The 56,907-nt window shown below is 61.0% G+C and carries 55 protein-coding genes (1 of these 55 only partly in view); 29 read left to right on the top strand and 26 right to left on the bottom strand.

Going from position 1 to position 56,907, the window contains the following annotated elements; translation table 11 throughout:
• From WNY80_RS11645 to WNY80_RS11630, 4 genes are all read right to left on the bottom strand, one after another.
• Positions 1 to 448, bottom strand: the 5' portion of a protein-coding gene (locus WNY80_RS11645) for an alpha/beta hydrolase (protein WP_342887554.1). The gene continues 500 nt to the left of window position 1, outside the view; 448 of the gene's 948 nt are visible here — the first part of the coding sequence; the start codon lies at positions 446 to 448; its stop codon lies off the left edge, out of view.
• A 156-nt stretch (positions 449 to 604) separates the two neighbouring features.
• Positions 605 to 4,069: a chromosome segregation protein SMC gene (smc, locus tag WNY80_RS11640; protein WP_342887553.1), complete on the bottom strand. Its 3,465-nt coding sequence runs from the start codon at positions 4,067 to 4,069 to the stop codon at positions 605 to 607.
• A gap of 87 nt (positions 4,070 to 4,156) precedes the next feature.
• Positions 4,157 to 4,912 carry a thioredoxin domain-containing protein gene (locus tag WNY80_RS11635; RefSeq protein WP_342887983.1) on the bottom strand — a complete coding sequence of 252 codons (756 nt, stop codon included), beginning with the start codon at positions 4,910 to 4,912 and terminating at the stop codon, positions 4,157 to 4,159.
• A gap of 196 nt (positions 4,913 to 5,108) precedes the next feature.
• Complete coding sequence (locus tag WNY80_RS11630) at positions 5,109 to 5,618, bottom strand: DciA family protein (RefSeq protein ID WP_342887552.1); 510 nt, start codon at positions 5,616 to 5,618, stop codon at positions 5,109 to 5,111.
• A gap of 244 nt (positions 5,619 to 5,862) precedes the next feature.
• Here WNY80_RS11630 and WNY80_RS11625 point away from each other — a divergent pair, with 244 nt between their 5' ends.
• The 3 genes from WNY80_RS11625 (at position 5,863) to WNY80_RS11615 (ending at position 8,013) form a co-directional block, all read left to right on the top strand.
• Positions 5,863 to 6,045, top strand: a complete 183-nt coding sequence (locus tag WNY80_RS11625) for a PLDc N-terminal domain-containing protein (RefSeq protein ID WP_342887551.1) — start codon at positions 5,863 to 5,865, stop codon at positions 6,043 to 6,045.
• Between the two features lie 253 nt (positions 6,046 to 6,298).
• Entirely contained in the window at positions 6,299 to 7,396 is a 1,098-nt protein-coding gene (mutY, locus tag WNY80_RS11620) for an A/G-specific adenine glycosylase (protein WP_342887550.1), read from the top strand.
• Entirely contained in the window at positions 7,393 to 8,013 is a 621-nt protein-coding gene (locus WNY80_RS11615; protein WP_342887549.1) for an HAD family phosphatase, read from the top strand. The genes mutY and WNY80_RS11615 overlap by 4 nt, the downstream gene beginning before the upstream one ends.
• Before the next feature lie 143 nt (positions 8,014 to 8,156).
• Here the strand turns inward: WNY80_RS11615 and WNY80_RS11610 are convergent, their stop codons facing one another.
• Together WNY80_RS11610 and WNY80_RS11605 are read right to left on the bottom strand one after the other, a co-directional pair.
• The gene (locus WNY80_RS11610) at positions 8,157 to 9,290 is read right to left on the bottom strand and encodes a site-specific DNA-methyltransferase (RefSeq protein WP_342887548.1); all 1,134 of its coding nucleotides are present in this window, start codon (positions 9,288 to 9,290) and stop codon (positions 8,157 to 8,159) included.
• Between the two features lie 7 nt (positions 9,291 to 9,297).
• On the bottom strand, positions 9,298 to 9,519 hold the full coding sequence (locus WNY80_RS11605) for a hypothetical protein (protein ID WP_342887547.1): 222 nt from the start codon (positions 9,517 to 9,519) through the stop codon (positions 9,298 to 9,300).
• A gap of 85 nt (positions 9,520 to 9,604) precedes the next feature.
• On the opposite strand from WNY80_RS11605, the gene WNY80_RS11600 reads away from it, so the two are divergent.
• Positions 9,605 to 10,294: an HAD family hydrolase gene (locus WNY80_RS11600; RefSeq protein WP_342887546.1), complete on the top strand. Its 690-nt coding sequence runs from the start codon at positions 9,605 to 9,607 to the stop codon at positions 10,292 to 10,294.
• Between the two features lie 46 nt (positions 10,295 to 10,340).
• Here WNY80_RS11600 and WNY80_RS11595 read toward each other — a convergent pair whose 3' ends face one another.
• Positions 10,341 to 10,904, bottom strand: coding sequence for a hypothetical protein (locus WNY80_RS11595; RefSeq protein WP_342887545.1), 564 nt, complete (start codon positions 10,902 to 10,904; stop codon positions 10,341 to 10,343).
• Between the two features lie 156 nt (positions 10,905 to 11,060).
• Between WNY80_RS11595 and thrC the strand changes: the two genes are divergently transcribed.
• Genes thrC through WNY80_RS11575 form a run of 4 tightly spaced genes read left to right on the top strand, consistent with a single transcriptional unit; the run spans position 11,061 to position 17,353 of the window.
• Positions 11,061 to 12,464, top strand: a complete 1,404-nt coding sequence (gene thrC / locus WNY80_RS11590) for a threonine synthase (protein ID WP_342887544.1) — start codon at positions 11,061 to 11,063, stop codon at positions 12,462 to 12,464.
• Positions 12,465 to 12,482: 18 nt separating this feature from the next.
• On the top strand, positions 12,483 to 13,781 hold the full coding sequence (locus tag WNY80_RS11585) for a pitrilysin family protein (RefSeq protein ID WP_342887543.1): 1,299 nt from the start codon (positions 12,483 to 12,485) through the stop codon (positions 13,779 to 13,781).
• A 21-nt stretch (positions 13,782 to 13,802) separates the two neighbouring features.
• Complete coding sequence (locus WNY80_RS11580; protein ID WP_342887542.1) at positions 13,803 to 14,426, top strand: GNAT family protein; 624 nt, start codon at positions 13,803 to 13,805, stop codon at positions 14,424 to 14,426.
• Complete coding sequence (locus WNY80_RS11575) at positions 14,423 to 17,353, top strand: EAL domain-containing protein (protein WP_342887541.1); 2,931 nt, start codon at positions 14,423 to 14,425, stop codon at positions 17,351 to 17,353. The genes WNY80_RS11580 and WNY80_RS11575 overlap by 4 nt, the downstream gene beginning before the upstream one ends.
• An 89-nt stretch (positions 17,354 to 17,442) precedes the next feature.
• On the opposite strand, the gene WNY80_RS11570 is transcribed toward WNY80_RS11575, so the two are convergent.
• Entirely contained in the window at positions 17,443 to 18,072 is a 630-nt protein-coding gene (locus WNY80_RS11570; protein WP_342887540.1) for a YqgE/AlgH family protein, read from the bottom strand.
• Positions 18,073 to 18,225: 153 nt separating this feature from the next.
• Between WNY80_RS11570 and WNY80_RS11565 the strand changes: the two genes are divergently transcribed.
• Positions 18,226 to 19,116, top strand: a complete 891-nt coding sequence (locus tag WNY80_RS11565) for a protein-disulfide reductase DsbD domain-containing protein (RefSeq protein WP_342887539.1) — start codon at positions 18,226 to 18,228, stop codon at positions 19,114 to 19,116.
• Between the two features lie 92 nt (positions 19,117 to 19,208).
• Positions 19,209 to 19,694 (top strand): peroxiredoxin, encoded by a 486-nt coding sequence (locus tag WNY80_RS11560; RefSeq protein ID WP_342887538.1) that lies wholly within the window; start codon positions 19,209 to 19,211, stop codon positions 19,692 to 19,694.
• 48 nt (positions 19,695 to 19,742) lie between these two features.
• Here the strand turns inward: WNY80_RS11560 and rnhA are convergent, their stop codons facing one another.
• The 12 genes from rnhA to coxB all read right to left on the bottom strand — a co-directional run bounded on the left by rnhA (position 19,743) and on the right by coxB (position 29,181).
• Complete coding sequence (gene rnhA, locus WNY80_RS11555; RefSeq protein ID WP_342887537.1) at positions 19,743 to 20,180, bottom strand: ribonuclease HI; 438 nt, start codon at positions 20,178 to 20,180, stop codon at positions 19,743 to 19,745.
• A complete protein-coding gene (locus tag WNY80_RS11550) occupies positions 20,177 to 21,157 on the bottom strand; it encodes a homoserine kinase (protein WP_342887536.1) in 981 nt (326 codons plus the stop codon). The genes rnhA and WNY80_RS11550 overlap by 4 nt, the downstream gene beginning before the upstream one ends.
• 2 nt (positions 21,158 to 21,159) lie before the next feature.
• Positions 21,160 to 22,158, bottom strand: coding sequence for a 4-hydroxy-3-methylbut-2-enyl diphosphate reductase (ispH, locus tag WNY80_RS11545; RefSeq protein ID WP_342887535.1), 999 nt, complete (start codon positions 22,156 to 22,158; stop codon positions 21,160 to 21,162).
• A gap of 31 nt (positions 22,159 to 22,189) precedes the next feature.
• Entirely contained in the window at positions 22,190 to 22,555 is a 366-nt protein-coding gene (locus WNY80_RS11540) for a DUF1304 domain-containing protein (protein WP_342887534.1), read from the bottom strand.
• A gap of 69 nt (positions 22,556 to 22,624) precedes the next feature.
• Positions 22,625 to 23,371, bottom strand: coding sequence for an SURF1 family protein (locus WNY80_RS11535; RefSeq protein WP_342887533.1), 747 nt, complete (start codon positions 23,369 to 23,371; stop codon positions 22,625 to 22,627).
• A complete protein-coding gene (locus WNY80_RS11530; RefSeq protein ID WP_342887532.1) occupies positions 23,364 to 23,747 on the bottom strand; it encodes a DUF983 domain-containing protein in 384 nt (127 codons plus the stop codon). Before WNY80_RS11530 ends, WNY80_RS11535 begins: the two co-directional genes overlap by 8 nt.
• Before the next feature lie 100 nt (positions 23,748 to 23,847).
• A complete protein-coding gene (locus tag WNY80_RS11525) occupies positions 23,848 to 24,723 on the bottom strand; it encodes a cytochrome c oxidase subunit 3 (RefSeq protein WP_342887531.1) in 876 nt (291 codons plus the stop codon).
• Between the two features lie 63 nt (positions 24,724 to 24,786).
• The gene (locus WNY80_RS11520; RefSeq protein WP_342887530.1) at positions 24,787 to 25,389 is read right to left on the bottom strand and encodes a cytochrome c oxidase assembly protein; all 603 of its coding nucleotides are present in this window, start codon (positions 25,387 to 25,389) and stop codon (positions 24,787 to 24,789) included.
• A 10-nt stretch (positions 25,390 to 25,399) separates the two neighbouring features.
• Entirely contained in the window at positions 25,400 to 25,549 is a 150-nt protein-coding gene (locus tag WNY80_RS11515) for a hypothetical protein (protein WP_342887529.1), read from the bottom strand.
• 2 nt (positions 25,550 to 25,551) lie between these two features.
• Positions 25,552 to 26,499: a heme o synthase gene (locus WNY80_RS11510; RefSeq protein ID WP_342887528.1), complete on the bottom strand. Its 948-nt coding sequence runs from the start codon at positions 26,497 to 26,499 to the stop codon at positions 25,552 to 25,554.
• Between the two features lie 132 nt (positions 26,500 to 26,631).
• Positions 26,632 to 28,287 carry a cytochrome c oxidase subunit I gene (gene ctaD / locus WNY80_RS11505; protein WP_342887527.1) on the bottom strand — a complete coding sequence of 552 codons (1,656 nt, stop codon included), beginning with the start codon at positions 28,285 to 28,287 and terminating at the stop codon, positions 26,632 to 26,634.
• A gap of 18 nt (positions 28,288 to 28,305) precedes the next feature.
• Positions 28,306 to 29,181 (bottom strand): cytochrome c oxidase subunit II, encoded by an 876-nt coding sequence (coxB, locus tag WNY80_RS11500; RefSeq protein WP_342887526.1) that lies wholly within the window; start codon positions 29,179 to 29,181, stop codon positions 28,306 to 28,308.
• A gap of 434 nt (positions 29,182 to 29,615) precedes the next feature.
• On the opposite strand from coxB, the gene WNY80_RS11495 reads away from it, so the two are divergent.
• The 5 genes from WNY80_RS11495 (at position 29,616) to WNY80_RS11475 (ending at position 36,372) form a co-directional block, all read left to right on the top strand.
• Positions 29,616 to 30,092, top strand: coding sequence for an invasion associated locus B family protein (locus WNY80_RS11495; protein ID WP_342887525.1), 477 nt, complete (start codon positions 29,616 to 29,618; stop codon positions 30,090 to 30,092).
• Between the two features lie 91 nt (positions 30,093 to 30,183).
• The gene (locus tag WNY80_RS11490) at positions 30,184 to 32,379 is read left to right on the top strand and encodes a hypothetical protein (protein WP_342887524.1); all 2,196 of its coding nucleotides are present in this window, start codon (positions 30,184 to 30,186) and stop codon (positions 32,377 to 32,379) included.
• 146 nt (positions 32,380 to 32,525) lie between these two features.
• Entirely contained in the window at positions 32,526 to 33,941 is a 1,416-nt protein-coding gene (gene tldD / locus WNY80_RS11485; protein ID WP_342887523.1) for a metalloprotease TldD, read from the top strand.
• A 117-nt stretch (positions 33,942 to 34,058) separates the two neighbouring features.
• A complete protein-coding gene (locus tag WNY80_RS11480; protein ID WP_342887522.1) occupies positions 34,059 to 35,015 on the top strand; it encodes an AEC family transporter in 957 nt (318 codons plus the stop codon).
• 289 nt (positions 35,016 to 35,304) lie between these two features.
• A complete protein-coding gene (locus tag WNY80_RS11475; RefSeq protein WP_342887521.1) occupies positions 35,305 to 36,372 on the top strand; it encodes a polysaccharide deacetylase family protein in 1,068 nt (355 codons plus the stop codon).
• On the opposite strand, the gene pdxH is transcribed toward WNY80_RS11475, so the two are convergent.
• On the bottom strand, positions 36,363 to 36,980 hold the full coding sequence (pdxH, locus tag WNY80_RS11470; protein ID WP_342887520.1) for a pyridoxamine 5'-phosphate oxidase: 618 nt from the start codon (positions 36,978 to 36,980) through the stop codon (positions 36,363 to 36,365). The genes WNY80_RS11475 and pdxH overlap by 10 nt on opposite strands.
• Before the next feature lie 38 nt (positions 36,981 to 37,018).
• Here pdxH and WNY80_RS11465 point away from each other — a divergent pair, with 38 nt between their 5' ends.
• The 4 genes from WNY80_RS11465 to WNY80_RS11450 all read left to right on the top strand — a co-directional run bounded on the left by WNY80_RS11465 (position 37,019) and on the right by WNY80_RS11450 (position 40,257).
• Positions 37,019 to 37,477, top strand: coding sequence for an RT0821/Lpp0805 family surface protein (locus WNY80_RS11465; RefSeq protein WP_342887519.1), 459 nt, complete (start codon positions 37,019 to 37,021; stop codon positions 37,475 to 37,477).
• Positions 37,478 to 37,582: 105 nt separating this feature from the next.
• Entirely contained in the window at positions 37,583 to 38,614 is a 1,032-nt protein-coding gene (locus tag WNY80_RS11460) for a DnaJ C-terminal domain-containing protein (RefSeq protein WP_342887518.1), read from the top strand.
• Between the two features lie 114 nt (positions 38,615 to 38,728).
• Positions 38,729 to 39,541: an enoyl-ACP reductase FabI gene (gene fabI / locus WNY80_RS11455; RefSeq protein ID WP_342887517.1), complete on the top strand. Its 813-nt coding sequence runs from the start codon at positions 38,729 to 38,731 to the stop codon at positions 39,539 to 39,541.
• A 125-nt stretch (positions 39,542 to 39,666) separates the two neighbouring features.
• Positions 39,667 to 40,257: a histidine phosphatase family protein gene (locus WNY80_RS11450; protein ID WP_342887516.1), complete on the top strand. Its 591-nt coding sequence runs from the start codon at positions 39,667 to 39,669 to the stop codon at positions 40,255 to 40,257.
• A 23-nt stretch (positions 40,258 to 40,280) separates the two neighbouring features.
• Here the strand turns inward: WNY80_RS11450 and WNY80_RS11445 are convergent, their stop codons facing one another.
• Positions 40,281 to 40,541 (bottom strand): DUF1344 domain-containing protein, encoded by a 261-nt coding sequence (locus WNY80_RS11445; RefSeq protein ID WP_342887515.1) that lies wholly within the window; start codon positions 40,539 to 40,541, stop codon positions 40,281 to 40,283.
• Between the two features lie 222 nt (positions 40,542 to 40,763).
• On the opposite strand from WNY80_RS11445, the gene aroC reads away from it, so the two are divergent.
• From aroC to WNY80_RS11430, 3 genes are read left to right on the top strand one after another with little or no spacing between them, the layout of a single operon-like run.
• Positions 40,764 to 41,858, top strand: coding sequence for a chorismate synthase (gene aroC, locus WNY80_RS11440; RefSeq protein WP_342887514.1), 1,095 nt, complete (start codon positions 40,764 to 40,766; stop codon positions 41,856 to 41,858).
• A gap of 10 nt (positions 41,859 to 41,868) precedes the next feature.
• Complete coding sequence (gene ribB, locus WNY80_RS11435; RefSeq protein ID WP_342887513.1) at positions 41,869 to 42,969, top strand: 3,4-dihydroxy-2-butanone-4-phosphate synthase; 1,101 nt, start codon at positions 41,869 to 41,871, stop codon at positions 42,967 to 42,969.
• Positions 42,969 to 43,940 (top strand): hypothetical protein, encoded by a 972-nt coding sequence (locus WNY80_RS11430; protein WP_342887512.1) that lies wholly within the window; start codon positions 42,969 to 42,971, stop codon positions 43,938 to 43,940. Before ribB ends, WNY80_RS11430 begins: the two co-directional genes overlap by 1 nt.
• Before the next feature lie 114 nt (positions 43,941 to 44,054).
• Here WNY80_RS11430 and WNY80_RS11425 read toward each other — a convergent pair whose 3' ends face one another.
• The 3 genes from WNY80_RS11425 to WNY80_RS11415 form a co-directional block, all read right to left on the bottom strand.
• Positions 44,055 to 44,825 (bottom strand): gamma-glutamyl-gamma-aminobutyrate hydrolase family protein, encoded by a 771-nt coding sequence (locus WNY80_RS11425; RefSeq protein ID WP_342887982.1) that lies wholly within the window; start codon positions 44,823 to 44,825, stop codon positions 44,055 to 44,057.
• A gap of 152 nt (positions 44,826 to 44,977) precedes the next feature.
• A complete protein-coding gene (locus tag WNY80_RS11420) occupies positions 44,978 to 46,174 on the bottom strand; it encodes a winged helix-turn-helix domain-containing protein (protein ID WP_342887511.1) in 1,197 nt (398 codons plus the stop codon).
• A gap of 152 nt (positions 46,175 to 46,326) precedes the next feature.
• Positions 46,327 to 47,367, bottom strand: coding sequence for a transporter substrate-binding domain-containing protein (locus WNY80_RS11415; protein ID WP_342887510.1), 1,041 nt, complete (start codon positions 47,365 to 47,367; stop codon positions 46,327 to 46,329).
• A gap of 483 nt (positions 47,368 to 47,850) precedes the next feature.
• Between WNY80_RS11415 and WNY80_RS11410 the strand changes: the two genes are divergently transcribed.
• The 7 genes from WNY80_RS11410 (at position 47,851) to WNY80_RS11380 (ending at position 54,527) form a co-directional block, all read left to right on the top strand.
• Positions 47,851 to 48,777 carry a histone deacetylase family protein gene (locus tag WNY80_RS11410; protein ID WP_342887509.1) on the top strand — a complete coding sequence of 309 codons (927 nt, stop codon included), beginning with the start codon at positions 47,851 to 47,853 and terminating at the stop codon, positions 48,775 to 48,777.
• Positions 48,778 to 48,780: 3 nt separating this feature from the next.
• Positions 48,781 to 49,026, top strand: coding sequence for an exodeoxyribonuclease VII small subunit (locus WNY80_RS11405; protein ID WP_342887508.1), 246 nt, complete (start codon positions 48,781 to 48,783; stop codon positions 49,024 to 49,026).
• Positions 49,027 to 49,049: 23 nt separating this feature from the next.
• On the top strand, positions 49,050 to 49,973 hold the full coding sequence (locus tag WNY80_RS11400; protein ID WP_342887507.1) for a pirin family protein: 924 nt from the start codon (positions 49,050 to 49,052) through the stop codon (positions 49,971 to 49,973).
• 127 nt (positions 49,974 to 50,100) lie between these two features.
• Positions 50,101 to 52,032 carry a 1-deoxy-D-xylulose-5-phosphate synthase gene (dxs, locus tag WNY80_RS11395; protein WP_342887506.1) on the top strand — a complete coding sequence of 644 codons (1,932 nt, stop codon included), beginning with the start codon at positions 50,101 to 50,103 and terminating at the stop codon, positions 52,030 to 52,032.
• A gap of 94 nt (positions 52,033 to 52,126) precedes the next feature.
• Entirely contained in the window at positions 52,127 to 52,429 is a 303-nt protein-coding gene (locus WNY80_RS11390) for a hypothetical protein (RefSeq protein WP_342887505.1), read from the top strand.
• Between the two features lie 74 nt (positions 52,430 to 52,503).
• Positions 52,504 to 53,271: a TlyA family RNA methyltransferase gene (locus WNY80_RS11385; RefSeq protein WP_342887504.1), complete on the top strand. Its 768-nt coding sequence runs from the start codon at positions 52,504 to 52,506 to the stop codon at positions 53,269 to 53,271.
• Positions 53,268 to 54,527: a class I SAM-dependent RNA methyltransferase gene (locus WNY80_RS11380; protein WP_342887503.1), complete on the top strand. Its 1,260-nt coding sequence runs from the start codon at positions 53,268 to 53,270 to the stop codon at positions 54,525 to 54,527. The genes WNY80_RS11385 and WNY80_RS11380 overlap by 4 nt, the downstream gene beginning before the upstream one ends.
• 1,104 nt (positions 54,528 to 55,631) lie before the next feature.
• Here WNY80_RS11380 and WNY80_RS11375 read toward each other — a convergent pair.
• The gene (locus tag WNY80_RS11375) at positions 55,632 to 56,447 is read right to left on the bottom strand and encodes a hypothetical protein (protein ID WP_342887502.1); all 816 of its coding nucleotides are present in this window, start codon (positions 56,445 to 56,447) and stop codon (positions 55,632 to 55,634) included.
• Between the last annotated feature and the right edge of the window lie 460 nt (positions 56,448 to 56,907).

Genomic DNA, 56,907 nt, shown 5'->3' with positions numbered 1-56,907 from the left:
TCCTCTGCTTGCGATCAAGCGCCATTGCCAGCGACAGCGCGCCGCCGAGGGAATGGCCGACGAGAACCGGTTTTTCCACACCAAGCTTGTCGAGGAATTCGCCGATCATGCGCGCCTGGGCGGGCAAGGCCGCGAGATCATCGTTGTCACGGGTGGAATACCCGGTTCCTGGCCTGTCGATGGTGATCACCCTGTAGTCGGGTGACAACTGCTCGACCAGCGCATAGGTGAAATTGTGCATGCTGCCGGCAAGACCGTGGATCAGCACCAGCGTCTGGCCGTCGCGCGGTCCGTGGTCGGTGTAGTGAACAGCGCCTCCGCTCACCGGCAGGATTTCACCTGCCTGCGGGACTGTTTTCTCCGCAATCGCAGCAAGCTTTTGCGACCAGAGCCAGCACAGGCCCAGCAGTAGAAATAGGCCAATCAACACCGCGATTATGACAGACATCAGACAAGCCCCCCGCTGTCCGGCGTTAGAGGGCAATGATGCCTCATGGCCGGTGGGCCCAAGTATCGACAACGGGAATAAGGCGGTCAATCCGTTCGCAGGCCGGGTTGTGACATGAGCACAGCAGGCACAACTGCACGCCGGTTCAACTCCGGGTCAGCCGGCGTCTCTCAACTGCTCGGCCGTCTGCAGGTCGACCGAGACCAGCTGGCTCACCCCCTGCTCGGCCATGGTGACGCCGAACAGACGGTTCATGCGGGCCATGGTGATCGGGTTGTGGGTGATGATGACGAAGCGGGTCTCGGTAGAGGCTGCCATTTCGTCCATCAGGTTGCAGTAGCGCTCGACATTGTGGTCGTCGAGCGGCGCATCGACCTCGTCGAGCACGCAGATCGGCGCCGGGTTGGTCAAAAACACCGCGAAGATCAGCGCCATTGCAGTCAGCGCCTGTTCGCCGCCCGAAAGCAGCGTCATGGTCTGCGGCTTCTTGCCGGGCGGACGGGCGAGAATTTCGAGGCCGGCTTCGAGCGGATCGTCGGATTCAATGAGCTGCAGTTCCGCCGTGCCGCCGCCGAAGAGATGGGTGAACAGACGCTGGAACTGGGCGTTGACGATATCGAAGGCAACCAGCAGACGGTCGCGGCCTTCCTTGTTGAGGCTCTGGATGCCGGCGCGCAGCTTCTTGATGGCGTCTATGATGTCTTCGCGCTCGGTTATGATCAGGTTGAGCCGGTCGGAGAGTTCGGTCTGCTCTTCCTCGGCACGCAGATTGACCGCGCCCAGCCGTTCGCGCTCGATCTTGAGACGTTCGAGATTGCGCTCGACCTGGGCCGGATCGGGCAAGGTGGCGTCAGCGGCCAGGCCGGTGTGGCGCATGGCTTCGTGCGGCTCGCAATTGAGCGCTTCGCGGATGCGGGCCTCGCCTTCCTCGCGGCGCTCCCTTGCGGCCATCAGCCGTTCTTCGGCACGGCCGCGCACCTCACGGCCCTGCGACAGCGCGCCGATCGCCTCGGTGGCAATCTTGTCGGCCTCGCGGGACTTGGTCTCGGCAAGCGCCAGTGCATCGGCTGCTTCCTGGCGGCGCTTTTCGGCTTCGGAAAGCTGATGCATCAGCTGCCGCCGGCGAGCGGCGATTTCGTCCGGCGCCTCGGCGATTCCAGCAACTTCCGCGGCGGCCTCCGCCGAACGGGCGGCAAGTGCTGCAAGGTGGTTCTCGGCGTTGGCGGCACGCTCAAGCCAGTTGGCCCGTTCGGCGGCGATCGCCTCGAGCCTGCGCGCCCGTGCGGCATTCTCCCGCTCCAACCCTTCGTGGGCGGCGCGAGCCTCGGCCAGGCCACCGCGATCAGTGGCGACCTGGGCGTTGATCTGGGTGAGCGCGGCATCGAGCCCGGCAAGATCAGGACAGGCCTTGAGCGATTGCTGCGCCTGTTCGAGCGCCTCCACGGTCTCGGCCAGTTGCGCCCCGACCTGGGCGCGGGATTCGGTCAGCACCGCCCTGCGGTTGGACAGTTCGCCTGAAGCCCGCTCCGCACTTGCCAGTTCATCGCGGGCAAGGCTGACATTCTTGCTGGTGTCGCGGATCAGGTCCCGCGCGGCACGGCTTTCGTTGACACGGGCGACGACCGCAGCCTCGCATTGCGCGAGCGCCTCTTCGACCTGGCGCAGCACCCTAGTGGCTTCGACGGCTTCCTCGTTGAGTTCCGCCAGACGGTTCTTCTGCTCGAGCCTGAGTGCGGCGGGTGTCGGCGCATCGGCGGAAGCCACATAGCCGTCCCAGCGGAAGACTGCCCCGTCTCGGGTGACCAGACGTTGACCGGGCTTGAGCGATCCATGCAGCGCCTTGCCGTGCTCGGCATCGGCCACGAGCCCGATATGGGCAAGACGGCGGGCGAGTTCTTCAGGCGCACGCACATGGGTCGACAGCGGCGTGACACCATCAGGCAGGGCCGCATCGTCACCGGTCGCCTGCATCTTCGCCCAATGGGCCGGGGCTGCCGGATCGAGCGGCAAATCGAGATCATCGCCAAGTGCTGCGCCAAGGGCGGTCTCGTAGCCGCGATCCACCTTGATCTGCTCGACCACCGGCGGAAACAGATCCGAGCCCTGGCCGGCATTGAGCATGCGGGCGATGGTCTTGGCCTCGGTTTCGATGGCATTGAGCCGGGCCTTGGCTTCTGTCACCGGCTGGCGCGCGGCGGTTTCGGCTTCGCGTGCGGCCTCGAGCGCTGTCTCGATTTCAGCCAGTGCCTTTTCAGCATCGGCAAGCGCCTTTTCGGCGATCTCGCTGTCACGGCGTTTGGCGGCCGGATCGGGAAGTCCGGCAATCCGTTCGGCAATGCCTGCAAGATCGGCATCCTGGCTGGCGATCTGCCGGTCCAGCCGGGCCTTGCGCTCGCTGGCCTCGCGGATGACGCGCTCAAGCTGCGTGCGTTCGGCGGCGGCTTCGGCCCGTTCAGCGGTAACCACGCCGAGCGAGGTTTCACTTTCGGCGAGCTTTGCCTGCGCCGCCTCGAAGGCTGCTTTCAAGACAGCGGATCTTTCGCCGCTGCCTTCGAGCGCTGTGTTGAGCTCGGCCTCTTCCTCGGAAAGCCGCTGCATGACGCCGGCATTGTCGGCAATCAGGCGTTCCTCGCGCTCGATGTCGGCCTTGAGCTGCACCATGCGGCGGTCGAGTTCCTCGCGGCGGCGGGCAATGCGCTCGGCTTCCTCGTCGATCTGGGTGCGGGCGATCTGCAGGCGCTGCAAGGCTGCTGCCGCGGCGGCCTCGGCATCGCGCAGCTCGGGCAATTTGTGCGCGGCGACGGCCTGGTTCTTGGCCGCTTCCATCTGCGCCTGGGCCAGTTCGGCGACGCGCGACGTGGCCTGGGCGAGCGCACTTTCGGCTTCGCCTTCCTGGCCCTTGGCGAGCGACCAGCGCAAATGCAGCAGCGTGGCCTCGGCCTGGCGGACTTCAGCCGAAAGGATCTTGAAGCGGTTGGCCTGACGGGCCTGACGCTTGAGGCTTTCGACCTGGGATTCCAGCTCCGAGGTCACGTCATCGAGACGCTCGAGATTGGTTTCGGCGGCACGCAGCCTCAGTTCAGCCTCGTGACGGCGCGAATGCAGGCCGGAAATACCGGCCGCTTCTTCGAGCAGTTGCCGGCGCGCCTGCGGCTTGGCCTGGATCAGCTCGCCAATACGCCCCTGCCCGACCATCGAGGGCGAACGGGCGCCGGTCGAGGCGTCGGCGAAGAGCAGCTGCACATCCTTGGCGCGGGCTTCCTTGCCGTTGATGCGGTAGACGGAACCGGACTCCCGCTCGATGCGGCGGGTGACCTGGATTTCATCTGAATCGTTGAAGGCGGCAGGGGCGGTGCGGTCGGAATTGTCGAGGTAGAGGCCGACTTCGGCGGTGTTGCGCGCCGGGCGGTTGCCCGAGCCCGAGAAAATGACGTCATCCATGCCCGATGCGCGCATGTTCTTGTAGGAGTTCTCGCCCATCACCCAGCGCATGGCCTCGACGAGATTGGACTTGCCGCAGCCATTGGGCCCGACCACTCCGGTCAGGCCACGCTCAATGACGAATTCGGTCGGTTCGACGAAGGACTTGAAGCCCAGAACACGCAGCTTGGTGAATTTCATGACCGGGGCTCCCGGTCACAGCTATTCATCGGCACAGCAAAGCATCCCTTGCGAAGCACTCGCAAGGGATTGATGGGTCTTACCCGCCTAGAGGAGCGGGTCGATGATCGCCGACATGATGTCAATCGACATATTCCCCGGGTACCGCTTGCCGTTGACGAAGAAGGTTGGCGTGGATTGCACTCCGAACTCGTTTCCGGCCTTGGTTCTTACAGCATTCACATCGTCCAGAAGTTTCTGGTTCGTCAAGCAAGCTTCAAAGGACTCCTGTGTAAAACCCGCCAAACGGGCAATTTGCAGCAGTGCTTCGCGGCCATCAGGCGCAGTTGCCCAGGTCCGTTGCTGCTTGAACAGCACATCGACCATCGGGAAAAACTGGTTTTCAGGGGCGCAACGGGCCAGCATGATGGCGGCTGCGGCGCGCGGATCGAACGGAAACTCGCGCAGGACAAACCGGACCTTGCCGGTATCTATGTATTTTTCCTGAAGCGGCTTGAAGTTGTCTTCATGGAAAGAAGCGCAATGCGGACAGGTCATCGACATGTATTCGACGATGGTGACGGGGGCGTTTTCATCACCCAACGTCATTTCCTTGAGAGGACCCGGCTCCATCAGCTTTGCCACGTCGACTTCGCCATCGGGCTTCGGCGCCTCAACCGCGGCAGCCGTGGAAGCGGTCGTTTCCATTGAAACACCGGCATCGGCTGTCTCGGTTGAAACCGCAGCGGCAGACGTATCGGAGGCTTGCGGTGTCTGATCCGACGAATCCGAACAGGCCGTGAGGGTCAGTGCCAGCAGCGAAACACTCGCGGCAGCGGTCAATCGGGAGGTCAAACGGAACATACAAGTCACCCATTCTGTGGAAATTGTGGCTACCAACGCCCGCAAGACCGCCATTCGATCCCACACGCGCCCGGCGCCATGCTCATGCGAGCCGGACGCCGGTCTTGCCCCAAGTCCTATAACGTCAAATGTGGCCAAACAAGTGCAACATGATCACTCAGACGTGATCTGTGCGGGGCGCAGCGGAACCGGATCGCTAGCGCCGCTTTGGGCTGCGGCCGATCACACCGGTGCCCAGCCGCTCCAGCGCCTCGCGCAGGCGCGGATCCTCGACGTCGGCCAGCATCGAGGCAAGACGGCTCTTTTCCCGGGCATCCAGCGGCCGCGCCTTCGGCTTGCGCGGCGGAATGTGGATCGCCTTCTGGACAATGCGGATCTGGGAGATCGCCTGGAAACCGAAGAAGCTGTTGACCCTGGATATCAGTTCCGCTTCCTGATGCATGAGGAAGAGCGCGCGCGCGCCCTCGCAGGCGATGGTCAACAGGCCCGGTGCGAAGCCGCCACCGGTTTCATCCGGCCCGTCCTGACGCGGCCAGCGGATGCGTTCGGGCCTGGAACAGCCGGCAAACTGCTCTCCGACGATATCATCCCAGGACCCCAGCAGCAGCGTGTTGATGCCGGCACGCTTGGCCAGGATCGGATCGATCAGGCCATTGGCGATTTCGGCGATCTGGACGCTGCCCTTGCGGGTGAACGGTTTTGCCACAACCCTGCCTCTGCTTGCATGCCAGCCGGCACTTCGCCGGGCCGGCCCCTGTCTCTTACTTGGGATAGCGCCAAAATGTGTTCATGGAAAGCACCGTGCATCTCCAGCCCCGTTGGCAATAACACACTCCGCCATGCCCATGTTTGCGTGCGCGGGGTTTGCCTTGGATGGAACCTTTGTCGAGCCAAACAGTTTGATTGGGACAACACCTGACTACGGCGCAAGCAAATTTGGAGAAGCAGACATGGGTTTTGAATACAGCGGCATTCTGGGAATTATCATCCTGATCCTCGATATCTGGGCGATCCTGCAGATCGTCAAGGGCGGCGGTTCTACCGGCAGCAAGCTGGTGTGGATCCTGATCATCCTGCTGTTGCCTGTGATCGGCCTGCTGATCTGGCTGCTGGCCGGACGCAACAGGCTCTAGCCTCCCCGACACACGATGCGAGGCCGGCGTCCCTGACGGGACGCCGGCCTATTGTTTCCGGTTCTGGCCCTGCGGCTGAGGCCGCCCGGAGCCGAATTCCGTTTCCCGCGAAACCAAAGGCGGACCTTGGTGCGGGAAAACCGTGACAATGGATTGCGCGCGGGTGACCGGCACGACATGATCCGGACGTGCGTTCATCAACGAGCGCGCCAATTCCTGTCGTTCCCGCCCCTTGCATCGCCCCATGAGTTCCATGTCATCCGCAAAGCCCTCCAAGACCGCGCCCGGTATCGCGCGCCAGCTGCTCGCCTGGTATGACCGGCATGCCCGCGCCTTGCCCTGGCGGATCAGCCCGCAGGACCGCGCGCAAGGCGTGGTGGCCGATCCCTACAGGGTCTGGCTCTCGGAAATCATGCTGCAGCAAACCACCGTGCAGGCGGTCAAATCCTATTTCGACGCCTTCGTGAAACGCTGGCCCAGCGTCGCGGACCTGGCCGCGGCCGAAACCGAAGACGTGATGAAGGCCTGGGCGGGACTGGGATACTATTCCCGCGCCCGCAACCTGAAGCTCTGTGCCGATGTGGTCGCCCAAGACCATGGCGGGCAGTTTCCCGACACCGAGAAAGGCTTGCTGGCACTGCCCGGCATCGGTCCCTATACGGCCGCGGCGATTGCGGCGATTGCATTCGACCGGCCGGCAGCGGTGGTCGATGGCAATATCGAGCGCGTGTTCACGCGGCTTTTCGAAATCGGAACGCCCCTGCCCTCGGCAAAGAGTGAAATCCGTGCGTTTGTGGCCGAGGCTACCCCCATCGACCGGCCCGGCGATTTTGCCCAGGCACTGATGGATCTTGGTGCGACCATCTGCACCCCGAAACGGCCTGCCTGCGCCTTGTGTCCGCTCACCGACGATTGCCAGGCGCGCCAGTCCGGTCGGCAGGAACAGTTCCCGGTCAAGCTGCCGAAGAAGGCAAAGCCGGTTCGCCTTGGCGCTGCATTCGTGGCCGAACGCAGCGATGGCGCGGTGCTTCTGGTCAAACGCCCGGACAAGGGTCTGCTCGGCGGCATGACCGGAATACCAACCACCAACTGGACGGTTCGTGCCGATGGCGGCACCGGGGCAAAGTCCGCGCCTTTCGAGGCCGACTGGCGCAGCAAGGGTGTCATTTCACATGTTTTTACACATTTTGAATTGCGGCTTGAGGTTTTTCATGCGGTTGTCACCCATACCCCCGACCATGAGGGCTGGTGGAGTGACAGCGATTCGCTGACCGGCGAAGCGCTGCCGACAGTGATGAAAAAGGCGCTGAGTGCCGCCTTCCCCGCATTGTTCAGAAAAGGCAAGACATGAGCGAGACCCGACGGCCAGTCAGCCACATCGTTTTCGACATCGGCAAGGTGCTGATCCACTACGATCCGAATATCCCGTTCAGCCGGCTGATCCCGGACGAGGCGGAACGCAATGCGTTCTTCGAAACTGTCTGTACCCATGAATGGAACCTCGAGCAGGACCGCGGGCGCAGCTGGGCCGACGCCGAGGCGTTGCTGATCGACCAGTTCCCCGAGAAAGCCGAGCTGATCCGCGCGTTTCGCAGCCACTGGCATGAGATGGTCAGCCACGCCTATGACGACAGCGTCGACATCATGCTCGACCTGATCCAGCAGGGCCGCGACGTGACCATGCTGACCAATTTCGCCGCCGATACGTTCAGGGAAGCACAGGAACGGTTTCCGTTCCTGAAGGTTCCGCGCGGGGTGACCGTGTCGGGCGAGATCGGGATGATCAAGCCGGACCGGGAAATCTACGACACCCATACCGCAAGCTTCGACCTCGATCCCGCAGCCTGCCTTTTCATCGACGACAGCGAGAAGAACGTCGAAGGCGCCATTGCGGCGGGCTGGCAGGCGGTGCACTTCACCGGTGCAGAAAAGTTGCGCGAGGATCTGAAAGCCTTCGGGGTTATCTGAGCCCGCACAGGTCGATCAGCAAAGCATCCGGATTTCGGCGCCCCAGGAACGCGGGCGCCCGGGATGTGCGACACATCCCGGGCGCTGCATGCCCCGGCGGTGACTGAAGGTACTTGACACCCGCCGGATCTGGTTGCCGGAACTTATCCGGCGCGCGCCATTTCCTTGCGGATTGCGGCGCGGAAATCGTCGATCAGCTTGAGGCCATCCGGTGTCTCGACATGCCAGAAGGTCCAGCCATTGCAGGCATCGAAGCCCTGGACCAGGGCACCGACCTTGTGAATCGAGCCTGCCTGTCCGTTGGCGACCAGGGTGCCGTCGGCGCGAACGATCGCCTGATGCTTGCGCTTGGCGTCATGCAGCACATCGCCGGGCTTGACGTGGCCGGCTTCGATCAGCACGTTGAAGGCAACCCGCGGCTCGGCGCGTTTTCCCGTCAACACGGTGAGTTCGTTCTTGCCCAGCGGTTCGACGGCGTCGATGCGGGCACGTGCGGCGTCGATGTATTCCTGCTCGCGCTCGATGCCGACGAAATGACGGCCGAGACGGCGGGCGACAGCGCCGGTGGTGCCGGAGCCGAAGAACGGATCGAGCACCACATCACCGGGCTTGGATGACGCCATCAGGACACGGGCCAGCAAAGCCTCGGGCTTCTGGGTCGGATGTACCTTCTTGCCGTCCTCGCCCTTGAGCCGTTCGGCCCCGGTGCAGATCGGGAACAGCCAGTCCGAGCGCATCTGCACATCGTCGTTGGATGCCTTCATGGCTTCGTAATTGAAGGTGTAGCTCTTGGCATTCTGGTCCCGCGAGGCCCAGATCATGGTTTCGTGCGCGTTCTGGAAACGGCGGCCACGGAAATTGGGCATCGGGTTGGTCTTGCGCCAGACGACATCGTTGAGCAGCCAGAAACCGATGTCCTGGAGCTGCGTGCCGACGCGGAAAATATTGTGATAGGAGCCGATCACCCAGATGGTGCCGTTCGGCTTGAGCACACGACGGCAGGCCATCAGCCAGGCGCGGGTAAAAGCGTCGTAGGCGGCAAAGCTGTCGAACTGGTCCCAGTGATCGTTGACCGCGTCGACCATCGACTGATCCGGACGGGCAAGATCTCCGCCAAGCTGCAGATTGTACGGCGGATCGGCGAAAATGACATCGACGGAGTTTGACGGGAGCGCTTCGAGTGCTGCCACGCAATCCCCCTTGATGATGGTGTCGAGCCAGGACTGGCGCGTGTCATTGACGGCAGAAATTCCGGAAAGCGAAACAGAACGGGCCATTTGATACTCACATTACAAAACGCAACAACTGAGCCTTATGGTTACCGAACAGGGTAAACATTGAATGAATGCCGGCGAGGCCCTTGATTTTCAAAGCGATCAGGTGAGCCGGAATGGCATTTTTGTTCCCTGGCGCGGCGAGTGCTGCCCCTGTGCCCGCGCCATCGAACCGCTTCACTGACACCGGGCTGCGCGGATCGGCTCCCTCGGGATCGCTGAAGACTGCCATCCTTCACTTGCCTGTCATGTGAGCATGCTGTAGGTCCGGTGGCGCTTTCTCCCCTCCCCGCCCATCCCAAGACAGGACCTTTCCCATGGCCGGTTTCGACCTCATCATATTCGATTGCGACGGCGTTCTGGTCGACAGCGAAATTATTGCGGCGCAGGTCGAATCCAAGCTTCTGAGCGACGCCGGATATCCGATCAGCGCGGAAGAACTGGCCGAGCGCTTTGCCGGGCTGACGTGGAAGGACATCCTGTTCGAGGTCGAGCGGGAAGCCAGCATTCCGTTCTCGGCCACCCTGCTCGATGCTTCGGAAAGCCTGCTCGACAAGAAGCTTGGCAGAGAGGTGCAGGCCATTGACGGCGCGGCACAGGCGATCATGCGCATCCCCGGTCCGCGCTGCATCTGCTCGAACTCATCCTCCCACCGGCTGAAAGCCATGCTGGCGCGCACCGGGCTGGACCGGCTGTTTGGCGACCATGTCTATTCGGCAAAGGATGTCGGCGAAGGCCGCACCAAGCCGGCGCCGGACGTGTTTCTTTACGGAGCGAAGCAATTCGACGCAAAGCCCGCCAATGTGCTGGTGATCGAGGATTCCGTGCATGGCATCCAGGCCGCAGCGGCCGCAGGCATGCGCATTATCGGCTTTACCGGCGGGTCGCACAGCTACCCGGGCCATGCCGACAAGCTGACGGAAGCCGGTGCGGAAACAGTGATCAGCCGAATGGCCGACCTTCCGGCCACGATCGAAGCGCTTGCCGGCTGGTCGGAACTGCTCTGAGACAGCCAGACCGAGTTCTGATTTCCGCTTTTGGCGATATTGAAGATCAGGGCGTGTTGTACGGCCCGGGATCAAAGCCGGCATAGAGCTTGGCGGAGCGGGATGCGCTGACCGGGAACGTGACGCTGGCATTGGTGTAGATGAACTGTTCGGCCGGACCGCCTTCGGTGATCATCACCGGATGCTTCTGCAACTCGGAATAAAGAACCGTCTCGCCATCGAGCGCCACGACGCGGAGCGGCAGGTTGACCTGCCCGCTTTTGGCTTGCGGGCCGCCGACAACGCGACCGGTCACAACAACCGTCACAATCATCTGGTCGCCGCTGATCCGGCATTGCCGTGTCGTATCGCTGATTGACGCCTGATGGATCAGCTTAGCCGGATCGCCGTCGCCGCCCTTGGCGTAGGTGGTGTAATATGCGGTGCCTTCACGCAGCAACACCGCCGGGCAGGCTCCCTGGACCACGGCCGAGCCTGTCTCGGCATCAATCGCGGCCTGCTGATTGCCCCTGCCGGGACTTAACACCGACCGGGGATCGGCAGAGGTGCAGCCGGCAATCAGCGCTGCGCTGATCAGAACCGGAGCGAAACGCAACAAACTTTGTGACACGATAAACCTACCTTCATTCACCCAATGCGAAAGACAATCCCTCTAACAGGTGTGTGGCCTTTGCATGACGACCGCCCATGGTCTATATCAGCCGCGCGGCGGAAAATCGACCGGCGTTATCTCATCTTGCGCGATCCGCGTCCACCACCGGAGAACATGTCTGTGGACTATATTTCGACACGGGGCGAAGCGCCCGCACTCAGGTTCAGCGATGCGCTTCTGGCAGGCCTTGCGCGTGATGGCGGTCTGTATGTGCCGCGCGAATGGCCGGGCTTTTCGCGCAAGGACATCCGGGCCATGCGCGGACAGAGCTACCAGGAAATCGCCTTCCGCGTGATCGAGCCGTTCACTGCCGGCGAAATCGAACCCGACGCGCTTCGTTCGATGATCGATGAAGCCTATGCGAGCTTCCGCCATCCAGCAGTCGCACCGCTGGTGCAGAGCGGGCCGAATTCATTCGTGCTGGAACTTTTCCACGGCCCGACCCTGGCCTTCAAGGATGTGGCGATGCAGCTGATCGCACGGCTGATGGACCATGTGCTGGCCAAGCGCGGCGAACGGGCAACCATCGTCGGCGCCACGTCCGGAGATACAGGCGGCGCCGCAATCGAGGCCTTTGCCGGACGCGACCGGACAGACATCTTCATCCTGTTTCCGGAAGGCCGGGTGTCGCCGGTGCAGCAACGGCAGATGACAACGTCCAAGGCCGCCAATGTGCACGCCATGGCCCTGAAGGGCAATTTCGACGATTGCCAGGACATGGTCAAAGCCATGTTCAACCACGCCTCTTTCCGCGGTCAGGTGCGGCTGTCCGGGGTGAATTCGATCAACTGGGCCCGGATCATGGCCCAGATCGTCTATTACTTCACCGCCGCCGTCTCACTCGGTGCTCCCGACCGGAAAGTATCGTTCACGGTTCCGACCGGCAATTTCGGCGATATTTTCGCAGGCTATTGCGCAAAACGCATGGGCTTGCCGATTGCCAAGCTGGTGATCGCCACCAATGAAAACGACATTATGGCCCGGACGCTCAGAACCGGCCGTTACGAGATGCGCGGCGTCAACCCGACCACGTCGCCGTCGATGGATATCCAGATTTCGTCAAATTTCGAGCGTCTGCTGTTTGATGCCAATGACCGTGATCCGGAAGCCGTGCAGCGGGCGATGTCCGGGCTCAAGCAGTCCGGCGCCTTCGACATTGCCGAGCCCGCGCTCAAGGCCATCCGCAAGGAATTCCGCGCCGGGAGGGCCAGCGAACGCCAGGTCAAGACGATGATCCACGATGTTCAGGCACAAACCGGATATGTGCTTGATCCGCACACGGCTGTCGGCGTGCATGTTGCGGCGCGGATGGAGAAACCATCAGCACCAATGATCACGCTTGCAACCGCGCATCCGGCCAAGTTTCCGGATGCCGTAAAAAATGCCTGTGGTATTGACCCCGCGCTCCCGTCGTGGCTCTCTGACCTTATGCAACGGGAGGAACGGTTCAGTGTAGTGCCCAATGATCAGGACGAGGTGGAGAGCCATATCCTGTCGCTTACGCGGGCCACACTTTGAGCCGGGGAAAGTGACAATATGAAAGTCAAAACAACACGCCTGAGCAACGGCGTCACGGTTGTCACCGAGACAATGCCCCATCTCGAGAGCGTGGCTCTCGGCGTCTGGGTGAAGTCCGGCTCCCGCGACGAAACCGCACAGGAACACGGCATCGCGCACTTGCTTGAGCACATGGCGTTCAAGGGAACCCACAAACGCACGGCGCGGCAGATTGCCGAAGAGATCGAGAATGTCGGTGGCGAAGTCAATGCCGCGACATCGACGGAGACCACCTCCTACTATGCCCGGGTACTCAAGGACCATGTGGCGCTGGCAGTCGACATCCTGCACGACATCCTGACCAATTCGGTCTTCGACGAAGGCGAGTTGACACGCGAAAAGCATGTCATCCTTCAGGAAATCGGCGCGGCCAACGACACGCCGGATGATGTGGTCTACGACAAGTTCACCGAGGCCGCCTTCCGCGACCAGACCATCGGGCGTCCGATCCTTGGCACGCCTGCAACCGTCAAGGCATTTACCCCGGACCAGATCCGCGCCTATCTCGCGCGCCATTACACCGGTGACCGGATCGTCGTGGTTGCCGCCGGCGCCGTGGATCACGAAGCATTCGTCAAGCTCATCGATGACAGCTTCGGTCAATCGATCAAGCCGACCGGCACGTTGCTGCGCACGATTCCGACCGCGAGCTATACCGGCGGCGATTACCGCGAGAACCGCGACCTGATGGACGCGCAGGTGTTGATCGGGTTTGAAGGCCGCGCCTATCAGGTCAGGGACTTTTATTGCTCGCAGCTGCTGTCCAACATCCTTGGCGGCGGCATGTCCTCACGGCTGTTCCAGGAAGTGCGCGAAAAACGCGGCCTGTGCTATTCGGTCTACGCTTTCCATTGGGGCTTTTCGGATTCGGGCCTGTTTGGCGTTCATGCCGCAACAGGCGCTGACGATCTGGCGGAGCTTATCCCGGTGGTTCTGTCCGAACTGGCAAAAACCGCGGATGGGGTCGAGGAACAGGAGATCAACCGGTCACGGGCGCAGGTGCGTTCCGGGCTGTTGATGGCGCAGGAAAGCCCGGCAGCACGGGCAAGCCAGATCGCGCGGCAGATGCTGTTGTTCGGCAGACCGGTGAGCAACGAGGAACTGATGGAGCGGCTTGCCAATCTCACGCCGCAAAGACTGTCCGACCTCGCCGGCAAACTGTTCTTCGACACACCGATCACGGTGTCGGCAATCGGCCCAGTCGACAGCCTGCTGTCGGTATCCGAGATGGCTCAAACACTTGGTCAGCATGGCGGTCGAACAGCCGCAGCCGAATAAGTTCTAAGGATTGTCTCTGCCATGGCGCCTCCGGTGTTTCGATTCCGCAGCCGGACCCAGGAAGAGCTGCGGATCGAGGGAAACAGGACCTTTCTGCGCAATCCGGTCGTCGGCGATTTTGTCGAATGGAGCCGCTTGCGCGCCGCAAGCCGGGCCTTTCTCGAGCCATGGGAACCACGTTGGGCCGACGACGACCTGACCCGCGCAGCGTTCCGCTACCGGATCCGCCGATATGACACCGACCGCGAAGCGGGCGTGGCGCTTCCCCTGTTTGTTTGCCAGAAGTCCAATGGCCGCCTCGTCGGCGGGGTGACGCTCGGTTCGATCAGGCGCGGCGTGGCGCAAAGCTGCTCGCTCGGCTACTGGATGGGCGAACAGCATGCGGGCAAGGGACTGATGAGCGATGCGTTAAAAGCGCTCATTCCCCATGTGTTTGACAGGATGCAGTTGCACCGGATAGAGGCGGCCTGTATTCCGGACAATACAAGGAGCCAGCGCCTCCTTGAAAAGGTCGGGTTTCGACGCGAGGGATACTTGAACGGCTACCTGAAAATCAACGGCGCCTGGCGCGATCACCTGCTTTACGCGCTGATTGCCGAGGATTGGCAGTCCACACGCGCGAAAGGGCCCGGTTCCGGCGAATGAAACATACGTCCCGCTTCAATCCCATCAGGCGCCTTGGCGCATTGGCAGCCAGATGCGTTCGCCCGGCATTGAGTTTGCTGGTGGTGTGCATGGTGCTGGGCTTTGCGCCGGCGGCGCAGGCGATCGAGCCGGTGAAGATCAGCCGCGATGACACCGCGCTCGACCTGACAGCAACAACCGAGATCTACAAGCGCCGCGGCGAAGCCTTCCAGGTTTCCACTGCAGCGGGTGCAGACGGCATTGTCCGGCGGATTGAAGTCCGCTCGAGCTCGCCCGAGCATTCCGGCGACTGGGCGGTGTTTGCGCTCGCCAATGTGACAGATGAACAGATCGACCGGCTGATCGTGGCGCCGCATTTCAGGCTCGTGGGCTCCGGCCTGCTGTGGCCCGATCTCGGCTCGACCCGAATCCTCAGCATCACGCCGAGCGAAGGCTTTGCCCTCGACCAGGTTGAAAGCAGCGAGGACGACGTCTTCCGCATCACGCTCAATCCCGGCACGGTGATCACCTTCGTCGCGGAACTGGCCGCACCGGAGCTGCCGCAGATCTATCTGTGGGAGCCTGAAGCCTACAAGGACACGGTCAACGCCTACACGCTCTATCGCGGCATTGTTCTGGGGATTGCAGGCCTTCTGGCTGTCTTTTTGACCATCCTGTTCGTGGTCAAGGGCACCTCGATGCTTCCGGCCACGGCGGCACTCGCCTGGGCGGTTCTGGCTTATGTTTCGGTGGACTTCGGCTTCCTCTCCAAGCTTATCAGCGTGACGCCCGGAGACGAGAGAATCTGGCGATCGGGAACCGAGGTTCTGCTGGCGACCGGGCTGGTGGTCTTCCTGTTCACCTATCTCAATCTCAACCGCTGGCACACCAACCTGTCCTACGTGACGGTGGCCTGGATCCTGGGGCTTGGCGGGCTTTTCGCCGTGGCGATCTATGATCCGCCGGTGGCATCGGGCATTGCCCGCATCTCCTTTGCAGCCACGGCGCTGGCGGGTGTGGCGCTGATCGCCTATCTCGGCTTCAACCGGTACGACAGGGCGGTGATGCTGATCCCGACCTGGGCGCTGATATTATGCTGGCTGTTTGGCGCATGGATGACGGTGACCGGGCAGCTGGCCAATGACATCGTGCAGCCGGCACTGGGCGGCGGTCTGGTGCTGATCGTGCTGCTGATGGGCTTTACGGTGATGCAGCACGCCTTTGCCGGCGGCGCCTATCACCAGGGCCTGTTCTCGGACATGGAGCGCCAGGCCATGGCACTGGCCGGCTCCGGCGACACGGTCTGGGACTGGGACGTGGTCCGCGACCGGGTCGTCACCTCACCCGACCTTTCGCCGCAACTGGGTTTGTCCCCGGGCTCCCTCGCAGGGCCTGCGCGCAACTGGCTGCCGCGCATCCACGCCGATGACCGCGACCGTTTCCGCACGACGCTCGATGTGCTGCTCGAACACCGCAAGGGCCGCCTCAACCATCAGTTCCGGATGCGCGCCGAGGACGGTCATTATCACTGGATGCTGCTGCGGGCGCGTCCGGTGCTTGGATCGAACAGCGAAGTGATCCGCTGCGTCGGAACGATCATCGACGTCACCGAACAGAAGACCTCCGAAGACCGGCTGTTGCACAATGCCGTGCATGACAATCTGACGGGACTGCCGAACCGGCAATTGTTCCTGGACCGGCTGCAAACCGTGATCAGCCTGGCCGAAACCAACCCGAATGTCCGCCCAAGCGTGTTCATGATCGATCTCGACCGCTTCAAGCAGGTCAATGACCGGCTCGGCATGTCGGTTGGAGACACCATCCTGCTGGCGCTAACGCGGCGTCTGAAACGGCTGCTCAAGCCACAGGACACGCTGGCGCGGATTTCTGGTGACCAGTTCGGACTGGTGCTTGTTTCCGAGCAGGAGGCGGTCAAGGTCGCAGCGCTTGCCGAAGCGATCTCCAAGGCCATTTCCGCACCCATCGACTTTGCCGGCCAGGAGATCCGGCTCACGGCCTCGATCGGACTGGTCACCTGGGTCGAAAACAATGCCGTTCCCGACGACCTGATGAAGGATGCGGAACTGGCGATGTACCAGGCCAAGCGTTTCGGCGGCAACCGGATCGAACCGTTCCGGCCGGCTTTCCGAACCGTCGGCTCAGACCGGCAGCGGCTGGAAAGCGATCTGCGGCGAGCGCTGGAGCGCAACGAGCTGACGCTGGTCTACCAGCCGATTGTCGAGTTGAAGGATGCCGAGATCGCCGGTTTCGAAGCGCTGCTGCGCTGGGAAGACCCGAAGCGCGGAACGGTGCCCCCTTCCGAATTCATTCCGGTTGCCGAAGCTTCCGACCTGATCCTCGATCTCGGGATGTACTCGCTCAAGCGGGCTGCCGAAGATCTGGCGCTTTGGCAGACGGCCATCGGTGATATCCCGGTTTTCATGTCGGTCAACCTGTCGAGCGCGCAACTGCTCAAGAGCGATCTGTGCAATGACGTGATAAAGGTGATCTCGGCCACCCAGAGCGACCCGACACATTTCCGGCTGGAACTGACCGAATCCGTGGTCATGCACAATCCGCAGCAGGCGCTGATGACCCTGTCGCGGCTGGCCGATGCCGGCATCGGGCTGACACTCGATGATTTCGGAACCGGTCACTCGTCGCTGTCGTATCTGACGCGCTTTCCGTTCAAGACCATCAAGATCGACAAGGCGCTGGTGGTTGACCAGTCCGAGAAGGGCGGCATTCTCATCCGCTCCATCGTCAATCTCGCCAAGCAGCTGGACATGAAGGTCGTTGCGGAAGGCGTTGCTTCCGAGAGCGATGCAATCATGCTTTCGGAGATTGGCTGCGACTATGGCCAGAGCTTCCTGTTCGGCCCGCCGATCGGATCGGATTCGGTTCAGAAACTTCTCAGGGAGCGTTTCCCGGTGGCCCGGCCGAACTGACGGCTGCCGTTTTCCGCACTTGCCGCAGGCTCCCCTGCCCTCGAACAGCATTGCAAATTCGGGTGCAGTACGTCCGCATGAGACTTATGTCAGGCGTGGCCTGCCTGGTTGGACAGCATTGCCGGCTGGATCCCCATATGCGCCAGAACCCGGTTGTATTTTCCGGAATGGTCCTGGTCAAAAACGATATCGTCCCGCCCCGGGCAGCTTAGCCAGGCGTTGGCGGCAATTTCGTTTTCGAGCTGTCCCGGCGCCCAGCCGGCGTATCCCAGAAGCATGATGCCGCGTTCAGGACCACGGCCTTCCTTGATGGCCCGCAGGATATCCACGGTCGCCGTCAGACAGAGATCGTCGTTCACCGGTATGGTCGACTCGCTCATGTAATCGTCGGAGTGGAGTACGAAACCACGGCCTGAATCCACCGGGCCACCTTGCTGAATGGGAAAGTCCCGGGCGCGTTCACTGATAGTCTCATCCGCGCCGGGGCCATCCCCGGCCTGCTTCGGGCTTTCGAGATCGAGACTGTCGAGCAATTGTTCGAACTGGAGAGGTTGCGGCCGGTTGACGATGAAGCCCATGGCGCCATCCTCGGAATGGGCACACACGAACACGACCGCGCGTTCGAAGCGCTCGTCGTTCATTCCCGGCATGGCAATCAGGAAATGCCCGTCCAGGCATCCCCGTGCCCGCCGGTACAACTTTTTCTCAATCCCGAACATGCATTGAGCCTAGCAAGTTTGAGCATTTTGGGAAGCCCCTACAATCACATGAATGCCGGGCGGGTGGTCCGGAAATACCGCTCACGGAAAAATGAGAAGACGGCGTGGTGTATTGAATGGATTTGCCTTTCCCGGTTCAGCTAGAGTGTTTCCATGTTCAAATTCCGTCTGATTTCCGTTTCCCGACGATTGTTGCTTGTCCTTGCTGGCCAGTCGATAGCGCTTGCATTGAGCCTGGCTCCGGCCTTCCCGCTCGACAGCGGCTGGGCTGAAACCGAAGGCGGGCGCATGCGCCTGGTGATCGATCCCGTGCCGCGCGACGACGAGATGATCGCCGGGTTTCTCGATATCGAGCTGGCGCCCGGCTGGAAGACCTACTGGCGCGATCCCGGCAGTGCAGGCATCCCGCCGACGCTGGATTTTTCGGAGAACAAGGGCGTTGCATTCCTGGCGATGGACTACCCTGCACCGGTGCGGGTCGATGACGGTTATGCGATCTGGGCAGGCTATACCGCACCGGTCCGGTTTCCGCTGACATTCCAGCGTACCGCCTCCGGCGATGCGCAAATCCACGCCCGGGCCTTTATCGGCATCTGCGAAAAAATCTGCGTTCCGTTTCAGGCAGACCTCGTCGTCGATCTCCCTGCCGATCCCGCCGGCGCAACCTTAACGGAGCACAACTCCATCCGGCAGGCTGTCGATGCGGCATTTGCCCGATTGCCGGAAAGCGCCGGCCCTGATTTCAGTCTCGAGACTGTGCTGCTCGATAGGGAGGGCATGCATCTGACGATCTCGGCAAAGCTGCCCGCTTTCCGCCCGTCGGGCGTCGATCCCGAATTGTTTGTTGCCGGACCGGATGGGTTTGCCTTCGCACCGCCGAAACTGACACGCGACGAAGGAGGTCAGGCCGAGTGGACGGTTCGCGTCGATCCGCCCTCCGGGATGGCTGAGGACAGCGACGCCCTCCCCCTCGACATCGTTGTCACCCTGGGACAGCGCGCCATCGGACAGAGCATTTCTGCGGACCCTGCGGCCAAGAATTGATTGCCGGTCGGATTTCTCAAAACAAGACTCGAATTTTCCGCCGTACCGCCTAGATTGCAGCTGACATCAAAGGCACACAAGGGAGCGCCGACGTGACGATAGCTATTGGAGACAAACTGCCCGAAGCCACTTTCAAGGAAAAGACGGCTGACGGAATGGCAGAAACAAAGGTCAGCGACCTGTTTGCCGGCAAGAAGGTCGTGCTGTTCGCGGTCCCCGGCGCCTTCACGCCGACCTGCCACCTCAACCACGTGCCCGGCTACATCGAAAACCGTGACGCCATCCTGGCAAAGGGCGTTGACGAGATCGCGGTGGTTTCGGTCAATGACGCTTTCGTCATGGGCGCCTGGGAAAAGGCGACCAACGGCACCGGCAAGCTGCGTTACCTGTCGGACTGGGATGCGAGCTTCACCAAGGCGATCGGCATGGAAGCCGACCTTTCAACCGGCACACTGGGCATTCGTTCAAAGCGCTATTCGATGATTGTCGAGGACGGCACGGTGACGGCGCTCAACCTCGAGGAAACACCCGGAACGGCTGTCACGTCCGGTGCGGCGGCGCTGCTCGAGCAGCTCTGATTTCCAGAACCATATGAAGATCCGAACGGCGCTCCATCGGGGCGCCGTTTACTTTTTGAAGGGCGCCATGCCTTCACGTGCCAGCTCGTCGGCGCGTTCGTTCTCCGGGTGCCCGTCATGGCCTTTGACCCAGTGCCATTTGACCTTGTGGCGCTGATTGGCCTGATCAAGCGCCTGCCAGAGCTCGGCGTTCTTCACCGGCTTCTTCGCAGCAGTTTTCCAGCCGTTTTTCTTCCAGCCGAAAATCCATTTTGAAATGCCGTCCATGACATATTTGCTGTCGGTGTAGAGGTCGACCTCGCATGCGCTCTTGAGCGCATTCAGCGCAGAGATCGCGCCGAGCAGTTCCATGCGGTTGTTGGTCGTTTCCGCCTCGCCGCCCGACATCTCCTTGACCGACGTGCCGTGACGCAGGATTGCGCCCCAGCCACCCGGACCGGGATTGCCTGAACAGGCACCGTCAGTGAAAATTTCTACATGCTTCAAGATTTCAAATCCCTGGTGCGAAGGCCGTATTCCGAGCTTGAGGCGATCTTGCTGTGGAAGCGCAGCTTGCGGAGATATTCGAGCGGATCTTTCTTGACCACCAGCGCGCCTTCCGGCGTGGTCAGCCAATCATGCAGACGCGTGAGGAAAAAGCGCAAGGCAGCGCCGCGGGCAAGCAACGGCAGGGCTTCCGCCTCGCGTGCTTCCAGCGGACGCACCGAGACGTAGCCATCAATCAGCGCCATGCCCTTGGTGTGGTTGAATGCGCCGTCTGCTTCAAAGCACCAGGCGTTGAGGCAGATGGCGATGTCATAGGCGAAGAAATCATTGCAGGCGAAATAGAAGTCGATCAGGCCGGACAGCCGGTCTCCGATGAAAAACACGTTGTCGGGGAACAGGTCGGCATGGATGACGCCTTCCGGCAGGGTCTGAGGCCAGTTGTTTTCAAGGACAGCCAGTTCCTGATCGATTTCATCGCGCAGTCCGGGCTGGACTTCGTCGGCGCGATCGCGCGAGCCTTCCCACAATGGCCGCCAGTTGATCACGGTCAGCCCATTGACGCGGCGGATCGGAAAATCATTGCCGGCGACATGCATGGCCGCCATTGCACGGCCGACTTCACGGCAATGCTGGGCTTGCGGCTTGCGCAGCCAGGAGCCGTCAAGAAATGAAACCATCGCCGCAGGCCTGCCCGCCAGTTCGCCGAGGTGACCGCCATCACGGCGTTCGATTGGCAATGGACAGTTCAGCCCCTTGAGCGCGAGATGATCCATCAATCCGAGGAAAAACGGCAAATCGTCACGATTGACGCGTTTTTCATAGAGCGTGAGGATGTAGGTCCCGCCGCTTGTGCGCAGCAGGAAATTGGTATTCTCCACGCCTTCCGCAATGCCCTTGTAGGACATCAGGGTCCCGACGTCATATTCGGCCAGAAACGCCCTGAGCTGCTCTTCATTGACGTCGGTATAGACAGCCATGCTCAGCGCTCCCCGTTGACGAACGCCATGTCGGCGGCGGTCAGTTCAACATCGCGCAGCTCGCGATTGACCAGGAAATTCTCGGTTTCCTGCACCGTTTCGGCCAGTTCGATCGTGGCATCGAAACGGGACCTGAAGGCATCGATGATCTCGGCGACGACGACTTCGGGCGCAGACGCCCCTGCGGACAAACCGAGCAGGCCGATGTCGCCGATGGCGTTCCAGTCGATCTCGTGGGCGCGTTGCAGCAGGATCGATTTCTTCGCCCCCGCCTTCAGCGCCACTTCGACAAGACGCTTGGAATTGGATGAATTGGGTGCGCCGACAACCACGAACAGGTCGCAGCCCGGAGCTGCCTGCTTGACCGCATCCTGGCGGTTGGTGGTGGCATAGCAGATCGATTCCGCAGCCGGCGCGGTGATCTGGGGGAACCGCGCATGGAGCCGCGCGATCACATCGGCAGTGTCGTCGACCGACAGCGTCGTCTGGGTGACAAATCCGAGCGCTGCAGGATCGGCGGGTTCGAACGCGTTTACATCGGCGACGGTCTCGACCAGCGTCACGGCGCCGGGTGGCAGCTGCCCCATGGTGCCGATAACCTCGGGATGCCCCTTGTGGCCAATGAGCACCACATGCCGGCCCAGCCGTTCGTGCCGCATGGCCTGCTTGTGAACCTTGGAGACAAGCGGACAGGTGGCATCGAGATAGAACAGGTTGCGCGCTTCGGCGTCCGCCGGCACCGACTTGGCGACGCCGTGGGCTGAAAAAATCACCGGCTGGGCATGGTGCTCTGCCGGGATTTCATCGAGCTCCTCGACGAAGATCGCGCCGAGCGCTTCCAGGCCTTCAACCACGAAACGGTTGTGGACGATCTCGTGACGGACATAGACCGGCGCACCATATTTCTTCAGCGCCAGCACCACGATCTGGATGGCGCGATCAACCCCGGCACAAAATCCGCGGGGACCGCAAAGCCGGATTGTCAGTGGAGTACGGGTCATTGGCTCATCAACAGTTTCAGCGGTCTGCGGTTCATCCGGCAAGCAGGACGACGATCAGTGCAATCGCGGCCGGCAACGCCTGAACGACGAAGATCTTGCGCGAAGCGGTTGCGCCTCCATATAGGCCGGCGACCAGAACGCAGCCAAGGAAAAACAGCTTGAGCTGGAAAGCAAAACCGGCATCCGGATGCAGCAGCGACCAGATCAGGCCAGCGGCCAGAAAGCCGTTGTAGAGCCCCTGGTTTGCGGCCATGACCGTGGTCTGGGCAGCCAGATCCGACTTCATGCCGAACGCCCTGAGAGCGCGTGGCGAAGTCCAGAGAAACATCTCGAGCACGAGAATGTAGATGTGCTCCAGAGCGATCAGCGCCACCAGTATCACGGCCAGAATTGCCATCCGAAATTCCCTTCCTCTTCATGTACCGTATCCGGCTAGCATGCATGCATGGTGGAAAGCCAGCGGCGATCAGGATTTTCGCTTCAGCCAGCCAAACAGAGCCACGCCGACAAGGGCGAGCGCCAATCCGTACCAGGTGACCGCGTATTGCAGGTGGCTGTTGGGCAAGCTGATATTGGTGACACCGCCCCTTGGCAATCCCCCCTCAACCGGCGTTGCATCGGCGTCGAGGAAGAACGGCAAGACCTTCTCCTCGGGCAAACCGGCGGACGCCGCCATCCTGTCCAGATCCTTCCAATAGAAAATATTGCCCGCTTCATCGTTCTCGGGAACCATGAAGGAGGGTTTTTGCTCAAGTTTGGCGCGGGCGAGACCGGTAATGGTCTGCGTGCCTTCGAGCTGGCCTTGCGGGCGTGTCGACGGCTCTTTCCGGTCATAGGGAACAAAGCCGCGATTGACGAAGAGAAGACGCCCGTCCTCGAGTTCAAGCGGCGTATAGACGTAAAAGCCTGACTGACCTTCAAAGGTCGCGAAAAAGTGGCGCTCGCTGTCGTTGAGAAAGCGCCCCGTGGCGCGGGCGGCCCGGTAGTCTATCGGCTCGCCCGCGGCAATGGCCGCCTCGATGGCGCCGACATCGGCAGGTTCGGAATGGCTTCGCTGTTCAATCGCGGCCAGCAGATCTTCTTTCCAGTAAAGCCGCTTGACCTGCCAGGTCCCCAAAGCAATGAGAACTGCCAGTGCAACCGGCAACAGCACCAGCCCGACCCAGAATTTTCCGCTGCGCCTGGAATGTGTGCTGTGAGCAGGCTCAACCACGATCGATCTGTCCTTCGGCCGCCTTGTTGCGGTACTGAAGCGCGATCATCAGCCCCTTGAGCGCACGCAGCAAGCCAAGCGTCAGCACAGTCGAGAGCGGGATCCACATGATCAGGTGCACCCACAGCGCCGGGCTGTAATTGACCTCGAGCCAGAGGGCGAGGCCGACGACGATAAAGCCGATGATCATGATGACGAACACGGCCGGTCCGTCTCCGGCATCGGCAAAGGAATAGTCAAGACCGCAGACACCGCATTTCGGCTTGACGCTGAGCAGGCCATCGAACAGCGCGCCCTCACCGCATCGCGGGCAGCGGCCGCGCAATCCGACAGATACCGGATCGACGGGCGGGTAATGGGCTTCATCCTCAGTCATTGGTCTTTTCCCTTGTTCAATCGTCAAAATAGCGAAGCTCAAATGCATGAGGCGGCAGGTTTCCCCGCCGCCCCAAAGGATATCCGGATCCCGGTATCAGTTAGCCGTGGTAGATCGGCGCACCCCAGGATGCCCAGACGTAGATCGAGAAAAACAGGAACAGCCAGACCACGTCAACGAAGTGCCAGTACCAGGCGGCGGCTTCGAAACCGAAATGCTGCTTGGGTGTGAAATCGCCCTTCAGCGCGCGGATCAGGCAGACCATCAGGAAGATCGTGCCGACCAAAACGTGGAAGCCGTGGAAACCGGTAGCCATGAAGAAAGTGGCGCCGTAGATGGAATCCTTGAAGGCGAACGGCGCATGGGCGTATTCGTAAGCCTGCACGCCGGAGAACAGGATGCCGAGCAGAACGGTCAGCAACAGGCCGTTGACCAGCCCCTTGCGGTCGCCATGCAGCAGCGCATGGTGCGCCCAGGTCACCGTGGTGCCCGACAGCAACAGGATGATGGTGTTGTAGAGCGGTAGGTGCATCGGATCGAGAACTTCGATACCGACGGGCGGCCACTGACCGCCGGTAAAGGCAGCGCGGGCAACCTGATGCGCCTCATCGGGGAACAGGCTTGCGTCGAAGAAGGCCCAGAACCAGGCGACGAAGAACATCACTTCAGACGCGATGAACATGATCATGCCATAGCGAAGGTGCAGGCCGACCACGCGGGTGTGATGGCCTTCATGGGCTTCCTTGATGGTCGCGCCCCACCAGCCGAACATGGTGTAGAGCACGATGGCCAGACCGAGGAGGAAGAGAACCGGATTGGTGATCGGCAATCCGAGCAGCGAATCCGCGCCCTTCATGCCCTGCATCCAGCCGATCCCGCCAAGCGCCATGACGAGCGCGCCGATCGAACCGGTCAGCGGCCACGGGCTCGGGTCGATGATGTGATAGTCGTGGTGTTTTTGATGTGCGTCGGCCATGTCAGCTTTTCCCCGATGGTCATCATTCCAGCACCGGACCACCCGTCCGGCGCAGTGTTGGTCTTACAAGGTATCCCTGTCTTGCACCGGCTCCGCCATCGCTGCAACGGGTTTTTCCGATGCGTGGGGGAAGAAAGTGTAAGAGAGCGTGATTGCGGTTACGTCTTTGGCATCCGGATCGTCGACAATTGCCGGATCGACGAAAAAGACAACCGGCATGTTCATCTTCTCACCAGGCTTCAGCTCGTTCTCGGTGAAGCAGAAACACTGGATCTTGTTGAAATAGGCACCTGCCGACATCGGCGTGACGTTGAACGTCGCCTGACCGGACGTGCTCTGGTCGGATGTGTTTTCAGCCGTATAGGCGATCTGCACGGTCTCGCCGATCTTGAGTTCGATCTCGCGCTGAACCGGCTTGAAATTCCATGGCAGACCGGCGGCGACGTTGGAATCGAAGCGGACCTTGATCGTGCGGTCGAGGATGGTGTCGGACATCTGCTCGACCCGCTGCGTGGTGCCGCCATATCCGGTGACCTGGCAGAACAGCTGGTAGAGGGGGACCGCAGCATAGCTGACGCCAACCATCGAGACCACGAATGCCGAACACGCGACAACAATGCGCATGTTGCTTCTGGTATTGACCGTTTCTGCCGGTTTGCCGCTCATTGCCACTTCCTCACATAGGCCGGTTGAAGATGCCGGGACCCACCTTGATGATGGTCACCACGTAGAACAGGACGGCCAGAACGGCCAGAACGATCCCGAGCGCCACGGAGCGCGAACGCCGCGCCTTCTTCTGCTGTTCGGTCAGTTCGACTTTGTCCATGATCAAGCCACCAGAGCCATGAGTTTCGGTGCTAGTGCATCCACCAGAAGCGCCGTGAAAATAACGAACAGGTAAAGCAGCGAATAGGCAAACATCTTCTTGGCAGGGACCATCTTCTGATCCCCGTCCGGCATCCGCCAGACCTGAACCGAATACCAGATGAATGCCGCACCGAGGATTGCGGCGACAACGCCATAGGCAAGGCCGGCAAAGCCCATGATGGTCGGAACGACACCGCTTATGGCTGTCAGAACCGCATAGAGAACGATCTGGTTCTTGGTGGCGCGTTCACCGGCGACATTGGGCAGCATCGGAATGCCGGCGCGGCCGTAATCCTCGGACTTGAACAGGGCCAGCGCCCAGAAATGCGCAGGCGTCCAGAGGAAGATGATGGCGAACAGCGCAATGCTCTCGAGCGAGATCGAATTGGTCACGCAGGCCCAGCCGATGATTGGCGGAAAGGCACCTGCGGCACCGCCGATGACAATGTTCTGCGGCGTCGAGCGCTTCAGCCACATCGTGTAGACGACGGCATAGAAGAAAATGGTGAAGGCAAGCAGGCCGGCCGAGAGCCAATTGACCATCAGGCCGAGGGTCGCCACAGAAAACACCGACAGGAACAGACCGAACGCCAGCGTGGTTTCGGCAGAAACCCGCCCTGCCGGAATCGGCCGTTTTGCGGTCCGGCCCATCATCACGTCGATATCGGCATCGTACCACATGTTGAGCGCACCGGATGCACCGCCGCCCACTGCAATCGACAGAATTGCAATAAAGCCGATCACCGGATGGATCTGGCCCGGGGCCATCAGCATTCCGACCAGCGCCGTGAAGACCACCAGCGACATGACACGCGGCTTCAGCAGCGCGAAAAAATCGCCCGCATCACCGTCGGTAACAGCCACCGAAGCGGAAGCGGTCAGAGCATCATGTTCGTTGGTCATTGCCATGGGCAACTGCCTTTCTTTCATCCCCCCGGATCACCGGGCCCCTTTATCGGGGACCGGACATTGCTGTCCGGTTGCAAGCATCAGACCGCCGGATGAACCCGGCGGCCTGGATTTCATGCTGACTGCGCAGAGTTACTTGATGCGCGGCAGCTTTTCCCACTGGTGGTATGGCGGCGGCGAAGTCAGCTGCCATTCCAGCGTCGTTGCGCCCTCACCCCACGGATTGTCTCCGGCAACGCGCTTCTTGGAGAAGGCATCCCAAACACCGTAAAGGAAGATCAAGACGGCAAATCCGGAGATATAGGAGCCGTAAGAGGACACGGCGTTCCAGCCCGCAAAGGCGTCCGGATAGTCGATGTATCGGCGCGGCATTCCGGCCAGGCCGAGGAAGTGCTGCGGGAAGAACACCAGGTTGACGCCAACGAAGGTGACCCAGAAATGGATGCTGGCGATCCTGTCATTGTACATGTAGCCGGTCATCTTCGGGAACCAGTAGTACCAGCCGGCGAAGATGGCGAACACGGCACCCAGCGACAGCACGTAGTGGAAGTGGGCAACCACGTAGTAGGTGTCATGCATTGCCCGGTCGAGGCCGGCATTGGCCAGCTGCACACCGGTCACACCGCCAACGGTGAACAGGAAGATGAAGCCGATCGCCCAGAGCATCGGTGCGCGGAAAGTGATCGAACCGCCCCACATCGTTGCAATCCAGGAGAAGATCTTCACCCCGGTCGGAACCGCAATCACCATGGTGGCAAAGACGAAGTAGCGCTGCGTGTTGAGCGACAGGCCGACGGTGTACATGTGGTGCGCCCACACGATGAAGCCGACCGCGCCGATGGCAACCATCGCATAAGCCATTCCGAGATAACCGAACACCGGCTTGCGCGAGAAGGTCGACACGATGTGGCTGACAATGCCGAAGGCCGGCAGGATCAGAATGTAGACTTCCGGGTGACCGAAGAACCAGAACAGGTGCTGGAACAGGATCGGGTCGCCGCCGCCTTCAGGCGCGAAGAACGCGGTGCCGAAGTTGCGGTCGGTCAGAAGCATGGTGATGCCGCCAGCCAGAACAGGCAGGGACAGAAGCAGCAGGAATGCAGTGATCAGCACCGACCAGGCAAACAACGGCATCTTGTGCAGGGTCATGCCCGGCGCACGCATGTTGAAGATGGTGGTGATGAAGTTGATCGCGCCAAGGATGGACGACGCACCTGCGATGTGCAGCGACAGGATCGCGAAATCCATCGCCGGGCCAGGCTGGCCCGAGGTCGAAAGCGGCGGATAGATTGTCCAGCCGCCACCGGTTCCGTAACCGCCTGCAGGGCCTTCGACAAACATCGAGAGCAGCAGCAGGATGAAGGCCGGAGGAAGCAGCCAGAACGAGATGTTGTTCATGCGCGGGAACGCCATGTCAGGCGCACCGATCATGATCGGAACCATCCAGTTGGCAAAACCGCCGATCAGCGCAGGCATGACCATGAAGAAGATCATGATCAGGCCGTGAGCGGTGGTGAACACGTTGTACATGTGCTTGCCGCCGTCGATGGCAGAGTCACCCTCGAAGCCGTAGACCATGGCAGCGAGACCATGGAAGATCTGGATGCCGGGCTCCTGCAGCTCCATGCGCATGGCAATGGAGAGAGCGCCGCCGATGATGCCCGCGATGATCGCGAAAATCAGGTAGAGCGTCCCGATGTCCTTGTGGTTGGTCGAATACATCCAGCGACGCACAAAACCCTTGGGCTTGTGGTCGTGATCGTCGTGAGCGACAGTTGAACCGGCCATTGGTCTCAGTCCCCTCTCTTAATTCTGATCGTTGGCGGCGACATCAACCGACTTTGCGTCGGCTTCGATGGCGGCAACCAGGTTGCGATTGGCGGCTTCGACATCGTCAGCCGCGGCAGCAAGCCAGGCATCGAACTTGTCCTGGGCAACCACACGGATCGCGATCGGCATGTAGGCGTGGTCCTTGCCGCAAAGCTCGGAGCACTGACCGTAGTAAAGGCCTTCAGCCTCGGCCTTGAACCAGGTCTCGTTGAGGCGGCCGGGAACCGCATCCATCTTCACGCCGAATGCCGGCATGGCGAAGGAGTGCAGAACGTCGGCAGCGGTAACGAGCAGGCGGACCGTCTTGCCGACCGGAACGACAAATTCATTGTCGACGGTGAGAAGCCGCGGATAAACCGCCCGGTCTTCCTTGCCTGCGTCAGCGCGGTCAGCGTCCTGAAGCATCAGCGAGTCAAACGAAACTTCGTTTTCCATCTGATACTCGTAGCCCCAGTACCACTGGTAGCCCGTGGCCTTGACCGTGTAATCAGCTTCCGGCGGCGAGTACTGCGCGGTCAGAAGGTTGAAGGAGGGAATCGCCAGCGCCAGCAGGATCACCACAGGACCGAGCGTCCAGATCACCTCGATGAGTGAATTGTGGCTGGTCTTGGAGGGGTTTGGATTGGCTCCGGCGCGGAATTTCACCATCACGTAGATCAAAAGAGCCAGCACCAGAAGTGTGATGGGCACGATGAACCAGAGCGTGTAGCTCTCAAAACCGCGGATTTGTGTCATGATTTCAGTGGCAGCAGGCTGGAAGCCCATTTGCCAATCAACCGGCTGCGCCGCTAAAGCGGGGCTCGCGCCCAGCGAAACCAGCGCGGCAAGCCCTGCAGAAAGCTTGTTGGTCACGTTATGTCTCCCTCGAGTATCGTGCCGCCTGCGTGACCAGACGGAATCCCTCAATCAGATTGCCGCTTCAAACCACAGAATGACACCGCCCGCAACTGCCGTCACCTGCTGATGATGCGGCATTTTTGCGCGGCACCCGCGAAAGCGGCGGGTTTGAGCCGACAAAAACAACCAGGATCGCGGTTTTCGCGGGTATTTGGCCGACAGGCGCCCCGTTGCGCCGGGCTTTTATATACGTACCGGCTCACTTTGATCCGGCAACGTTGCCCCGAAGTCGCATTTTTGCCGCACAAAACAGCAGAGAGTGGCCGCGAAGGGTTCCAATTTTCCTGCGCCCATCTACAAATTGGGCGATGATTCGGCCGCTCCATGGAGTTAAAATGGCATTTGCACAAATAGCTAACCGGAGTTTTGGCGCTGCCTTGGCGTGCCTGATGCTCGCCACCCCCTTGGGCCTTGCCACGCCGGCAGCCGCCCAGCAGGCCGGCAAGGTGAAGTCCTCGCACGGCGCATGGTCGATTGTCTGCGACACGCCCGCGGGTGCTCCCGGCGAACAATGCGCGCTGATGCAGAACGTGATTGCCGATGACCGTCCCGAGGTCGGGCTTTCGGTGGTGGTGCTCAAGACGGCAGACCAGCAGGCCCGCATCCTTCGGGTGCTGGCGCCGCTCGGCGTGCTGCTTCCCTCGGGACTTGGCCTCAATGTCGACGGCAAGGATATCGGCCGCGCCTATTTCGTGCGCTGCTTTTCCGATGGCTGCTACGCCGAGGTGATCCTTGACGAGACGCTGCTGACCACCCTGCGCGGCGGCACCACGGCAACCTTCATCGTGTTCCAGACACCGGAAGAAGGCATCGGCATTCCGGTCGACCTCGCCGGCTTCACCGAAGGCTACGCAGCACTGCCGTGAATAAACCGTGAAACAAGTCCGCATTTCTTGACCCTCAATACTTGGGATCACACACTCCGCTTGGTTGAACATCAAACCGACGGAGTGTCCAATGCGCGGATTTTGCTATCTCGTCTTGCAGGCGGCAGCAATTTTTCTGATTGCCCTGCCTTCTCATGCAGCAGAGATCACCTGGACTGTCGACCAGCCGTTTCGGTTTTTGCGATTCTCGTCAGATCATCTTGTTCACGAGATGGCCTTTGAAGATGCGCGGTCCTCCCCGGGCTTCAGGAAACACCGCGTCAGCGCCATGGAAGAGAGGCTCAACTCGGGTGCATGGTGGGCCAGTCCCAGCGCATTCGCGGGCACGACGCCAAAAGCAGCAGTTGAAGCCTTGCGAAGCCTCGAAGGACGCAAACCTGAGCGCTTTGATGTCAGGCTCGGATGGTCATCACTGTTGCGAAGCTACGAACAGGCCCGCGTGAGCGATGCCACCTGCTGGAACGTTGCCCGACAGGATTTCATGGACTGCAAGAGCGATACCGGCGGCATCGACACACGAAACGGCTACATTGTGCCCGAGCACCATTTTGTCACGGTGCGGATTGCCGGAGGTCTCGCGGGACAGGATTGCCGGTTGCTGATCGAAACGCCGCTTCAGCCGGGTTACGGCTTTCTTGAAGAAAACCGCAAGACCCGAAGCAGGGAGATGGCCGAGACCATCATCGACTGCAGCAACGAGGCGGTGCTTCGCATTCCCTACGAATCGCGTCTTACCGTCTCGGGTGAGGCGGGTGGATCCCCGCTTGATCCGGTCGAGATCGAGGTCCGGGACCTGATGATAGCCAGTCTCGGAGATTCCTTCGCTTCAGGCGAAGGCAATCCCGATCTGCCTGCTGTGCTTGACGAGCAACGGACAATCCGTCCCCGCTACGACGAGACCACCGGGGCCAGGCTCGCCAATTATGGCGTTCCGAGACGGAAATCACGGCCTGACGGATCGATTGCCCCGTTCTCCAGTGCACGCTGGCTCGACCGGCGTTGTCACCGGTCAATGTACAGCGCCCATACGAGGGCCGCCATTGCGCTGGCGCTTTCAGGCGACCGGCATCACGCCATCACCTATGCCAGCTACGCGTGTTCAGGCGCGGAGATCACAGACGGATTGTTCTGGCCTCAGGACGGGCGGGAATGCATCGCGGGGAGCGCCAGGAATTTCAGGCATATGGAACCGCAGATCGGCGCGCTGGTGGGTGCCATGGGCGGCACTTCCGGGGGGGCCTTGAAGCTGGCCTATTTTGCCAATACGCTGGAGAACGGCGACCCGTACACACGCGAGGTGCTCGACAAGATCGGTCGCGGGACGGTCGCCATCCGCAAGGCACGCGGGCTGTGCCCCGCATGGCCCGGCGGCAACCGGCTGAACCGGCAGCCGATTTTGCAAAGGGCCAGTTTCAAACGCGACATTGATCTGTTGTTGCTGGGCATAGGCGGCAATGACATGGGTTTCTCGAAGCTTGTCACCTCAATCGTGCTTAACAGCGGAATGACCGATATCTTCGGTGATCTGATGGCGCCGGTCTACGCCATGGCTGCGGGCGGCATCAGCCTGACCGAGGCGCGCAGCAACATCGACAAACTCGACGGCCGCTACAGCATGCTTGCCAAGGCCATCGACCAGAAACTGGAGATGGAAGACCCGTCCAAGGTGGTGTTGACCGGCTACCCCTCCCCGGTCTTCGATGCGAACCAGCGCTATTGCAAAAGTGGACGCAAGGGAATGAATGCAAGCCGCTTCTTTACCCTCGCAGGCCCGGAGCAAACGCGTGGAAAGGCGAATATCAAGCAAGCAAATGCCGTGCTCGACGAACTCAACAGCAAGATCCGGCGGCTTGCAAACAGCCACGGCTTCACCTTTGTCGATTCGCATTTCGAGCGGTTCAAGAAGCACGGCATTTGCGCCACGACGGCAGGCAGGCGAAACGCCGAAAAGCTTGACCTGCCCCACATGAAGGCCGGATCCTCGAATTGGGCCGTGTTCAATCCGGCAACCAACTTCTACCCTTATGCCAAGCGCCAACGCTGGTTCCGGACGTTCAACGATTCACTCATGCTGATGTATCATTACAAGGCCAATGCCTATGAGGAGAAACCCGTTGATCAAGGCAATCCGGTGTTTCTGGCGCTAAGGACGCTGGGCGGGCCTGTACACCCGACGGCGGAAGGTCATGCCGCGATGGCAGATGCCATCTATTGTGCTGCTGCCAAAAAACTTCTGGCGGGCCAGAAAGATGCGCTTTGCGACTAGAACGCCGAGCGGCACAATCCTACCGGGGGGGGCGCAGTAGTCCGAAGGCTGACGGACTTGATCTGGTCCTGCGTACCCCCGGTTTCAATCCGGGGCGGATCACCTATATAGACTGGCAACGCCGCTTTGAAAAAATGGACAAGACCATGCAAGATCCGCTCGCCAGCCAGTTCGACATCTCGGAAGCCAAGGTCGAGAGAATCGTCTCCGATGCGCTCAAGGACGCAGATGATGGCGAGCTTTATCTTGAATACGAGGAAACCGAATCGCTGCTGTTTGACAACGGCAAGCTGAAATCCGGGGCCTACGCCACGGACAAAGGGTTCGGGCTGCGTTCTGTGCTGGGCGAGACTTCGGGCTATGCCCATGCGGGCGAGCTGTCGGAAGCGGCGCTGATGCGTGCGGCAGACGCTGTTTCCGCGGTCACGCGCGGCGCCAAAGGCAACTATTCCGCAGCCCCGCAGCGCACCAACAAGGTGCTTTACACCGCGGACAACCCGCTCGCAGCGCCCGGCTTTGAGGACAAGGTCAAGCTGCTGCAGACCATCGATCACTATATTCGCAACAAGGACGAGCGCGTCCGCCAGGTGTCGGTTTCGATCGCCGCCAACTGGCAGGTGGTGGAGATCCTGCGCGCCGACGGTCACCGGGTACGTGACGTGCGGCCGCTGACGCGGCTCAACATCTCGGTGGTGGCAGGCGTCGGCGACCGGCAGGAGAACGGCTCCTACGGCATGGGCGGCCGCAAGCTGTTCGGCGATTTCCTCACCGATGAAAGCTGGCGGCATGGCGCGGACGAAGCGCTCCGCCAGGCGCTGGTCAATCTCGACGCCGTCCCTGCCCCGGCAGGCACGATGGACGTGGTGCTCGGTGCCGGCTGGCCCGGCGTGATGCTGCACGAGGCTGTCGGCCACGGACTGGAAGGCGATTTCAACCGCAAGAAAACCTCGGCCTTCGCCGGCCTTCTGGGCGAACGGGTGGCATCCAAGGGTGTTACTGTCGTCGATGACGGCACCATCGAAGGCCGGCGCGGGTCGCTGTCGGTTGACGATGAGGGCACGCCGTCGGGCTACAATGTGCTGATCGAGGACGGCATCCTCGTGGGCTACATGCAGGACCGGCAGAATGCGCGGCTGATGGGCATGAAAGCCACCGGCAACGGGCGGCGTCAGTCCTACGCGCACCAGCCGATGCCGCGGATGACCAACACCTACATGCTCTCGGGCGACAAAAGCCCCGAAGAGATGATTTCATCGGTCAAGAAGGGCCTGTATGCGGTGTCCTTCGGCGGCGGCCAGGTGGATATCACCTCGGGCAAGTTCGTCTTCGGCTGCACCGAGGCCTACATGATCGAGGACGGCAAGATCGGCGCACCGGTGACCGGTGCGATGCTGATCGGCAACGGCCCGGAAGCGATGCAGCGGATCTCGATGGTGGGCAATGATTCATCGCTTGATACCGGCATCGGCATGTGCGGCAAGGCCGGACAGAGCGTTCCGGTCGGGGTCGGCCAGCCGCATCTGCTGATGAACGCCATGACCGTGGGCGGCACCCAGACCTGAACCCGGCAGAGGTTTGCAAGCGTAAGAAGCGGGAAACAGGCATGACCAAGCGCTGACAGGTTGCCAAACCGGTCAGCGCCGTGTCTAAGCGGCTGAAGACAAACCAGTTCTTCCGTCATGCTCGATATTCTCTCCATCACAGCTCCCGTTTTCATCATGATCGCGATCGGATACGCCGCGGTCTATTCCGGCGTGTTCGAAGCCGCAGCGATGCGTGTTCTGGGCACCTATGTCGTTTACCTTGCCCTGCCCGCGCTGCTGTTCAAGGCTGTTTCGCAGCGGCCGATCTCCGAGGTGGCCAACTGGAGCTACATGACGGCCTATCTTTGCGGCTCGCTGGTGGTTCTGAGCGCAGGGTATTTTTATGCGCGGAAGGTCCAGAAGGCTGACACGACGGCCGCGGCTTTCAGCGCCATGGGCATGGTCTGCTCCAACACCGGGTTTATCGGCTATCCGATCCTGCTTCTGATGCTGCCGTCTATCGCCGGTGTCGGCCTGGCGTTGAACATGCTGGTTGAAAACATCGTGCTGATCCCGCTGCTTCTGGCTATCGCGGAAGCAGGCCAAGGTGGACCATCGCCTGTCGGCAAGATGCTGTCAAAAACTCTCAAGGGACTGATCCGCAATCCGATCATCATCGGCCTCGTCGCCGGTCTCGTTGCCTCGTTTACCGGCCTGAATATCCCGGCGCCGCTGATGAAGCCTGTCGACATGCTCGCGGCTTCGAGCGCGGCGGTGTCGCTGCTGGTCATCGGCGGCACACTGGCAAGCGTGTCTGTTCGCGGGCTGAGCGGAGAAATCGCTCCAACCGTCGCCGGCAAGCTGCTGTTCCATCCGCTTGCCGTGTTTGCCGCAACCACCGCACTGCCGCTTGCCGGCCTGACACCGCTGTCGCCGGACATGCAGGCTGCGGCGGTTATCCTTGCGGCTGTTCCGATGATGGGGATCTATCCGATCCTGGCGCAGCGTTTCGGGCGCGAACGCTCAAGCGTCGTCGCCATGCTGATGGCCACGGTGCTCTCGTTCTTCAGCCTGAGTGCCGTGCTTTGGGCGGTCACTACATACATCCTTTGAACGAGACCAGGCATTCCGGCAAACGGCACCGGGTTCGACTGACGGACCTTTCCGTCTGGTTCCGGTCATGAGAAAAGTCTGCTCTTTGACCCGAAATCAAAATGCATGACTGGCCTGAAATCCCGGCAAATATGGGTGACAGACGCGGGCAAAAAAGCAGCTGAAGCGTTTCCTCTTCGAAGTAATCGCACCACTTTCGAGCCTCCCGCGCATGATTCAACATCGGTTAAGCCGGGCCTGCTAAGACAACTCATCATCTGGCGCTTGTTGCGCATTTCGGATCGGGAATATGTTCGGACCCAAGACAGTTGCCGCACGTCGCATGCTCAAACGCACCGCCATTCAGGGCGGGCTTGAGGCCGTGTCGCTGCTGTCAAAGACGGGCCTGATGTCGGGCGCACGCGGATCGGGGGCAATATTCACCCTGCACCATGTCCGGCCAGCCATCCACAAGGCTTTCAACCCGGTGGCGCATCTGACGATCACTCCCGAGTTCCTTGATGCCAGCATTGCCAAGCTCAAGGCTGACGGGCATGTCCCCGTGGCTCTCGAAGACCTGCCGGAATTTCTTGCCAAGCCGGACCGGCCAGGCCCGGCAATGGTTTTCACGCTGGATGACGGATATCGCGACAACAACCAGTTTGCCCGTCCCGTGTTCGAAAAACACGGAGTTCCCTACACGATCTTCATCTCCGGCGGGTTCGTCGACCGGACCCACTCGATCTGGTGGGAAACCGCGGAACAGCTGCTCAGCCAGATCGACGAGTTCATATTCGATTTCGGAGACGGGAAGGAAACGCTTCCGGTCCGTACCCCGACCGAAAAATACGCGGCGTTTGACCGCCTGCACAAAGCCCTTGCCTGCAACGAGCAGCAACCCATTGTCGAGCGGCTGGGCGCGCAGGCCCGGGACGCCGGGATTTGCCCGACCGGAATTGTCGACCGGGAGGTGATGGGGGAAGCCGAGCTTCGCGAGCTTGCAGAAACGCCACTCGCAAGCCTGGGCGCGCACACCATCTCGCATCCCAACCTGGCGCATCTGACCGCCGAACAGATGCGGACGGAAATCAGCCAATCGGTGGAGCGGGTGACGGAGATCACCGGCAAGGTGCCGAACACGCTTGCCTATCCGTATGGTGACAGATGTGCGGCAGGCCCCCGGGAGTACCAGGCCGCGCAAGACCTCGGCTTCAAACTCGCAGTGACCACCAACCCCGGGACACTGCACGCGGAAAGCCTAGCGAAGCCGTTTTCCTTGCCGCGCATTTCTCTCAACGGCTACTACCAGAAATGCCGTTATGTCGGGGCGCTTGCCTCGGGGATCCCGTTTTCGTTCACCGGTTCCGCTCAGGGATAGAGCCGGGTCTTGTCCCACGTCCCTTCTTGCGCACGGGTGAAGACCACCCGGTCATGAAGCCGGAACGGCCGGTCATGCCAGAACTCGATGGATTGCGGCATGATGCGGAAGCCCGACCAATAGGGCGGACGCGGAATCTCGCCGATCGCATGCTTGGCGGTGTATTCAGCCACGGCCTTTTCAAGCGCAAAGCGGCTTTCCAGCGGCCGCGACTGCTTCGATGCCCAGGCGCCGATCCGGCTGCCGCGGGGGCGTGAGGCGTAGTATTCATCGGCTTCGACGTCACTGACCTGCTCGACCGGTCCGCGAATCCGGACCTGTCGGCGCAGGGTCTTCCAGTGAAAGCACATGGCGGCTTTCATTGACGAGAGAATTTCCTGGCCCTTGGCGCTTTCAAAATTCGTGTAGAAGACAAAGCCGCGCTCATCGAAGCCCTTGAGCAGGACCATCCGGACATCCGGCAGTCCGTCGCTGTCGACCGTCGCCAGTGCCAGCGCATTCGGGTCATTGGGTTCGGATGCGGTCGCGTCTTCAAGCCATTTCGCAAAAAGCCGGTAAGGTTCGGCTTCTTGCGTGAAGTCACCAGTCGTTAACCCTGTTTCTGTCATAGTCTTCCCTCATGCCTCCGGGCTGGAGTGGCAGTACGTTGAAACCTGACCTAACAGAAGCAACCTACAGGGAAAAGAGCGGCACGGTGCGCCGCGCCGTTTTGGCGCTGGTATTGCCGGCCTGCCTTACCTTGTCTGCCTGCATGGGTGGCGGTTCGTCGGCGGTTTCGGCACTTGCTATCGACCAGACCACGACCGGGTCGATCGCGCCGCTGTCGGCGGAGGGCGAGGTCCTGTCCGACGAAACAGTCATCCGTGATCTCGTCGGCAATCTGAGCCAGGATGAGCTGGCCAATTCCCAGCCATGGTCCAATTCCCTGACCGGGTCCGCCGGGGTCATTACGGATATGACAATACTGGTCGATGGCGACAGGACCTGCCGCCTGTTCCGGACAACACGGCACAGCTTTGACGGCGTGGCGCTTTTCAATGGCCGTGTCTGCCGCCGTCCCGATGGCGGATGGGACCTGGTCAGCCTCGACCGCGCTGAAGGCTGATTGGAATATTATTCCGGGTCTGGGACCGAAATCCCGTTTTCCATACACGGATGATTAGCAAATCAACGCTAGAGTACCCGGATTAGGCCCATACGGGGATGTAACATGCGTAGTCCGTACACGGTGCTCGGCGTCAATACGACGGCGAAAGCTGAAGATATTAAGAGCGCCTACCGGCAGCTCGCAAAAATTTGGCATCCGGATCAGAATCCGGATGATCCGCAGGCCGGGAACCGGTTTGCGGAGATTGCCCATGCATACAAGATGCTGATCGATCCCGAGATGCGCCTGAAGTTCGATCGTGGTCATGTCGATGCCCGCGGTCGTCGCCAGACCCGGCCGGCACGCGGTTTTGCGGCCAATCCCTTCAAGACGTTCAAGGAGTCGATGGGCAACGCCCCCGGCCCTCAGCCAAGTGCGGCCAACCAGGCTGCCGACGCCATGGACGAAGCCAAGTTCGAGGACATGGTGGTCCATATCTTCGGCGACGCAGCCGCCAAGAAGACCAAGGAGCAAGCCAGCCAGGACAAGGACCAGTCCGGCAAGCGCACCAAAACCGATGCTCCGGGCATGGATGAAGATCCGCTCACCACGCTTGATAATCTGTTCAAGAAATGGAAGTCGCGGCACAAGCCGAAGACGGTGCTGCCGCCGACACATCACCAGATCGACATCACCCTGGAGACGGCTTTCGCCGGCTTCGAGGAGGAAATCGTTTTCGGCGAGGACGAAACCGTCACCTACACGATCCCCGCCGGAACAATTGACGGGGCCGAGATCGTGGTTCCCTCGCCCAAGCCCGAGGTTTACGGCGATGCTATCGTGACCGTGCGTCATCAGGAGCATTCACGGTTGCGCTCAACGGGCAGTGATCTTCACGGCGATCATCCGATCGAACTTGCAGAAGCGGTACTGGGCGGCTCCTTCGTGTATGAAGGCCTCGACGGGCCCCTGCGCATCGAAGTTCCGGAATGGTCGGGATCCGACACCGTGCTCAAGGTCAAGAACAAGGGACTTCCCACTTCCTTTGGCAAGCGGGGGACACTGCACATTCATTTGCGCGTGATGCTGCCTGAAAAACCTGATCCGCACCTGAAGGATCTGATGCGGGCAAGCAAGAAGGCCTGGTATCTCTAGGCGCCCTGCCCGGACAAAACTAAATGCCCGGCAGTTAACCCAATCGGTTGCCTTGACTTGCGGCAACACGCACCGTGTGCCATAGCCTTCGCGACAATTTCGAGGGAGAATGCAATGGCTGACACTTCCGGCCTGATGAAGGGCAAACGCGGCCTGATCATGGGCGTGGCGAACAATCGGTCGATTGCCTGGGGTATTGCCAAGGCGTGTGCCGATGCAGGCGCAGAGCTTGCGCTGACCTACCAGGGCGAAGCACTCAAGAAGCGCGTCGAACCGCTGGCCAAGGAACTTGGCGCGGTGGTTGCGGGGCATTGCGACGTCACCGACCTGGACACCATCGACGCGGTCTTCGCCGATCTGGAATCGCGCTGGGGCAAACTCGATTTCGTGGTTCACGCCATCGCGTTCTCGGACAAGGACGAGCTGACCGGCCGCTACGTCGAGACCAGCCGTGAGAACTTCACCCGCACCATGGACATTTCCGTCTATTCGCTGACGGCGGTCGCCAAGCGGGCCGAGCCGCTGATGACCGACGGTGGTTCGATCATCACGCTGACCTATTACGGTGCCGAGAAGGTGATGCCGCATTACAACGTCATGGGCGTTGCAAAGGCCGCGCTCGAAGCCAGCGTGCGCTATCTTGCTGTCGATCTGGGCGGTTCCAACATCCGGGTCAACGCGATCTCCGCCGGCCCGATCAAGACGCTGGCTGCCTCGGGCATCGGCGACTTCCGCTATATTCTGAAGTGGAACGAGTACAACTCGCCGCTCAAGCGCTCCGTGACCATCGACGAGGTTGGCGATTCCGCGCTTTACCTGGTGTCGGACCTGTCGCGCGGCGTCACCGGCGAAGTGTTGCATGTCGATTCGGGTTACCACACGGTCGGCATGAAGGCAGTCGACGCTCCCGACATCAGCGTCGTCTGACGCCTGCGGCGTCCAGGTGGCTTCACTTGGACGGGCTTTGCATCTATTCACAGTGACGAACGACTCGCGGGCGTGAAAATCCACGCCCGCGAGGTTACGTCGATACTTTGCAGCGAGGATTAGTGATGCTTCTCTACGTGATCCGCCATGGGCAGACGGACTACAATCGGGAGGAGCGGCTTCAGGGTGCGCTGGATATCCCGCTCAACGCCACCGGACGCGGCCAGGCGGCAGCCAATGGCCGCACGCTTGCAAGCCTGCCGACGCTGGAACTGCCGCTTGACGATTTCGACTGGGTGGCAAGCCCGCTGGGGCGCACACGCCAGACCATGGAACTTGTTCGCGAGGCCGCCGGCCTTGATCCGCTGGCTTACCGCACCGAACCACTTCTGCTTGAACTGTCTTTCGGTGACTGGGAAGGGCAGACGCTTGTCGAGGTCGAGGCGCATTCGCCTGACCTCATCGAGCAACGCAACAAGGGCAAATGGCACTTCAGGCCACCCGGCGAACGGGCCGAAAGCTATGCCATGCTGGCCGAACGCACCGATGCATTCCTGTCCAGGCTCGAGCGGCCTACAATCTGCGTTGCCCATGGCGGCGTGATTCGCACGCTGTTCAACAGGATCGGGAAGATCGAAGGCGACGATGCTGCCATCATCGACATCCCGCAGGACCGGGTTCTCAAGACAGACGGCGAATCAATCGGCTGGATCTGAGAAGATTACAGGTGGCGCAGTGACTACTGTACCACTTCGAGATCGTTGATCATGCGCTTGCCATCGACAACCGTATAGAAAATCACCACTTCAACGTTCTTTTCCAAGCCTTCGAAATTGAATTCCGCAGGCGTGACGTAGACCTTGCCATCATTGAGCTTGATGGTCTGTTCGGCTGTGGAAACGTCGGCGATCTTGCCCGTGGCGTCAGCACTTTGAGCCCATGCGGAGAGCGGTGCGAGCAGAGCTGAAACAGCAAAAAGGGCAGAAATGGCAATACGCATCGGGCAGTCCTTGGTAATTGTTCCGGGTTGCCCCTTTGAAGGAGCATATTGTGGCAAAATTGACGCCGCCAATTGAGCCGCAAACAATTGCCTTGTCAATCAAACCGGCAGCATCGCAAGCTGCGGCAACAAAAAGGCTTCCCCCAAGCCCCCTCCATCCTCTAGAACTCACCTGAACCCTCAAATGCGGGCCTGTTCCGCGATATTCCACGGTTGCAACGCATGTCGCACAACACTTTCGGCCATCTGTTTCGCGTGACCACCTGGGGCGAGAGCCATGGGCCGGCGCTGGGCTGCGTCGTCGACGGATGCCCTCCCGGGATCCGGTTTACCGAAGCCGGCCTGCAGCACTGGATGGACAAGCGCAAACCGGGCCAGTCCCGCTTTGTCACCCAGCGGCGCGAGGATGACCTGGTCAAGGTTCTCTCGGGCGTCATGCGCGAGGATGATGGCGGACTGATCACCACCGGCACGCCGGTCTCGATGCTGATCGAGAACACTGACCAGCGATCGAAAGACTACTCGGAGATCGCCAAGCGCTACCGGCCCGGCCATGCGGACTACACCTACGACGTCAAGTATGGGGTGCGCGACTATCGCGGCGGCGGACGCTCCTCTGCCCGGGAAACCGCGGCACGTGTTGCAGCGGGCGGACTGGCGCGGCTGGTCGTGCCCGGCGTGAGCGTACGGGCAGCGCTGGTGCAGATCGGTGAACACAAGATCAATCGCGCCAACTGGGACTGGGCACAAGTCGACAACAACCCGTTCTTCTGCCCCGACCCGGAAACCGTTCCGGTGTGGGAAGAGTATCTCGACGCCATCCGCAAGGCCGGCTCGTCGGTGGGCGCGGTCATCGAGGTGGTGGCCGAGAACGTGCCGGCCGGGCTGGGTGCGCCTATCTATGCCAAGCTCGACCAGGACATCTGCGCCAACCTGATGTCGATCAACGCCGTCAAGGGTGTCGAGATCGGCAACGGGTTTGATGCGGCGCGGATCAGCGGCGAGGAAAATGCCGACGAAATGCGGATCGGTGACGATGGAAATCCGGTGTTCCTGTCCAACAATGCCGGCGGCATCCTGGGCGGCATTTCAACCGGGCAGCCAGTGGTTGCACGGTTCGCCGTCAAGCCGACCTCCTCCATCCTCAACGACCGGCGTTCAATTGACTCCGACGGCAAGGAAGTGGATGTGAGAACCAAGGGCCGGCACGATCCCTGTGTCGGCATCCGCGCCGTTCCCATCGGCGAAGCCATGGTTGCATGCGCGCTTGCCGACCATTACCTGAGAGACCGCGGCCAGACCGGCCGCCTCGATTGAGAGACTGCCCATGAGCTATGATCAAGCCCGCGTCGTTGAAGCCATCCGCGCCTTTGAGGCCGGTGAAATCGTTGTCGTCACCGATGACGGCGGACGCGAAAACGAAGGCGACCTGATCGTCGCTGCCGTCCATTGCACGCCCGAGAAGATGGCGTTTATCGTCCGCCACACATCCGGCATTGTCTGCACGCCGATGCCGCGCGAGGAAGCCAAGCGGCTCAACCTCACCGCCATGGTGGCCGACAATGATTCCGCCCATACAACGGCCTTCACCGTATCGGTGGACTACAAGCACGGCACGACCACCGGCATTTCCGCCGACGACCGGACGCTGACGGCGCGCAACCTGGCCAATCCGAATGCCGGCGCCAGCGATTTCACCCGTCCCGGCCACATCTTTCCGCTGATTGCCCGCGAGGGCGGCGTGCTGATGCGCTCGGGCCATACCGAGGCCGCAGTTGACCTGTGCAAGCTTGCGGAGCTGCCGCCGATCGCGGTGATCTGCGAACTGGTCAATGACGACGGCACGGTCACCCGCGGCGAACAGGTCGATGCCTTTTCGGTCACGCACGGGCTCAAGCAGGTCTCGGTTGCCGATCTGATTGCCTACCGGCAGCGCAAGGAAACGCTGGTCGAGCACATCGACAGTTTTGACGTTGAGACGGTGGCAGGCAAGGCGAAAGCCCACAGCTACAAGCTGCCCTGGGATCCGATGCATCACCTGGCGGTGGTGTTTGGTGATATCCGTGACGGCGTCGACGTGCCGGTGCGGCTGCACCAGGAATCGGTGGTCAATGACGTGTTCTCCAAACAGGAGCCGATGACCGCGATCATGGAGAAAATGGCCAAGGAAGGCCGCGGCGTCGTGATCTACCTGCGCGAAGGCTCGGTGGGCGTCGGGCCGCAGGCTTCGCGCCGGACGGCCCTGATCGAGGGCGAAGGCCATGCCGAAGCGCAGGCGCGCGAGGACGAATGGCTGGAAATCGGGCTGGGCGCGCAGATCCTCAAGGATCTCGGCATTAGCTCGATCAAGCTCTACGCATCGCGCGAACGCCACTATGTCGGACTTGAAGGTTTCGGCATCCAGATCTCGTCGACTGAAATCATCTGATGATACCGCGCTTTCCGGCGCTGCTGGGCCTGGCTCTTTGTGCCCTCCTGCCTGCCGAAAGCAGCTGGGCCCAATCGGTTCATGTCCTGAAAACCGACGCGCCGGTCGAGCGGATCATCCGATCCGAGGCAGGTACTTATGTGAAGGCGGGGGAGCTGTTTTACTCCGCTGTCGCCTGCGGCAGACCGGCCGGGCTTTGCCTGACACCGGCACACGCCCCCGCCGAAGCGGCCCCCGCTCCAGCCGGCGCACTGCCTGATGGACGCATTGCCGTCGCCGGAACCGGCGATATCCGGCGCGCGTGGTATGCGAGGCCAACCGGGCGCTATGCCCACGGCGTTCTCGGAGACAGCCTTGAAGGCGGATCACTGATCGTCGTCAACGCGGAAGGCCGGCAGTCGGAATTCGTGTTGCCCGACAGCCTGGTGTTTGAAGATCTCACGCCGAGGATTGCCGACCTTGATGGAGACGGGACCAACGAGGTCATCGCCATCCGTTCGTCGAGGTCCGGAGGCGCCGCGATTGCGCTCTACGGGGTTGCAGCCGGGCAACTTGTCGAACTGGCGGCCGGTTCGGAAAACGGACGGGCCAACCGCTGGCTCAACATTGCCGGGTTTGTCCCTCGTCCAGACGGCGGCCTGACAATCTACGGGGTTCGCACGCCGCACATCAACGGACGGCTGTTCTCACTGGTTTTCCGTAACGGGACACTGGTTGAAAGCAATGACATTGCAGCCGACGTCTCCAACCACAAGATTGGTTCGAGGGAACTTGGCCTCTCCGTCGTCGGCGAATTCGGCGGCAAACTGGACTTGATCTTGCCGTCCCAGAACCATCAGAGATTGCGGTTTCCGCTCTCAGGCCGCGCCGACATTGCGCTGCCAGGAGAAATCGACAAGGCCATCGCGATTGTCGACGGCGTCATCCTGACAGCCACCGACGATGGCGCGCTGGTCGCGGTCAGCCCGTGATGTCGGAGTGCAATCCGGCATGAGGCAAAAGCCGCTGCGCCGCTATCACCGGTAGACACACGGCGTCAGCGACCACCCGGTTCACCCGCATGGACGCGCTTACCGAACACGAGATCACCCGGACCGCTTGTAGGCTTTGACAGCCTCGCCAAAGGCCTGAAACAGGGGTCTGTTGACCGGGTTGTGCTGCGGATCATATTCGGCATGCCACTGCACGCCGAGCGCAAAGCCGATGGCATCCTTGAAGCGGATGGCTTCGATGGTGCCGTCCTCCGCCACTCCCTCGGCCACGATCCTGTCGCCCAGCTTGAGGACGCCCTGCCCGTGCAGCGAATTCACCCGGATCGACTCACGCCCGAGAATGCGCGCAAAAACACCATCCGGAACCAGCTTCACGTCATGACGATCACCAAAGACGACATCGGGATCCGGATGAACTTCGCCGGTCTCGAGGCGAGGCATGCGGTGGTTCATCCGGCCCGGCAAATCACGAATTTCGGGATGCAGTGAGCCGCCGCCCGCCACATTCATTTCCTGAAAACCGCGGCAGATTCCAAACAACGGAACGCCCTTCGCCACACAGGCCTCGACCAGCGGCAAGGCAACGGCATCCCGCGCCTCGTCATAGGGCTCATATCTGGGATCGGGTTCAGCACCGAAACGGGCCGGATGGACATTTGCCCTGGCTCCGGTCAGCAGCACGCCATCCACGGCGTCCAGCAAATCCGAAATGTCGGTGATGCCCGGATTGCCGGCAAAAATCAGCGGCAGCGCACCCGCCACGTCGGCGATCGCCTGAAGATTGTTTTGTCCCGCCAGCTGAACGGAAAACCTGTTCTCCAGATTGTAGTAATTGCCGATAACGCCGATGACAGGCTTGGCCATGAATTGGTCTCGCACTCGATTTCCGGACACGCGAACTGGCGTCCGCACGGACTGTATTTTTCACATGCCGGGGCCATCAACAACTCCAGGAACGGAAAAATTCCGGAAATCAACAATGACGCAGCCTCAAAAGGGAATGGCGGCCGCCAAATTCACAGCCCCTCGTTCCACCCATCGGCATAGGTGATTTCGCTGACGCCGGCGAAACGGGCAACACGCGCAAGCTCGGCCTCGAGCCTTGCCATGCGGCCCGCAGAAGCGCGAACTTTCGGTTCCAGCCAGAGCCGGGTGACATTCAAGGTGCCTGCCTTGCGGTCCGCCTTCATGTCGATGCGGCCGATCAGCCGGTCGCCTTCAAGCAGCGGAAAGACATAATAGCCATATTCACGCTTCGGCCCGGGTACGAAGACCTCTATGCGGTAGCGGAACCCGAACAGCCGCTCGGCGCGGTTGCGGTCGCGCAGAAGCGGATCAAACGGGCTAAGCACCCTGATGCGGCCAGGCGGTTCGGGCCAGTCATCCGGCTCGGCGGAGAAGCCCGCCAGGGCAAAGGACGCACGCGGCTTGCCGCCGCCGTCGCATTCGATCTCGACCTCATGCAACTGGTCGCGATTGGCACTGACCCAATCCTTCGCCTCCTGAGGCGAGACCAGGTCCCAGAAGGCCGAGATCTCGCCATGGGTGGCAAAGCCGAGGCGCTCAAGCGCACTGCGGCAGGCCCAGTCGATGAACTCGACATGAGACACCTCGGCAGTCAGACGGGCAGCCGGAATGACGCGTTCGGCAAGATCATAAACCTTCTGGAAGTTCTGCCGCCGGCTGATTGCCAGCCTGCCGGTGTGCCAGTAAAACTCAAGCGCCTTCTTGGAAGGATGCCATTGCCACCAGCCGCCGGACTTGTGGTCTGCCTGCTTGACCTCGCGGGCAAGCACGGCGCCGTTGTCGGCAATGCGCTGATAGGTTTCGCCGAAGGCCTTGTCGAAATCCTCGCCGTGCCATTTGCTCCAGCGTTTGCGCATCGGCTCTTCGCAACGCCTGAACTTGTGCTTCCAATAGGGGTAGAAATCACAAGGCACGATCGCCGCATCATGAGTCCAGTGCTCGAACAGCGCCCGGTCTTCCTCAAGTAGTTGCCTGAGCTGCTCCGGTCGGAATGTCTGGTTACGCGAAAACAGGATCTGGTTGTGAGCCCGCTCGACGGTGGAAATGCTGTCGACCTGCACGAATCCCAGATCGTGGATCATGCGCAACAGGTCTGTCTTGGACAAGGCGCGCGACGGCGGTGCCGACAGCCCCTGCCTGGCCAGAAAAATCCGCCGGGCGGCCTTGTTTGAAACAGGAATCACCATTGGCTGACCTTACACGCGTTCGCGTTTTGTCCAAACACGAACAGGCCGGCCGCTCTGAACGATTTGCACCAACGGGCCAAAACCGTCTTTCGCGGCTGATCGCGCACGCGATGTCGGGCTGCGCCAGTTGGCGCAACCTCGGCACTCATGGTTCAGCGTTCATCACCAAAATACTGTTTCTCGAGCAGATCCAGGTCTCCATGCTCCTGAAGTGCCAGCAGCTTTATGGTGACTTCCTGCGTGAGCGTGTCTTCATTGTAGGGCAACGCGAAGCCGTATTTGCCCGGATTGAATATCCGGCCGATGACATCAAGACCGAAATCAGGGTTTTGGTGCTTGTAGTATTCCAGCACCGGAGCATCGGCGACGATGGCATCGATATCGTTTTCCTTGAGAGCCGCTACGGCATTTTCAATGCCGTCAAACCGGCGAATGTCGATCCCCTCGCCGGCCATGATGTTTTCACTGATGCTGCCGGTGAAGACGCCAACTGTACGCCCTGGCAAATCCTCCGGTCCCCTGATGTCGCCGCGGATTGCAAGGCTTGTCATGACGCTGGTGACCGATGAAGTGACATAGGCAAGAACAGCAACCCCGATGATAAGCCAGAAGGCCGAAAAGATCCTTCCGACCCAGCCGAACAGCTTCGTCCGGCTCGGCAGGGTTCCCTTGGTCGCAACCAGCATGACGGCATAAAAGCTCTCGGCAATTCCATCGCGCCAGCGGTCCGGGAAGTTCTTGTCGAAATGCCGGTCGAAAAGCGTCAGTCCGACCGTTGCCAGCAGGATGAGGGAGACAATCCAGCCATAGATTCCGACATAGCCTGCCTCCCACAACCCGTCCCATACGTCACCAAGGCCCGTGGTGCCTTCCTTGTCGATCATGATGCGCAAACCCGCATCGAACCAGGGCTGGGTAAAGTCGATCCGCGTTGCCCGGTCCTCGGTAATGGAGATATTGCCGACTGCGATATCAATATCATCGGCCCGAGTCGCATCGAGCAGTCCGGAGACTGTCAGGTAATCGCGATAGGAGGCGGTGTAGCCCAGTTCGCCGGCAACCTTGTTCCAGAGATCGATCGCCATTCCGCCAAGGTTTCCGTCCGAATCACGCATCACAAACGGCGGACTGATGTGGTAGCCAACAACGACATTCTTGTCGGCGCGCGGCGCAACCGGTGCCTCCTGAGCCATCACTGCGCCTGCCAAAGCAAGCCAGACAATGGCCGACAGGGCGATCAAACGGGAAATGGATTTTTCAAACCCATCACTCCACCGCTTGATCTCGTCTGCGTATCTACCCGTTGTTCCTGCCGGGTTCGTTCTTCCTGCCGGGGATGTCATCGTTTGCAATCTGCTGCTTCCATCTGAAATGCCATGGGTGATCGTGGTGAACCGTGAAACGGTCTTCCGCCTGCTCAGGCTGCAAACACAACTTCCGTGCCACGCCCGATTCCGATGCATATTTCACCATTGAGATGAAAGAATCGGAAACGCCACCAAGATGGGCAGGTGTCTTGCCGCGGGAACAAGGGGGGCCGCATCGCGGCCATTGGATACTGTGGCCGCGCGGCTAACCAGCAACGCCCGCCGGTGCAAGGCAACCACGGCCCTGCAAACCCCGTACCGCGCCAAATTGCCACTGGAAAGCCGTTTGTTTCCTGTTAAAACCAACGCATGACAACATTTTTCTACTCCAATCCCATCTGCCTCGAACACCTGGTTCCGGCCGGCCATCCCGAGCGGCCCGACCGGATGAAAGCGCTTGAGGCTGTCTTTGAACACGAGCACTTCAACACGCTTGTCCGGCACCTGGCCCCTGAAGCCCAGGCCGAAGCCGTGCTGCTGGCGCATCCGGAGAGCTATCTCGAGAAGATCCGCGCGGCCATTCCCGAAACCGGGTTCTCCAAGATCGATTCCGACACCATGGCCAGCCCGCGCTCGATGGAAGCGGCACTTATCTCGGTCGGCGGGGCGATGGCAGCCGTCGATGCGGTGTTCAAGAGGGAAGCCGACAACGCCTTTGTCGCAACCCGGCCACCCGGCCACCATGCCGAGAAAAACACGTCGATGGGTTTCTGCCTGTTCAACCAGGCAGCGATTGCCGCACGGCATGCACAGAAATTCCATGGCGCCGAACGGGTGGCGATTGTCGACTGGGACGTGCACCACGGCAACGGCACCCAGGACATCTTCTACGACGATGACAGCGTGGTCTATTGCTCCACCCACCAGATGCCGCTTTATCCCGGCACCGGGGCTCTGCGGGAAACCGGCAAAGGCAACATCTTCAATGCGCCGCTGTCGGCCAATGATGGCAGCGACCATTTCCGCGAAGCCTTCAAGACCCGCATCCTGCCCGCGCTGGAGGAAGCGCATGCCGACCTGATCATCATTTCCGCCGGTTTTGACGCGCACCATCGCGATCCGCTGGCCGAGATCAACCTGGTGGCCGACGATTTCGACTGGGCCACCGGCAAGGTGATGGAAATCGCCGGGCGCCATTCAGGCAACCGGGTCGTCAGCCTGCTTGAAGGCGGCTATGATCTGGTGGGCCTCGCCGAATCGGCGGCAGCCCACGTGATCCGGTTGCAGGAGGGTTGATTGATGAGCGAAGCCAATGACATTTCCGCCATGAGCTTCGAAGCGGCAGTGGCGCAACTGGAGAGCATCGTCGAACAGCTCGAGCGCGGTGACGTTCCCCTCGACAAGTCGATTGAAATCTACGAGCGTGGCGAAGCGCTGAAAGCGCATTGCGAAAAGCTGCTGTCGGCGGCGGAAAAGCGGATCGAGAAGATCCGCCTCGACCGCCAGGGCCAACCTGCAGGCACGGAGCCTCTCGACACAGAATAGATCCGCAAACACAGGAGCATGGCATGAGCTTTTTCCCCGGAGGAGACCCGGAACCCGGCGATGCCTATTCCTGTGACGCCATCGAACACCTGATCATTCCATCCTCGCGTGACATCGGCGGCTTCCCGGTCAAGCGGGCGCTGCCGACCGCGCGCAGGCGGATGGTCGGGCCCTTCATCTTCTTTGACCGGATGGGGCCCGCAGTTCTGCGCGGCGACACCGCCATGGATGTGCGCCCTCACCCGCATATCGGCCTTTCCACCGTCACCTATCTGTTTGACGGCGCGATCCGGCACCGCGACAGCCTGGGCACCGAGATGGTAATCAGGCCCGGCGATGTGAACCTGATGACGGCGGGCCGCGGCATTGTTCATTCCGAGCGTTCGCCCGAAGAGATGCGGGGTGGCGACATGCCGATATCAGGCCTTCAGACCTGGCTGGCATTGCCCGACCATCTGGAGGAAACCGATCCGGTCTTCTCCCACACGGCCACCACCGCATTGCCCGAGATCACCGACAAGGGAATTCATGCCCGAATCGTGATGGGCGGTTTTGGCGGACTTGTCTCTCCGGTGCCGCAGCACGTGGGAACGCTTTATGTCGATCTGGCGTTATCACCATCGGCCTCGGCGCCGTTTGATGCCAACTGGGAAGAGCGCGCGCTGTACCTGCTGGAAGGCGAGATCGAGATCGCCGGCGACCGGTTCGGCCCGGATCAGTTGCTGGTTTTCCGCCCCGGAGATGCCATCACCGTGACCGCCGGAGCAAAGGGTGCACGGATGATGCTGTTTGGCGGCGACAGCATTCCGACCAAGCGGCATATCTGGTGGAACTTCGTCTCCTCGTCCAAGGACCGCATCGAACAGGCCAAGGCGGAATGGCGCTCGGGACGGTTCGACATCGTGCCCGGCGATGCGGAAGAGTTCGTCCCGCTGCCGGAAAAGTGAGCCAAAGCGGTCGCAAACGATTGCAAATCAAGCTGTGGCAAGTGCGCCCAGACCTTATTTCAAACCTTAATCCGGGTTTACACATACCTATTTACGGGCTACGCCGTGATCGATTGTGAGGCATGACGTGACCAACCAGCCAGTAACCCCGCTTCTCGACACGGTTCATTATCCCGCCGACCTGAAGAATATCGATGACAAGCTGTTGCCGCAGCTTGCGACCGAGTTGCGGGCCGAGATGATTGATGCGGTGTCGCGTACCGGCGGCCACCTCGGCGCCGGCCTTGGCGTGGTCGAACTGACGATTGCGATCCACAAGGTGTTCGACACGCCGCATGACCGGGTGATCTTCGACGTCGGCCACCAGTGCTATCCGCACAAGATCCTGACAGGCCGCCGCGACCGGATCCGCACGCTTCGCCAGGAAGGCGGTCTTTCCGGCTTCACCAAGCGCGCCGAGAGCGAGTATGACGATTTCGGCGCGGGCCATTCCTCCACCTCGATTTCCGCCGGTCTCGGCATGGCCGTGGCCAGTCAGCTGCAGGGCACGCCGCGCAACGTGATTTCGGTGATCGGCGATGGCGCAATGTCGGCAGGCATGGCGTTCGAGGCCCTCAACAATGCCGGTGCGCTCGATGCGCGGCTGATCGTCATTCTCAACGACAACGACATGTCGATTGCCCCGCCGACCGGCGCGATGAGCGCCTATCTGGCACGGATGGCATCGGGCCGCACCTATATGGGCATCCGCGAAGCGGGCAAGAAACTGACGGCCTATCTGGGCAAGAACATCGACCGCGCCATCACCCGCGCCGTCGAACATGCGCGCGGCTACGTCACCGGCGGCACGATGTTCGAGGAACTCGGATTTTACCATATCGGCCCGATCGACGGCCACAATCTCGAGCACCTGCTGCCGGTACTGCGCAATGTGCGCGACAATGGCGACGGGCCGGTGCTCATTCATGTGGTGACGCAGAAGGGTAAGGGCTATGCACCTGCCGAGGCGGCGACCGACAAGTACCACGGCGTTTCCAAGTTCGATGTCGTCACCGGCACCCAGGCCAAGGCCAAGCCGAACGCGCCGAGCTACACCGCAGTCTTCGGCGAGGCGCTGGCGCAGGAAGCCAACTTCGACGACAAGATCGTGGCAATCACCGCCGCGATGCCGGGCGGCACCGGGGTCGACAAGTTCGGCAAGGTGCACCCGACCCGGACCTTCGATGTCGGCATTGCCGAACAGCATGCAGTAACCTTTGCCGCCGGCATGGCGACCGAGGGCATGAAACCGTTCTGCGCGATCTATTCGACCTTCCTGCAGCGCGGCTATGACCAGGTGGTCCACGACGTGGCGATCCAGAAACTGCCGGTGAGGTTTCCGATCGACCGGGCGGGTTTCGTCGGCGCCGACGGCGCCACCCATGCGGGGGCTTTCGACACCACCTACCTTGCCTGCCTGCCGGGATTCGTGGTGATGGCGGCCTCCGACGAGGCCGAGCTCAAGCACATGGTGCGCACGGCCGCAGCCTACGATGAAGGCCCGATCTCGTTCCGCTATCCACGCGGCGAAGGGGTTGGCGTCGAGATGCCCGAGCGCGGCGAGATCCTGGAAATCGGCAAGGGCCGGATCATGCGCGAAGGCAGCAAGGTGGCGCTGCTGTCGTTCGGCACGCGGCTGGCGGAATGCCTGGTGGCGGCCGAGGATCTCAACGCCGCGGGTCTTTCAACGACGGTTGCCGATGCGCGGTTTGCCAAGCCTCTGGACCATGATTTGATCCGCCAGCTTGCGCGGCATCACGAAGTGCTGGTGACCATCGAGGAAGGCTCCGTCGGCGGCTTCGGCAGCCATGTGCTGCAATTTCTTTCAACCGAAGGCCTGCTTGACGGCGGTCTGCGGGTGCGCTCGCTGGTGATGCCAGACGTGTTCATGGACCATGCCTCGCCTGACGCGATGTATGCCCGCGCCGGGCTCGACCGGAAGGGCATTGTCGACACGGTGTTTCGCGCGCTTAACGCCGAAAACCGCGCAGGCGCTCAGGTTACCGTTCTGAAACCATAAATGTTTTCCGGATTCTAACCACGTCCCTTGGGCGTTCTGAAACATCCCGCTGCTAGTGTTTTGCCCACAGCACAGGACTTCGGGGCGTTTGCAAATGACGATGGAAAAGGCGGGAAAACGCCATGCGCGCAGGATCGCGATGGCATTGCTGATGGTGGCGGCAGGCCTGGTCTCACCGGCCAACGCGGAGAAGCGCCCCACCTATGACAAGCGCATCGAGGAAGCGGCAATCAGGATGCTGATCCCCAAGCTGGGCGAAATGCGCGGATCGCTGGATCTGGATGCAAACGTGGATATTCTGCCGATGGCCAGAGAGCGGGTTATCGAAAACCGGGCGGCAGAAGTGCCGGCCCCGGTGCCAGGTCATGAAAGCAAGGGCAGCCTGCTGTTCTTCTGAACCGCGGGGCCTGACGCTGCCAGATACGCACAAAGCGCTTGCCCTTGCGGCCCTTCCGGGCCAAGACGGCTTTCATGGCAGACCCATCTTCACAGATTGCGGCAAGCAGGGACCGGCTTGACCAGACCCTGGTCCGGCGCGGGCTTTACGAAAGCCGCTCGCGGGCGCGGGACGCGATTGCGCGTGGCGCGGTGCTGGTTGATGGCAAGACCGTGACCAAACCCGGTGCGCTGGTTACAGACACCGCGGACATCGCACTGTCGGACCCGGCGCGAAATTATGTCTCCCGCGCCGCGTTGAAGCTGATCGCCGGTCTCGATCATTTCGGCTTCGATCCAGCCGGCCGGGTGGCGCTTGATATCGGCGCGTCGACCGGCGGGTTCACGCAAGTGCTCCTCGAACGCGAGGCTGCCCACGTGCTTGCCGTCGATGTCGGCCATGACCAGTTGCATGCAAACCTGGCGGGCGATGGGCGCGTGAGCAATCTCGAGGGCCTCAACGCCCGCGACCTCGCCCGGTCCGATCTGGCTGGCCATGATATCGGCGCGGTGGTCTCGGATGTCAGCTTCATCTCGCTGAAGCTGGCGCTGCCGCCGGCGCTCGGGCTTGCGGGCCCCGGCGCCTTTGCCGTGCTGCTGGTCAAGCCGCAGTTCGAGGCGGGACGCGCAGGCGTCGGCAAGGGCGGGCTGCTCAAGGACACGTCTCAAGGTCCGGTCATTGCCGCGGATCTTGCCGGGTGGCTGGGCGCGCAGCCCGGCTGGACGGCCTTGGGGCCCATCGCCTCGCCGATCGAAGGCAGCGACGGCAACCACGAATTTCTCATCGGAGGCGTCAAATCATGAGCGCTCAAAAACTCACCATCACAAGGCTCGGCGGACAGGGCGACGGCATCGCCGAAACGCCCGACGGCCAGATTTTCGTCCCCTTCACCGTGCCCGGCGACGTGGTCAATGCGGGGGTCGAGAAAAGCCGCGCGTCGCTGATCGCCGTGCTGGAGCCATCGCCTGACCGGGTGACGCCACCCTGCCCGCATTTCGGACCGGACGACGAGAACGCCGGATGCGGCGGCTGCGCGCTTCAGCATGTCGCCGACGACGTCTACCGTGACTGGAAGCGCGGGCTGGTGATCGCGGCGCTGGAAAGCCGCAACATTGCGGCCGATGTGGCACCGCTGGTCTCCTGCGAGCCTCACACGCGGCGGCGGGTGGTGTTTGCTGCGCGGCGCACGGACAAGGGCGCGATCCTGGGCTTCAACCGGGCTGCGAGCCACCAGATCGTCAAGGTCGAAACCTGCATCGTCGCAACGCAGCGGATCAACCAGGCGCTGCCGGCGCTGCGGCGGCTGGCGACGGCCGTGGCTGTCGGCAAGGAGGCCTTCCGGCTCTCGGTGCTCGATGCAGCGCCGGGTCTCGACCTTGCCGTCGATGCCCCGTTCAAGCTTGGCGAGCCCGACCGGCTGCGGATCATCTCGGCGGTCCGGGCCGAGCCTGATGTTGCCCGGCTGAGCTTCAACGGTGAAATCCTGATCGAGAAACAGCCGCCGGAACTCGAATTCGGCAAGGTCATCGTCAACCCGCCGCCGGGCGGCTTCGTGCAGGCGAGCCGTGCGGCAGAGACGGTGATGGGCGATCTCGTCACCGGGCATCTGAAGAAATCCAAGCGGGTGGTGGACCTGTTTTCCGGCTCCGGCACCTTTGCCCTGAGGCTCGCCGAGAACAGCCACGTGCATGCGGTGGAAGCCGACGGGCCATCGCTCGCGGCCCTCGACAAGGCCGCGCGGCGCACGCAGGGGCTCAAGCCGGTGAGCGTGGAAAAGCGCGACCTGTTCCGCCGGCCGCTGATGCTGGCCGAACTGAAGACCTACCAGGGGCTGGTGTTCGACCCGCCGCGCGCCGGCGCCGAAGTGCAGGTGGCCGACATCGCCCGCTCGACCGTCAAACACATCGCCGCCGTGTCCTGCAACCCGGTTACACTGGCGCGCGATCTCGAGATCCTGATCAAGGGCGGCTACAAGCTCACCTCGGTGACGCCGATCGACCAGTTCCTGTGGTCAAGCCATGTCGAGGTTGTTGCGCTCTTGGAGCGGCCGAAAAGGTAGGGGGCTGTGTCCCTGGTCGCAGCGGCGCTCACTGCACCGGTCATTCTCATACCTCTCTATCGTGATTCTCGGCCCAATCTCTCGTCATCCTCGGCCTTCGAGCCGAGGATCCATTCCGTGATCTGTCCACACACTGCAGGATTGGGAGAGATCACGGAATGGATCCTAGGGTCGGGGCCCTAGGATGACGACGGAGAGGTGTTGCCTGGTTGGCGAGATATTGTAGACCGCCATCTCCTTATTCAACCACCAGCCACACCAAAACCCCGCGCGCGAAAAACTCGCCGGCGGCTTTGGGGCAATCTCCTTGTCCGGACCCGATCCGGACTCGTGGGGCGCGGGCGACAGGCCCGTGGTGGTTGGAAGAATGTGGCTTGGCGCGTGTCCCCGCGCCCCACCGGTGAGGAAAACCCAGCGCCTTCCGGGCGCGGGCGGGCTGTTCTTCCCGCGAAACTCGACGCAAGCCCCGGGCGGTTTCGTCACGTTCGATCCTTCGGGAACCGAACACCTCCCTCTCCCACCCGGCGCCAGACAGCATGACCCGTCAGGCCCGGCAGGGACTTGTCAGGCCGGCGTTTGCGGTGACGCCGCGTTCCGTGGCCGGGCAGCCCGCCCGGACAGGGATGCGGATCAAACGCCGCCGGTTGAAGATCGTGCCGCCCGTTTGCCTCTCGTGAGAAAGACGCGGACGCCGCAGTTCTGCGACCGGTTCCGGCCATTCGCGCGGGAGAACCCTCGGCCCGATCCACCTCGATCCGGCAGGTCCCCGCGCTGACCGGGGTGTCGCTTCGCAAGCTTCCGGCCCGCAGGTACGGTGCCCGCGCGCCAAAACTCACCGCCTTCCGCCGGCCCGGGCTCCGTCAGCCCCGGCCATCCGTTCGGGACGGAAGGTGGGGGGATTATCGCATGGGGCGGGAGGGTGTGGAAAATGTGGGAGATTTTTTGTAGGAGGGTGCGAATGGCGAAGGGTAAATTTGGGCGGGGAGCGGACGTTCGCGGTCGCTCAACAGGAGGCCCAGCACGCCCCCTTCCATCGTCTAGCTGTCGCAAAGGCGCTGCTTTCTGCGAACTAACAACATCTGTGTTTCTATTTCAGTGAATGGTCTACGAACCGAGTACAACGAATGCATCTGACGGTGGCAGCTTTTTTTGGTACTTTTCCAGCTCTATTTGTGCCTGCTGGACCTCGATGATTTTTGCATATTCAGTCATTGCCTCGAATTTAGAAGCGCTCCTCATCAACAAGCAAGAACAGGCGAACGCTGGCTCATTCTTTAATGATGGCGCGGTCAGCAGAACAGAGAAAGAATCTACGTCCTCTACATATTCGTTCGAAATCATATACTTCGGTTTCTTATGCATCCCAGCGAACGTATGACCTGAAAAAACCAACTCTGATTGGGAGGTAATGGCAACACTTCCTTCCATGCGCATCAGGTTAATCTCAGTTTCTTGTGTTGCGAATATTCTACGAACCTCAAGGAACTTGAATGATTTTTCATGCTCAAAAATACATAGTGCGCTCTTTGCAACATAGGCATCGGGATCTTGTATTGAGCGTCTGAATAGCCAAAAATTGCCTACAAATTTCTTCAGCCTTCGCTGCATGGTAGCCTCAAAACGGCCATCCACAGTAAGGGTCACACCCTGCAATCGTGAACGGGCCAGTCTTGCGTCGACGGTGGGCGTATCGGCCAGTTTCCTTTCAAATTCATCTAAATCGCCGCTCTCAAAAAGAATGGCCGCAGGCCAATCAAGCACCTCTGCAAGTCGAAAGCATCGCGCAGAGCCTGGCCTCGCCACGCCTGATGACCATTGCGAGATAGCCGAGCTGGAAACACCCAAGATAACCGCTTTTGCTTCTTGAGTTCCTTCGATTTTTGATAAGGCCTGCAGAAATCGTTCGGTATCTGGTTTCACTGATTAAGTACTCAACATTCTAAAGCTGCAAATCCGTTTTCGTATCTGCCCTTAACTGCAAGATAGGTTCAAGTTTCAACCACCGCAGCAATGCGGACCACGAAACTGGAGAAACAAAAATGGAACCCTACGCCTACTCTCTCTTCATCATAGCCTATGCAATCTTGCTTTTGGCACACTAAAATCAGCTGCAGGCTTCATCCTTGAAGCCTGCAGCTTAGCTTCTGTAAGCAGAACCAGATGGTTCTTAAGAATACGTGATCATGGGCTTTTCAGTAGCAATCGGCTCCATCATATCTGCTCGGGTGTGTAGGTATCTTCATCAAGGTCTCCTTCGGGCCGAAAGCGCCAAAGAACGTCTAGCAAGATTGGGCGGGGAGCGGTCAGAGGTGGTTCGGATTGTCTGAACAGTTTCGGGCGTCTGCTTAAGTGGATTTCCGCCCTGATTATGCTGCCGCCA

The sequence above is a fragment of the Hoeflea sp. AS16 genome (assembly GCF_038900095.1).
GTDB lineage: Bacteria > Pseudomonadota > Alphaproteobacteria > Rhizobiales > Rhizobiaceae > Hoeflea.
The sequence above is the reverse complement of the archived record's forward strand: the minus strand, read 5'-3'. Positions and strand labels throughout refer to the sequence as shown.

Coding starts and splice junctions, on each gene's coding strand:
- smc (WP_342887553.1), bottom strand. CDS start 4,069: ATGAAATTCACCAAGCTGCGTGTTCTGGGCTTCAAGTCCTTCGTCGAA.
- WNY80_RS11635 (WP_342887983.1), bottom strand. CDS start 4,912: ATGTTCCGTTTGACCTCCCGATTGACCGCTGCCGCGAGTGTTTCGCTG.
- WNY80_RS11625 (WP_342887551.1), top strand. CDS start 5,863: ATGGGTTTTGAATACAGCGGCATTCTGGGAATTATCATCCTGATCCTC.
- mutY (WP_342887550.1), top strand. CDS start 6,299: ATGTCATCCGCAAAGCCCTCCAAGACCGCGCCCGGTATCGCGCGCCAG.
- WNY80_RS11615 (WP_342887549.1), top strand. CDS start 7,393: ATGAGCGAGACCCGACGGCCAGTCAGCCACATCGTTTTCGACATCGGC.
- WNY80_RS11610 (WP_342887548.1), bottom strand. CDS start 9,290: ATGGCCCGTTCTGTTTCGCTTTCCGGAATTTCTGCCGTCAATGACACG.
- WNY80_RS11605 (WP_342887547.1), bottom strand. CDS start 9,519: ATGGCAGTCTTCAGCGATCCCGAGGGAGCCGATCCGCGCAGCCCGGTG.
- WNY80_RS11600 (WP_342887546.1), top strand. CDS start 9,605: ATGGCCGGTTTCGACCTCATCATATTCGATTGCGACGGCGTTCTGGTC.
- thrC (WP_342887544.1), top strand. CDS start 11,061: ATGTCTGTGGACTATATTTCGACACGGGGCGAAGCGCCCGCACTCAGG.
- WNY80_RS11585 (WP_342887543.1), top strand. CDS start 12,483: ATGAAAGTCAAAACAACACGCCTGAGCAACGGCGTCACGGTTGTCACC.
- WNY80_RS11580 (WP_342887542.1), top strand. CDS start 13,803: ATGGCGCCTCCGGTGTTTCGATTCCGCAGCCGGACCCAGGAAGAGCTG.
- WNY80_RS11575 (WP_342887541.1), top strand. CDS start 14,423: ATGAAACATACGTCCCGCTTCAATCCCATCAGGCGCCTTGGCGCATTG.
- WNY80_RS11570 (WP_342887540.1), bottom strand. CDS start 18,072: ATGTTCGGGATTGAGAAAAAGTTGTACCGGCGGGCACGGGGATGCCTG.
- WNY80_RS11565 (WP_342887539.1), top strand. CDS start 18,226: ATGTTCAAATTCCGTCTGATTTCCGTTTCCCGACGATTGTTGCTTGTC.
- WNY80_RS11550 (WP_342887536.1), bottom strand. CDS start 21,157: ATGGCTGTCTATACCGACGTCAATGAAGAGCAGCTCAGGGCGTTTCTG.
- ispH (WP_342887535.1), bottom strand. CDS start 22,158: ATGACCCGTACTCCACTGACAATCCGGCTTTGCGGTCCCCGCGGATTT.
- WNY80_RS11540 (WP_342887534.1), bottom strand. CDS start 22,555: ATGGCAATTCTGGCCGTGATACTGGTGGCGCTGATCGCTCTGGAGCAC.
- WNY80_RS11530 (WP_342887532.1), bottom strand. CDS start 23,747: ATGACTGAGGATGAAGCCCATTACCCGCCCGTCGATCCGGTATCTGTC.
- WNY80_RS11525 (WP_342887531.1), bottom strand. CDS start 24,723: ATGGCCGACGCACATCAAAAACACCACGACTATCACATCATCGACCCG.
- WNY80_RS11520 (WP_342887530.1), bottom strand. CDS start 25,389: ATGAGCGGCAAACCGGCAGAAACGGTCAATACCAGAAGCAACATGCGC.
- WNY80_RS11515 (WP_342887529.1), bottom strand. CDS start 25,549: ATGGACAAAGTCGAACTGACCGAACAGCAGAAGAAGGCGCGGCGTTCG.
- WNY80_RS11510 (WP_342887528.1), bottom strand. CDS start 26,499: ATGGCAATGACCAACGAACATGATGCTCTGACCGCTTCCGCTTCGGTG.
- ctaD (WP_342887527.1), bottom strand. CDS start 28,287: ATGGCCGGTTCAACTGTCGCTCACGACGATCACGACCACAAGCCCAAG.
- WNY80_RS11495 (WP_342887525.1), top strand. CDS start 29,616: ATGCTCGCCACCCCCTTGGGCCTTGCCACGCCGGCAGCCGCCCAGCAG.
- WNY80_RS11490 (WP_342887524.1), top strand. CDS start 30,184: ATGCGCGGATTTTGCTATCTCGTCTTGCAGGCGGCAGCAATTTTTCTG.
- tldD (WP_342887523.1), top strand. CDS start 32,526: ATGCAAGATCCGCTCGCCAGCCAGTTCGACATCTCGGAAGCCAAGGTC.
- WNY80_RS11480 (WP_342887522.1), top strand. CDS start 34,059: ATGCTCGATATTCTCTCCATCACAGCTCCCGTTTTCATCATGATCGCG.
- WNY80_RS11475 (WP_342887521.1), top strand. CDS start 35,305: ATGTTCGGACCCAAGACAGTTGCCGCACGTCGCATGCTCAAACGCACC.
- pdxH (WP_342887520.1), bottom strand. CDS start 36,980: ATGACAGAAACAGGGTTAACGACTGGTGACTTCACGCAAGAAGCCGAA.
- WNY80_RS11460 (WP_342887518.1), top strand. CDS start 37,583: ATGCGTAGTCCGTACACGGTGCTCGGCGTCAATACGACGGCGAAAGCT.
- fabI (WP_342887517.1), top strand. CDS start 38,729: ATGGCTGACACTTCCGGCCTGATGAAGGGCAAACGCGGCCTGATCATG.
- WNY80_RS11450 (WP_342887516.1), top strand. CDS start 39,667: ATGCTTCTCTACGTGATCCGCCATGGGCAGACGGACTACAATCGGGAG.
- WNY80_RS11445 (WP_342887515.1), bottom strand. CDS start 40,541: ATGCGTATTGCCATTTCTGCCCTTTTTGCTGTTTCAGCTCTGCTCGCA.
- aroC (WP_342887514.1), top strand. CDS start 40,764: ATGTCGCACAACACTTTCGGCCATCTGTTTCGCGTGACCACCTGGGGC.
- ribB (WP_342887513.1), top strand. CDS start 41,869: ATGAGCTATGATCAAGCCCGCGTCGTTGAAGCCATCCGCGCCTTTGAG.
- WNY80_RS11430 (WP_342887512.1), top strand. CDS start 42,969: ATGATACCGCGCTTTCCGGCGCTGCTGGGCCTGGCTCTTTGTGCCCTC.
- WNY80_RS11425 (WP_342887982.1), bottom strand. CDS start 44,825: ATGGCCAAGCCTGTCATCGGCGTTATCGGCAATTACTACAATCTGGAG.
- WNY80_RS11420 (WP_342887511.1), bottom strand. CDS start 46,174: ATGGTGATTCCTGTTTCAAACAAGGCCGCCCGGCGGATTTTTCTGGCC.
- WNY80_RS11415 (WP_342887510.1), bottom strand. CDS start 47,367: ATGGCTCAGGAGGCACCGGTTGCGCCGCGCGCCGACAAGAATGTCGTT.
- WNY80_RS11410 (WP_342887509.1), top strand. CDS start 47,851: ATGACAACATTTTTCTACTCCAATCCCATCTGCCTCGAACACCTGGTT.
- WNY80_RS11405 (WP_342887508.1), top strand. CDS start 48,781: ATGAGCGAAGCCAATGACATTTCCGCCATGAGCTTCGAAGCGGCAGTG.
- WNY80_RS11400 (WP_342887507.1), top strand. CDS start 49,050: ATGAGCTTTTTCCCCGGAGGAGACCCGGAACCCGGCGATGCCTATTCC.
- WNY80_RS11390 (WP_342887505.1), top strand. CDS start 52,127: ATGACGATGGAAAAGGCGGGAAAACGCCATGCGCGCAGGATCGCGATG.
- WNY80_RS11385 (WP_342887504.1), top strand. CDS start 52,504: ATGGCAGACCCATCTTCACAGATTGCGGCAAGCAGGGACCGGCTTGAC.
- WNY80_RS11380 (WP_342887503.1), top strand. CDS start 53,268: ATGAGCGCTCAAAAACTCACCATCACAAGGCTCGGCGGACAGGGCGAC.